Source organism: Paenibacillus sp. J31R109, assembly GCF_059692055.1.
This window is the reverse complement of the sequence record NZ_JCAUAR010000010.1, coordinates 171,113-228,783: the sequence shown is the minus strand read 5'-3', so window position 1 is coordinate 228,783 and position 57,671 is coordinate 171,113. Positions and strand designations below refer to the sequence as shown.

55 protein-coding genes and 1 riboswitch (2 of these 56 running past the window's edge) are annotated in these 57,671 nt (G+C 45.3%); of the genes, 42 read left to right on the top strand and 13 right to left on the bottom strand.

Going from position 1 to position 57,671, the window contains the following annotated elements:
- On the top strand, positions 1-121 hold the final stretch of the coding sequence (gene lepB, locus AC58QT_RS23600) for a signal peptidase I (RefSeq protein WP_497288365.1). It extends 428 nt beyond the left edge of the window; only the last 121 of its 549 coding nucleotides appear in the window; its start codon lies beyond the left edge, outside the window; it ends in the stop codon at positions 119-121.
- Positions 122-209: 88 nt separating this feature from the next.
- Here the strand turns inward: lepB and AC58QT_RS23595 are convergent, their stop codons facing one another.
- The gene (locus tag AC58QT_RS23595) at positions 210-923 is read right to left on the bottom strand and encodes a hypothetical protein (protein WP_497411164.1); all 714 of its coding nucleotides are present in this window, start codon (positions 921-923) and stop codon (positions 210-212) included.
- Between the two features lie 130 nt (positions 924-1,053).
- Here AC58QT_RS23595 and AC58QT_RS23590 point away from each other — a divergent pair, with 130 nt between their 5' ends.
- The gene (locus AC58QT_RS23590) at positions 1,054-1,500 is read left to right on the top strand and encodes a GNAT family N-acetyltransferase (RefSeq protein WP_310501618.1); all 447 of its coding nucleotides are present in this window, start codon (positions 1,054-1,056) and stop codon (positions 1,498-1,500) included.
- Positions 1,501-1,545: 45 nt separating this feature from the next.
- On the opposite strand, the gene AC58QT_RS23585 is transcribed toward AC58QT_RS23590, so the two are convergent.
- Complete coding sequence (locus AC58QT_RS23585) at positions 1,546-1,905, bottom strand: hypothetical protein (protein WP_497411163.1); 360 nt, start codon at positions 1,903-1,905, stop codon at positions 1,546-1,548.
- Positions 1,906-2,094: 189 nt separating this feature from the next.
- On the opposite strand from AC58QT_RS23585, the gene zwf reads away from it, so the two are divergent.
- The 4 genes from zwf (at position 2,095) to AC58QT_RS23565 (ending at position 7,427) form a co-directional block, all read left to right on the top strand.
- Entirely contained in the window at positions 2,095-3,630 is a 1,536-nt protein-coding gene (zwf, locus tag AC58QT_RS23580) for a glucose-6-phosphate dehydrogenase (RefSeq protein WP_497411162.1), read from the top strand.
- 172 nt (positions 3,631-3,802) lie between these two features.
- Positions 3,803-4,876: a metallophosphoesterase family protein gene (locus AC58QT_RS23575; RefSeq protein WP_497411161.1), complete on the top strand. Its 1,074-nt coding sequence runs from the start codon at positions 3,803-3,805 to the stop codon at positions 4,874-4,876.
- 46 nt (positions 4,877-4,922) lie between these two features.
- Positions 4,923-6,506, top strand: a complete 1,584-nt coding sequence (locus tag AC58QT_RS23570; RefSeq protein ID WP_497411160.1) for a peptide chain release factor 3 — start codon at positions 4,923-4,925, stop codon at positions 6,504-6,506.
- Between the two features lie 153 nt (positions 6,507-6,659).
- Entirely contained in the window at positions 6,660-7,427 is a 768-nt protein-coding gene (locus AC58QT_RS23565) for a YheC/YheD family protein (RefSeq protein WP_497411159.1), read from the top strand.
- On the opposite strand, the gene AC58QT_RS23560 is transcribed toward AC58QT_RS23565, so the two are convergent.
- Entirely contained in the window at positions 7,422-8,786 is a 1,365-nt protein-coding gene (locus AC58QT_RS23560) for a putative bifunctional diguanylate cyclase/phosphodiesterase (protein ID WP_497411158.1), read from the bottom strand. The genes AC58QT_RS23565 and AC58QT_RS23560 overlap by 6 nt on opposite strands.
- Before the next feature lie 271 nt (positions 8,787-9,057).
- On the opposite strand from AC58QT_RS23560, the gene AC58QT_RS23555 reads away from it, so the two are divergent.
- From AC58QT_RS23555 to AC58QT_RS23540, 4 genes are all read left to right on the top strand, one after another.
- On the top strand, positions 9,058-10,083 hold the full coding sequence (locus AC58QT_RS23555) for a LacI family DNA-binding transcriptional regulator (protein ID WP_497411157.1): 1,026 nt from the start codon (positions 9,058-9,060) through the stop codon (positions 10,081-10,083).
- Positions 10,084-10,156: 73 nt separating this feature from the next.
- Positions 10,157-11,320 (top strand): Gfo/Idh/MocA family protein, encoded by a 1,164-nt coding sequence (locus AC58QT_RS23550; protein ID WP_497411156.1) that lies wholly within the window; start codon positions 10,157-10,159, stop codon positions 11,318-11,320.
- Positions 11,321-11,341: 21 nt separating this feature from the next.
- Complete coding sequence (locus AC58QT_RS23545) at positions 11,342-11,974, top strand: ThuA domain-containing protein (protein WP_310501609.1); 633 nt, start codon at positions 11,342-11,344, stop codon at positions 11,972-11,974.
- A 21-nt stretch (positions 11,975-11,995) separates the two neighbouring features.
- Positions 11,996-13,093, top strand: coding sequence for a Gfo/Idh/MocA family protein (locus AC58QT_RS23540; protein WP_497411155.1), 1,098 nt, complete (start codon positions 11,996-11,998; stop codon positions 13,091-13,093).
- A gap of 137 nt (positions 13,094-13,230) precedes the next feature.
- Here the strand turns inward: AC58QT_RS23540 and sspI are convergent, their stop codons facing one another.
- On the bottom strand, positions 13,231-13,434 hold the full coding sequence (gene sspI / locus AC58QT_RS23535; protein ID WP_310501607.1) for a small acid-soluble spore protein SspI: 204 nt from the start codon (positions 13,432-13,434) through the stop codon (positions 13,231-13,233).
- A 176-nt stretch (positions 13,435-13,610) separates the two neighbouring features.
- Here sspI and AC58QT_RS23530 point away from each other — a divergent pair, with 176 nt between their 5' ends.
- Both AC58QT_RS23530 and AC58QT_RS23525 read left to right on the top strand, forming a co-directional pair.
- Entirely contained in the window at positions 13,611-14,270 is a 660-nt protein-coding gene (locus AC58QT_RS23530) for a potassium channel family protein (RefSeq protein ID WP_497411154.1), read from the top strand.
- Between the two features lie 8 nt (positions 14,271-14,278).
- Entirely contained in the window at positions 14,279-15,085 is an 807-nt protein-coding gene (locus AC58QT_RS23525) for a TrmH family RNA methyltransferase (RefSeq protein ID WP_497411153.1), read from the top strand.
- 116 nt (positions 15,086-15,201) lie between these two features.
- Here the strand turns inward: AC58QT_RS23525 and AC58QT_RS23520 are convergent, their stop codons facing one another.
- From AC58QT_RS23520 to AC58QT_RS23510, 3 genes are read right to left on the bottom strand one after another with little or no spacing between them, the layout of a single operon-like run.
- Positions 15,202-16,371, bottom strand: coding sequence for an MFS transporter (locus AC58QT_RS23520; RefSeq protein ID WP_497411152.1), 1,170 nt, complete (start codon positions 16,369-16,371; stop codon positions 15,202-15,204).
- 2 nt (positions 16,372-16,373) lie between these two features.
- A complete protein-coding gene (locus tag AC58QT_RS23515; RefSeq protein ID WP_497288348.1) occupies positions 16,374-17,204 on the bottom strand; it encodes a carbohydrate ABC transporter permease in 831 nt (276 codons plus the stop codon).
- On the bottom strand, positions 17,201-18,154 hold the full coding sequence (locus AC58QT_RS23510; RefSeq protein ID WP_497411151.1) for a carbohydrate ABC transporter permease: 954 nt from the start codon (positions 18,152-18,154) through the stop codon (positions 17,201-17,203). The genes AC58QT_RS23515 and AC58QT_RS23510 overlap by 4 nt, the downstream gene beginning before the upstream one ends.
- A gap of 279 nt (positions 18,155-18,433) precedes the next feature.
- Between AC58QT_RS23510 and AC58QT_RS23505 the strand changes: the two genes are divergently transcribed.
- The 12 genes from AC58QT_RS23505 (at position 18,434) to AC58QT_RS23450 (ending at position 31,842) form a co-directional block, all read left to right on the top strand.
- Positions 18,434-19,474 carry a LacI family DNA-binding transcriptional regulator gene (locus AC58QT_RS23505; protein ID WP_497411150.1) on the top strand — a complete coding sequence of 347 codons (1,041 nt, stop codon included), beginning with the start codon at positions 18,434-18,436 and terminating at the stop codon, positions 19,472-19,474.
- Positions 19,475-19,637: 163 nt separating this feature from the next.
- On the top strand, positions 19,638-20,513 hold the full coding sequence (locus tag AC58QT_RS23500) for a sugar phosphate isomerase/epimerase family protein (RefSeq protein ID WP_497411149.1): 876 nt from the start codon (positions 19,638-19,640) through the stop codon (positions 20,511-20,513).
- Positions 20,514-20,546: 33 nt separating this feature from the next.
- A complete protein-coding gene (locus AC58QT_RS23495; RefSeq protein WP_497411148.1) occupies positions 20,547-21,959 on the top strand; it encodes an ABC transporter substrate-binding protein in 1,413 nt (470 codons plus the stop codon).
- Between the two features lie 28 nt (positions 21,960-21,987).
- A complete protein-coding gene (locus tag AC58QT_RS23490) occupies positions 21,988-23,391 on the top strand; it encodes an MBL fold metallo-hydrolase (RefSeq protein WP_497411147.1) in 1,404 nt (467 codons plus the stop codon).
- 14 nt (positions 23,392-23,405) lie between these two features.
- Entirely contained in the window at positions 23,406-23,987 is a 582-nt protein-coding gene (locus AC58QT_RS23485) for a histidine phosphatase family protein (RefSeq protein ID WP_497411146.1), read from the top strand.
- A gap of 24 nt (positions 23,988-24,011) precedes the next feature.
- Complete coding sequence (locus tag AC58QT_RS23480; protein WP_497411145.1) at positions 24,012-25,250, top strand: hypothetical protein; 1,239 nt, start codon at positions 24,012-24,014, stop codon at positions 25,248-25,250.
- 219 nt (positions 25,251-25,469) lie between these two features.
- The gene (locus AC58QT_RS23475; RefSeq protein WP_497411144.1) at positions 25,470-26,549 is read left to right on the top strand and encodes an iron-siderophore ABC transporter substrate-binding protein; all 1,080 of its coding nucleotides are present in this window, start codon (positions 25,470-25,472) and stop codon (positions 26,547-26,549) included.
- Positions 26,550-26,553: 4 nt separating this feature from the next.
- A complete protein-coding gene (locus tag AC58QT_RS23470; RefSeq protein ID WP_497411143.1) occupies positions 26,554-27,594 on the top strand; it encodes a FecCD family ABC transporter permease in 1,041 nt (346 codons plus the stop codon).
- Entirely contained in the window at positions 27,591-28,622 is a 1,032-nt protein-coding gene (locus tag AC58QT_RS23465) for a FecCD family ABC transporter permease (protein WP_497411142.1), read from the top strand. The genes AC58QT_RS23470 and AC58QT_RS23465 overlap by 4 nt, the downstream gene beginning before the upstream one ends.
- A complete protein-coding gene (locus AC58QT_RS23460; RefSeq protein ID WP_497411141.1) occupies positions 28,622-29,428 on the top strand; it encodes an ABC transporter ATP-binding protein in 807 nt (268 codons plus the stop codon). Before AC58QT_RS23465 ends, AC58QT_RS23460 begins: the two co-directional genes overlap by 1 nt.
- Positions 29,429-29,639: 211 nt before the next feature.
- Entirely contained in the window at positions 29,640-30,722 is a 1,083-nt protein-coding gene (locus tag AC58QT_RS23455) for a Gfo/Idh/MocA family protein (protein WP_497411140.1), read from the top strand.
- Between the two features lie 205 nt (positions 30,723-30,927).
- A complete protein-coding gene (locus AC58QT_RS23450; RefSeq protein WP_497411139.1) occupies positions 30,928-31,842 on the top strand; it encodes an RNA polymerase sigma-70 factor in 915 nt (304 codons plus the stop codon).
- Here AC58QT_RS23450 and AC58QT_RS23445 read toward each other — a convergent pair.
- From AC58QT_RS23445 to AC58QT_RS23430, 4 genes are all read right to left on the bottom strand, one after another.
- Positions 31,829-32,929 carry a GerAB/ArcD/ProY family transporter gene (locus tag AC58QT_RS23445; protein ID WP_497411138.1) on the bottom strand — a complete coding sequence of 367 codons (1,101 nt, stop codon included), beginning with the start codon at positions 32,927-32,929 and terminating at the stop codon, positions 31,829-31,831. The two genes, AC58QT_RS23450 and AC58QT_RS23445, sit on opposite strands and share 14 nt — an antisense overlap.
- A gap of 21 nt (positions 32,930-32,950) precedes the next feature.
- Positions 32,951-34,111, bottom strand: coding sequence for a Ger(x)C family spore germination protein (locus AC58QT_RS23440; protein ID WP_497411137.1), 1,161 nt, complete (start codon positions 34,109-34,111; stop codon positions 32,951-32,953).
- Entirely contained in the window at positions 34,108-35,556 is a 1,449-nt protein-coding gene (locus AC58QT_RS23435; protein WP_497411136.1) for a spore germination protein, read from the bottom strand. The genes AC58QT_RS23440 and AC58QT_RS23435 overlap by 4 nt, the downstream gene beginning before the upstream one ends.
- A gap of 139 nt (positions 35,557-35,695) precedes the next feature.
- Positions 35,696-36,175: a carboxymuconolactone decarboxylase family protein gene (locus AC58QT_RS23430; protein WP_310501584.1), complete on the bottom strand. Its 480-nt coding sequence runs from the start codon at positions 36,173-36,175 to the stop codon at positions 35,696-35,698.
- Positions 36,176-36,352: 177 nt separating this feature from the next.
- Here AC58QT_RS23430 and AC58QT_RS23425 point away from each other — a divergent pair, with 177 nt between their 5' ends.
- From AC58QT_RS23425 to AC58QT_RS23340, 18 genes are all read left to right on the top strand, one after another.
- Positions 36,353-37,198 (top strand): ATP-dependent DNA ligase, encoded by an 846-nt coding sequence (locus AC58QT_RS23425; RefSeq protein WP_497411135.1) that lies wholly within the window; start codon positions 36,353-36,355, stop codon positions 37,196-37,198.
- Positions 37,199-37,361: 163 nt separating this feature from the next.
- The gene (locus AC58QT_RS23420) at positions 37,362-38,891 is read left to right on the top strand and encodes a spore germination protein (RefSeq protein ID WP_497411134.1); all 1,530 of its coding nucleotides are present in this window, start codon (positions 37,362-37,364) and stop codon (positions 38,889-38,891) included.
- The gene (locus AC58QT_RS23415; protein WP_497411133.1) at positions 38,884-40,002 is read left to right on the top strand and encodes a GerAB/ArcD/ProY family transporter; all 1,119 of its coding nucleotides are present in this window, start codon (positions 38,884-38,886) and stop codon (positions 40,000-40,002) included. Before AC58QT_RS23420 ends, AC58QT_RS23415 begins: the two co-directional genes overlap by 8 nt.
- Positions 39,999-41,123, top strand: a complete 1,125-nt coding sequence (locus AC58QT_RS23410; RefSeq protein WP_497411132.1) for a Ger(x)C family spore germination protein — start codon at positions 39,999-40,001, stop codon at positions 41,121-41,123. The genes AC58QT_RS23415 and AC58QT_RS23410 overlap by 4 nt, the downstream gene beginning before the upstream one ends.
- A 55-nt stretch (positions 41,124-41,178) precedes the next feature.
- Positions 41,179-41,326, top strand: a riboswitch (FMN riboswitch).
- Positions 41,327-41,511: 185 nt separating this feature from the next.
- Positions 41,512-42,420 carry a DMT family transporter gene (locus tag AC58QT_RS23405; RefSeq protein ID WP_497411183.1) on the top strand — a complete coding sequence of 303 codons (909 nt, stop codon included), beginning with the start codon at positions 41,512-41,514 and terminating at the stop codon, positions 42,418-42,420.
- A 60-nt stretch (positions 42,421-42,480) separates the two neighbouring features.
- On the top strand, positions 42,481-43,281 hold the full coding sequence (locus tag AC58QT_RS23400) for a sugar phosphate isomerase/epimerase family protein (protein ID WP_497411131.1): 801 nt from the start codon (positions 42,481-42,483) through the stop codon (positions 43,279-43,281).
- Positions 43,282-43,310: 29 nt separating this feature from the next.
- Positions 43,311-44,660, top strand: coding sequence for a TrkH family potassium uptake protein (locus AC58QT_RS23395; protein ID WP_497411130.1), 1,350 nt, complete (start codon positions 43,311-43,313; stop codon positions 44,658-44,660).
- Positions 44,661-44,902: 242 nt separating this feature from the next.
- The gene (locus AC58QT_RS23390; protein ID WP_310501577.1) at positions 44,903-45,502 is read left to right on the top strand and encodes a TerD family protein; all 600 of its coding nucleotides are present in this window, start codon (positions 44,903-44,905) and stop codon (positions 45,500-45,502) included.
- A 38-nt stretch (positions 45,503-45,540) separates the two neighbouring features.
- Entirely contained in the window at positions 45,541-46,122 is a 582-nt protein-coding gene (locus AC58QT_RS23385; protein WP_310501576.1) for a TerD family protein, read from the top strand.
- A 220-nt stretch (positions 46,123-46,342) separates the two neighbouring features.
- Complete coding sequence (locus AC58QT_RS23380) at positions 46,343-47,089, top strand: TerC family protein (RefSeq protein WP_497411129.1); 747 nt, start codon at positions 46,343-46,345, stop codon at positions 47,087-47,089.
- 81 nt (positions 47,090-47,170) lie between these two features.
- Positions 47,171-48,274, top strand: a complete 1,104-nt coding sequence (locus AC58QT_RS23375; protein ID WP_497411128.1) for an HpcH/HpaI aldolase/citrate lyase family protein — start codon at positions 47,171-47,173, stop codon at positions 48,272-48,274.
- Entirely contained in the window at positions 48,219-49,634 is a 1,416-nt protein-coding gene (locus tag AC58QT_RS23370) for a phosphoribosyltransferase family protein (RefSeq protein ID WP_497411127.1), read from the top strand. The genes AC58QT_RS23375 and AC58QT_RS23370 overlap by 56 nt, the downstream gene beginning before the upstream one ends.
- Positions 49,607-50,740: a cysteine protease StiP family protein gene (locus AC58QT_RS23365; protein ID WP_497411126.1), complete on the top strand. Its 1,134-nt coding sequence runs from the start codon at positions 49,607-49,609 to the stop codon at positions 50,738-50,740. The genes AC58QT_RS23370 and AC58QT_RS23365 overlap by 28 nt, the downstream gene beginning before the upstream one ends.
- Positions 50,737-51,570 carry an HAD family hydrolase gene (locus AC58QT_RS23360; protein WP_497411125.1) on the top strand — a complete coding sequence of 278 codons (834 nt, stop codon included), beginning with the start codon at positions 50,737-50,739 and terminating at the stop codon, positions 51,568-51,570. The genes AC58QT_RS23365 and AC58QT_RS23360 overlap by 4 nt, the downstream gene beginning before the upstream one ends.
- Positions 51,567-52,589, top strand: a complete 1,023-nt coding sequence (locus tag AC58QT_RS23355) for an ATP-grasp domain-containing protein (RefSeq protein ID WP_497411124.1) — start codon at positions 51,567-51,569, stop codon at positions 52,587-52,589. Before AC58QT_RS23360 ends, AC58QT_RS23355 begins: the two co-directional genes overlap by 4 nt.
- A gap of 260 nt (positions 52,590-52,849) precedes the next feature.
- Complete coding sequence (locus AC58QT_RS23350) at positions 52,850-53,458, top strand: sigma-70 family RNA polymerase sigma factor (RefSeq protein ID WP_497411123.1); 609 nt, start codon at positions 52,850-52,852, stop codon at positions 53,456-53,458.
- A gap of 58 nt (positions 53,459-53,516) precedes the next feature.
- Positions 53,517-54,161, top strand: a complete 645-nt coding sequence (locus tag AC58QT_RS23345; RefSeq protein ID WP_310501568.1) for a pentapeptide repeat-containing protein — start codon at positions 53,517-53,519, stop codon at positions 54,159-54,161.
- Positions 54,162-54,187: 26 nt separating this feature from the next.
- A complete protein-coding gene (locus AC58QT_RS23340; protein WP_497411122.1) occupies positions 54,188-54,751 on the top strand; it encodes a 5' nucleotidase, NT5C type in 564 nt (187 codons plus the stop codon).
- A gap of 15 nt (positions 54,752-54,766) precedes the next feature.
- Here the strand turns inward: AC58QT_RS23340 and AC58QT_RS23335 are convergent, their stop codons facing one another.
- Positions 54,767-56,065 carry an MBL fold metallo-hydrolase gene (locus AC58QT_RS23335; protein WP_497411121.1) on the bottom strand — a complete coding sequence of 433 codons (1,299 nt, stop codon included), beginning with the start codon at positions 56,063-56,065 and terminating at the stop codon, positions 54,767-54,769.
- Positions 56,065-57,671: the 3' portion of an ABC transporter permease gene (locus AC58QT_RS23330; RefSeq protein ID WP_497411120.1), read on the bottom strand. Its footprint extends 49 nt past the window's final position; only the last 1,607 of its 1,656 coding nucleotides appear in the window; its start codon lies beyond the right edge, outside the window; the stop codon is at positions 56,065-56,067. The genes AC58QT_RS23335 and AC58QT_RS23330 overlap by 1 nt, the downstream gene beginning before the upstream one ends.

Here is a 57,671-nt window from a genome sequence, read left to right as displayed (position 1 = left end):
AAAGTGGAGTGTTCCTGCCGACCATATTTTCGTAATGGGGGATAACCGGAACAATAGCATGGATAGTCGTGTCATTGGCTTCATTCCAATTGACCATGTGTTAGGTAAAAAGTTATTCTAAATGGAAGAGGCTGTCTCCCCCGTAGATTTTCTACTTGAGGGAGACAGCCTCTTGTCGCTTCTTGTGTGCCGTTAGAGGTTGTTAGAGGTCACATCTTCGTGTCTAACAACAAGCCGCGTATTGGCACTGGCAAATAGGTTCTCAGCTGCGATTGATACTGCCCATATGGCTGAAGTGGTGAATTTGAAAGTTGAAACAAGGAGACGGCCGGTTGCTGCAGCAAGCGGTCAATATTGCTTACTAACGAGCTTGCAAACTTGTTTAGTGTAAGCAAGTTTTGGCGATCCATGCCAATGGGTTGCTTTCGTTGCTCTTCGAGAACATCAGCTTGCAGGTCTAACTTTCCTTCGGTATTCTTGCTGATCCCGAGATCATGAAGTGTGGTAGAACCTGCTGCCCCCTTGAGACCTAGAAGCAAAGCATGACTTACGTAGTCAGGTGTGTCACCAAGTTGATCTTGCAAATCATTATAGGTATGAATAAAGGTTTGTATGTTGTCGGCGATGTTGGCTGATGAAGCTTCAGTCAGTTCTTGGTTGTTCATCGTTGGAGCTAGTGTTGAATGGACGAGCGACTGGGCTGATCTCTTCACGTTGTCCGCCGTTTGAACGAAGTTGGCTACGTCTTTGGCTGCTGTCTTTGCGAATTGTTTGTAGGCGAGCTGCTCAAATGGTAAATCCAACATACGCCGGATGGTAGTCGTCTTACCTCCAGCAACTCCGCTTACGGCTCCAACACGGTAATAATCCTTATGAGTCTGATACCTGTTCACCGCCATAACGGATGGATAAGCATTGATCATCTAGATCACCTCATTTCACATACGTTTAGTATATCATTTGCGTAGACTGGGGTAAATTGGTACTTGGGGGGTCAATTAGAGCATCACCAACATAAGATAGCATTATTGCTTCTTGTGGAGGCGGTGCCATGTGATACGCAAACGTTTGGCTACCATTGATGATGCTGCTATATATCGCTTAGTTGTTGAACAATTAGTACCTTTTTCCAGAATGTATCAGTCAGGCAATTCGGTGACCTTTTCTGAGATTCGTAAGCGATTGAATAGCAATAAAACTTTCGTCATCGCAAAAGGGTACAAACGGCCCTACGGGTTCATATCTGTGATTCGCAAATCAAGCAAGCTTTTTATTGATATGCTGGCTGTTGACCCGCGAGAGCAAGGTAAGGGGATTGGGCATACGCTTATGAAGGCTGCGGAAGACTATGGACGTAGTGAACGCTGCCAAATGCTTGAACTTTTTGTAGATGACAGTAACCCGAAAGCGATTCAATTTTATAGCAAAAGAGGATATGAGATTGATTCTTATGTACCCGAACTCAGCTGCTATCGCATGACGAAAAGGATGCAACGGTGAGAAAGTGGCTGTAGATGAACTTAGCATCCACAGCCTTGATTTCCGTCATTCACTAAACATCGCGGCAATATAGTCGATTTGAATATCCACTGGGCCAGTATGTCTGGCTTGTGGAGGTCCACCAAACCGGATAAGTCCGAAAGATGAGAGTTGATCCTCATTGGTCAACGGAGCGGGTGTATCGGGCTGGACTTGTTTCTTTTTTACCTTTTTGGTAAGGTGTGGCTTAGTGGTTTTGAGGGATGATTTGACTTTCGCTGGTTGCTCATCATTTAAGATGAGTTTGTTTTTCTCAACGCGACTTACGATCCCAAATATCTCTGAACCATTCGATAAGTAAATAAGAACAGGCTTTCCGATCAGGTTTCTGCAGCTTTTTTCGGTGATTGGGTGAAAGGGTTGCATGACTAGGGGCACCTCCGTATTGGTATGTACTGTTAGCCTATGCCATGCGGTTTACAACGGTATAGACGAATGTCTAGTTTCTCATAAGAAAATGTTATGAGTTAAAGTGACTAGATAAGTTGAATAGCTTGACAATTTTAGGTATGCTAAGCATATTAACTAATCCTATAGAGAAAGAATGATGCATAGATGAGTGGAGCTGTGTTTTATATTTTCGGAGCAACGGGAGATTTAGCGAAAAGAAAGTTGTTTCCAGCCTTTTATAGCCTTTATCGGGAAGGCAAACTTGGCGAAAATTTTGCGGTAGTCGGTTTGGCGCGCAGACCCCGGACGAACGAGCAATTCCGTGATGATGTGAAAAATTCAATTCAAGAGTTCGCTCGTTACAAAAATTCGGATGGAGCTGAGTGGGAGAAGTTCGCTGAGCGTTTCGAATACATGTCCCTGGACATTAACAATGTTGCGGGATTCCATGAACTGAATGATCTGACAGCGAAGTTGGACGAGAAGTACCAAACAGGCGGCAATCGTTTGTTCTATTTGGCACTTGCACCAGAATTGTTCGGCAATGTTTCTTATAATTTAAGCGAAGGCGGTTTGCTCCAAACAGAGGGCTGGCATCGCTTAGTGATTGAGAAACCGTTCGGCTACGATTTGCCTTCGGCAGAGCGTTTGAATGGACAGCTTCGTCAAGTGTTTGAAGAGAAGGACATTTATCGTATCGATCATTACCTAGGAAAAGAAATGGTCCAAAACATCGAGTTCGTTCGCTTCGCGAATGCTTTCTTCGAGCCGCTTTGGAACAATAAATACATAGCGAACATCCAGATCACGCTGAGTGAGACGGTGGGTGTAGAAGAGCGCGGTGGTTACTATGACCACTCAGGAGCTCTTCGTGATATGGGACAAAATCACATGCTGCAAATGCTGATGATGATGGCGATGGAACCGCCTAGCCGTCTGCATCCGGAGGATATTCGGGATGAGAAGGTGAAGGTGCTTCGTTCTCTTCGTCTGTTCGAAGATGGTGACGATGTACGTGCGAACGTCATTCGCGGTCAATATGCCGGCGGTTCTGCCAAAGGTAAAGCACTCACGGCATATCGTGAAGAGGATTCTGTGAATCCGCAATCGACAACAGAAACGTATTTTGCCGCTCGCGTTCACGTGGATAACTTCCGCTGGGCAGGTGTACCTTTCTATATCCGTACAGGCAAACGACTGCCTGTCAAAACAACCGAGGTTGTTGTAGAATTCAAGAACATTCCGAACAATGTTTATCTAGCTAAAAAGCATGACCTAGAGCCTAACTTGCTCGTATTCCGAGTGAATCCGATGGAAGGCATCTACTTGAAAATGAATGCGAAGCAGCCAGGCTCAGAAGGTGTGATCGTGCCTGTTGCGATGGACTTCTGCCAAAGCTGTCAAATCGGCATCAATACGCCAGAAGCTTACGAGCGCTTGCTCTATGACGCAACTCGCGGAGATTCTACCTATTTCACGCGTTGGGATGAAGTTGCACTTGCATGGTCATATGTGGATCGCATTGCAGCTGCATGGAGTGAACAGACAGAGGACCTTAAGCATTATCCTGCTGGCTCGTGGGGACCTGAAGAAGCGGCGAAGCTCTTGAGTGATGATGGCTTCAAGTGGTGGCCGATTAACGGTCAGAATGAAGGGGAAGTCGATTGGGAAACTGTTCAAAAAACAACCGTATTAGCTTAATATAGGGAAGCTCATCCAACAGGCGATTATGGCCTGTTGGTTTTTTGCGTGTTGGTCCAAGCGTAGTAAGAAATCCCGTGATGTCGCCTAGTCTGGACGACGTATATGACACAATTTGTGGTATACTAGTGTATATGGCCATTTTTTCATTTTATACACTAGAGGTGCATTGATGTCACGAAGAGCGTTTGTGCGATGGCTGCTCGCCATTGGGGCTGTTTTAGTAGGATTAAGTGCTTGGTTTAGTCTGCTGGTCAAGAAAAAATTCATTCCCGAAGAGCAGGCTGCCGCCGCTCCCGTGGCAACTGCGGAGCCTCCGCAGGCTAGTCCAGAACCCTCAGAGGAACCTCTGCCTCTTGGGCCGTTAATGTCCTTTTTTATCTTAAGTGATCTTCACGTGACGTCCGGTGATTCTCTTCCCAATAAGAAACTTAGGCTGGCGTTAGACGATGTCACTCATTTCGATGGGCCTGTCGATGCCATTATGCTGACCGGTGATTTGACCGATACAGGAACGGAAGTTGACTACAAGGCATTACGCGCTATCATGAATGATTATAAGCTTCCTCCCATTCATGGGAATATGGGGAATCATGATTATTACACGATTTGGATTAATAAAGCGAATAGCTGGGATCAAGATAAAGTCCCGAATGGTAAGAGCGATGCCATAAGTCGAGAGCAGTTCAAAAAGTTTATGGGCTATACGTCCATTTATAATGATTTTACCGCTAACGGACACTCTATCCTATTGCTATCACAGGAAGCTTATGTGCAAGAAAAACCCGAAGTGGGTGAAGGTGCTTGGTACTCCGATGAACAAATGGCATGGTTCAAAGGCAGATTAGGCAATTTATATAAACCAGGAAGACCTCTGTTTGTGATGACGCATCAACCACTGCCGCCTGTTGGCACCGATGGTGCTACTCACCAGCTCATTCGGGCCATACAGTTTCGAGATACGTTGAAGCCTTACAAGAATGTCTTCGTCTTCTGCGGGCATCGCCATCAGGATTTCCAGAATGGGACACCGCACTATATTCAAGAAACGTTCCATTATTTCCACAACGCCTCTGTAGGGAGAACGCTGAATCGGGCGTACCAACAGACGGCACAGGATAAAGCACAGGGTATTTATGTGCAAGTATTTGCGGATAAAGTGGTTGTACGCGGCAGGGAATTCAGTACTCGTAAGTTCATTGATGAAGCGAACTGGAGCGTTCCTTTGGAAAAAGCACACGCTTGATTCCGATGTAGTCTATATGTAAAAGAAGAAGGGAATAAACGAACACATGAAAACGCAACTCACCAAAATTCTCGAAACGGAAGTCGCAAAACGACGGACGTTCGCAATTATTTCTCACCCGGATGCGGGGAAAACAACATTAACAGAGAAACTGCTCCTATTCGGGGGCGCAATTCGCTTAGCCGGAACGGTAAAAGGTCGTAAAGCGAGTAAGCATGCTACATCGGACTGGATGGAAATTGAGAAACAGCGTGGTATCTCCGTAACGTCAAGCGTGATGCAATTCGACTACGAAGGTCACCGCGTCAACATTCTGGATACGCCTGGTCACCAAGATTTCAGTGAGGACACCTATCGTACGTTGACTGCCGCCGATAGCGCGGTCATGTTGATTGACGTTGCCAAAGGGGTCGAGACCCAAACGAAGAAGTTGTTCCAAGTATGTCGTATGCGTGGGATTCCCATTTTCACCTTCGTCAACAAATTGGACCGTGAAGGCCGTGATCCGTTCGAGTTGTTAGAAGAGCTTGAAGAGGTGCTCGGCATTCGTTCTTATCCAATGAACTGGCCGATTGGTTCAGGCAAACAATTCTGTGGTGTTTACGATCGTGGAAAATCACAATTAGAGCTTTACCAAGGCGATGACCATAGAGAGATTGAAGTCCGTAAAGTAAATGGTGTGGAAGATCCGTTAGTGAAGCAAATTGCAGGTGAATTCCTGCATAAGCAATTGTGCGGTGATATCGAGCTGCTCGATGTCGCGGGTGATCCTTTTGATATGGAAAAGGTCATGAAGGGTGAACTTACTCCCGTATTCTTCGGAAGTGCTGTTAACAACTTCGGTGTTCAAACGTTTCTAGAGAACTTCTTACAGCTTGCACCTCAGCCAGAGCCGCGCACAAGTACTGCTGGAGTGATTGAACCGACAAGAGAGAAATTCTCCGGCTATGTATTCAAAATTCAAGCGAACATGAACCCTGCCCACCGTGATCGCGTAGCTTTCTTGCGTATCGTTTCCGGTAAGTTCGAACGCGGGATGTCCGTTAAGCATGTAAGGCTAGGGAAGGATATTAAGCTGGCACAGCCGCAGCAGTTCCTAGCACAAGATCGTGATATCGTGGAAGAAGCGTTCCCTGGCGATATCATTGGTCTGTTCGATCCAGGTATTTTCCGCATTGGTGATTCCTTGAGTGAAGGAGAAGAGGTCGTTTTCGATGAATTGCCAACGTTCTCTCCGGAGCTATTCAGCAAGGTATCGATTAAAAATGCCTTGAAGCAAAAGCAGTTCCTGAAAGGGATCGATCAATTAACGGAAGAAGGGATGATCCAAGTCTTCACGACGATTGGTTTCGAGGACATGATTCTGGGCGTCGTAGGCCAACTTCAATTTGAAGTACTGGAGCATCGTATGAAATCCGAGTATGGTGTGGATATTCTTTTGCAGCGTCAGAATTATCAATTCGCACGTTGGATTATCGATGACAAAATCGATCCAGCTAAATTCCGCATTAACTCCCAATTGGTGAAAGACAAGAAAGGGAATTTCGTAGGCTTGTTCGAAAGTGAATATGCGCTGCGCTCTTCCATAGACAAAAATCCAACCGCACAGTTCTTAACGAGTGCGCCTTAATAAATAAAGAAGAGGCTCTTCCTGATGATTTCAGGGGGAGTCTCTTCTTGTCTTTTTGTCGCCAATGCTCGCTTTCCTTCATACACTAGGATGGGGTGAATTCTAAGCTGGAGGCTAGGTATGAAGACGCGTATAAAGAGGAGTCCAAAGAAAGTGTTACCTTTAAGTAGAGCGAGATATGTTAGCAGCAAAATCGGAAAAACCAAGGCCGTCGAGTCGGTTGAATCACTTCGTAAGTATGTACCCAGCACGATGCGAATGACAAAAACAAGCTTAGAACACATGCTGAATAAATATAAAATGGTCTATATTAAACCCAATATAGGGATGTGTGGAAACGGTGTTATTCGAATTGAGTTAGCAGGGGATGACGCAGATTTGGCCTATTCCTACCAGTCGGGGGTTACACGTAAAAGGTTTAAAAGCTTTGACGACATGTTCACATCACTCCACAAGTTGACGAGGAAACGGCACTATTTAGTACAGAAGGGCATTCATTTGTTGACCCATAAAGGAAACCGCTTTGATCTCCGAGTGATGGTACAGCAAACACCAGCTCGTACTTGGGAGACAACAGGGGTGATTGGCCGTGTGGCACATCCAACAAAGATTGTGACGAACTTTCATAATGGGGGTACACTGAAATCGGTAGATACCTTATTGATGAGATATTTGGCTCCAACAGAACGGAACAAGTATGTGAAACAGCTGCATGTCATGGGCGTCATGGTGGCCAAAGCGATCAATGCAAGGTATAGAGGGGTAAAAGAAGTAGGCGTCGATATTGCCGTAGACAAGGAACTGAATCCCTGGATTCTAGAAGTGAATACGAGCCCGGATCCCTATATTTTTCGGAGACTTACCGATAAGCGCATTTATGCCAAAATCAGAAGATATGCCAAAGCTTATGGCCGGTTATGAAATCATAACCGGTCTGTTGTCGTACATATGAAAGGTTTGTTCAATCTCATAAGCGGAAACAGGGGGACTAAGCAAGAAGCCTTGAATCGTTGTGCAGGTCGTTTCTTTGAGAATATCAAGCTGCCCCACATCTTCAACCCCTTCGGCGACTACTTGGATATTGAGCGCATGGCCGAGGTGAATGATGGCATTCGTAATCGCTAAATCATTGGAATTGCTTTGAATATTTTTCACGAAGGAACGGTCAATTTTGAGGCAATGAATCGGAAACTCCTTCAAGTAATTGAGGGACGAGTATCCAATGCCAAAGTCATCGATGGAGATGGAGATTCCTTTGGAACAGAGCTTATCAAGGACAGCGATGGTTTTGTCCATATTTTGCATAATGGAGCTTTCAGTAATTTCGAACTCTAGGTAAGAGGGATGAATACCCGTTTGTTCAATGATGCGAATGGCTTTGTCCGCGAAGCTTTCATCTTGAAACTGGCAGGGGGAAATGTTGACGGCGACTTGATAATCGAGCTTATCTTGGGCTAGCCATCGTGCTTTCTGAAGGCAAGCTTCCCGTAACACCCATTCTCCTAGCTGTATAATAAGACCGGATTCCTCTGCAATCGGGATGAAATCAGCAGGTGCAATCATGCCATATAGGGGATGATTCCAACGTACCAAAGCTTCAAGGCAGCTAATGTGCCCTGTGGATAGCTCAAGGCGAGGTTGGTAGTATAAACAAAGTTGATTCTCTGTGATCGCTTTGCGGAGGTCGGTCTCCATGTGAATCTGACTTGTGAACCGTGGTAGTAAAGGCATAGCCTGGAAAGTAATTAATTTATTCTTACCTGTTTGTTTGGCAATGAGGAGCGCTTGCTCAGCTTGAAGGAAGACTTGTGCTACATTATCAGGTGTTATCGTAAGGTCATTCAGACCGAAGCTTGCACGAAGAAAGCAGTCCTGACCCTGGTAGGTAAAGGGGGATTCAAAAACCTGTTGAACGCGATGCAGGGCAGTTTCAAGTTGTTTCTCTGTCTGTGCCCGAAGAAGGAGCGTGTATTCATCATCGCCAGAGCGAACAACGAGGTCGATATGATCTAAGGCTTTTAATCTGCGGCCTAATTCTTGTAAAAGATGGTCCCCGCAATCGTATCCAAGTGAGGAATTAATTTGCCGGAAACGATCAATATCGAAAACAAGACATGCACGAACATCTGAATTGGAGGAGTTATAATACTTTCGAACAGCATGCTCTAATTGGGCGAGGAGCTGTCCGCGAGTGTGAAGTCGAGTGATTTGTGATCTGCTTTTGAGAGCATCGATCGTTGAAGTCGCAGTAAACTGAAGATGGCGCCAGATTGCTTTCATTTGCTATCACTCATTCCCATCTCATAGTTGTCCCAATACCCTTTATCATAAGGCTCTAAGAGGATTTTCACAATATTAAGAGTTTGCTTTTATGACAATAAATGGACTTTTTTTTCGTATTTCTTTATGAAAATTTAATGAAAATGTCGAAAAATGCGGAAAAGCGGATTGGAAGAAAATATTGGATTTTATATTGACAGAAACAACCTATGATGAGAAAATGTACGCGTGTACATTTTACATGTAAATGAGCGGAAGGGAGCCAATCAACATGGTGACGAGAAAAGAGGTTGCCGAGTTAGCCAAAGTATCAGAGGCGACCGTATCTCGCGTGTTCAATGGACTCGGTCCGATGAAGCCTGCAACTAAAGAACGTGTGCTAGAAGCGGCAAAAGTACTGGGCTACCATCCTAATGCGATTGCGCAAAGCTTCGCTCGCAGAAGAAGTGGCAATCTGGGTGTGGTGCTTCCGTATATGCCAAAGGTGCATCTATTTTCGGCCTATTATTTTGCAGAAATATTAAGCGGGATCGGGGAGCAGGTTCGGGAGCAAGGCTATGACATGTTGCTGTCTCTGCTTGCACCGGATGACGACTTGGATTATGGCCGGTTATATCGTTCGCAGAAGGTGGATGCTTGCGTCATCCTTGGGGCGAGAGATACCGAAGCTCAGCGAAGTTCATTACTGAAATTGCAGGAGCAGGGACTTCCGTTTTGCTTGGTTAATCAACGATTCGAGGGATTATCCTTCCTTGAAGTTGATGCGGATCATGTGGAGGGGAGCTATCAGGCGGTACGCCATTTGTTGGATGAAGGCTATCGAAAGATTGCCTTTCTCAACGGTTCTCCCCAGTATTCCAATTCGATGGACAGACTTCATGGGTATCAAAAGGCAATGCTGGAAGCGGGCTTACCGATCGACCCTTCGCTGCAGTTTGAGGGGAACTACAGCCGTACTAGTGGCTATGAGGCTGCGGCACAGATATGGGAGAACCGAGATCAGGTAGAAGCCATATTTGCAGCTAATGATCGGATGGCGATTGGCTTGCTGCAAGGCCTTCGTGAACGCGGTTGGATCGCAGGGCGGGATTTTGCCGTCATCGGGTGCGATGACTCAGATGCTGCCAAGCTAAGTGATCCTCCGCTCAGCAGTATTAAGGTGCCCTTTTTTGAGATGGGCAAGCAAGCAGCACGTGCAGTGCTTGCGACTGTCGGGCAGGGAGCGGGCGAGGCTCAGCTGCAGGTTAAGCTGCCGACGGAAGTGAAGATTAGGCAGTCTTCGAAGAGTAAAGAGTGAAGAGTAAAGAGTGGAAGCGATTGCGAGTGGCAGTGCACTGGATAGTAAACACACTTGGGGAGGCGTGAATCCGATGAAGAAAACGTTCAATGTTGGAATGATTGGCTATAAATTTATGGGAAAAGCACATAGTCATGCTTATAAAGATTTACCGATGTTCTTTCCACAGACGGCGATTCCCAAGATGAAGCTCATCTGTGGTCGCGATGAGAGCGGTGTTCGTCAGGCGACGGAGCAATTCGGCTGGGACGGTTACGTGACAGATTGGCGCGAGCTGGTGACGAACCCCGATATCGACATCGTCGATATCAATGCACCAAGCGATGCGCACAAAGAGATTGCCTTGGCGGCGGCGAAGGCCGGCAAGCATCTGTTCTGCGAGAAGCCGCTGGCGCTGACCCTTGCGGATGCAAGGGAGATGCTAGAAGCGGCTGAAGAGGCTGGGGTGAAGCACATGGTAGGCTTCAACTATCGTTTTGCACCAGCGGTACAACTGGCGAAGAAGCTCGTGGAGAGCGGCCGCCTCGGCCAGATCTATCACTTCCGTGCGTGGTTCCTGCAGGATTGGATCGTCGATCCGACGTTCCCGTTGGTATGGCGTCTGCAGAAGGAGATAGCGGGATCAGGATCGCATGGCGATCTAGGCGCGCATCTCATCGATCTCGCACACTTCCTCGTTGGCGATATGACCGAGGTGATCGGGATGAGTGAAACGTTCGTGAAAGAGCGTCCATTGCCTACATCGATGACGGGGCTTAGTGCCAAAGGCAGCAAAGATGCGCCGCATGGTCCTGTGACGGTAGATGATGCGACATTATTCATGGCTCGCTTCGCGAATGGCGCTTTAGGCAGCTTCGAGGCAACGAGATTTGCTCCCGGGCACCGGTGTACGAACTCTTTTGAAATTAATGGCAGTAAAGGCAGCGTGAAATTCGATTTCGAGCGATTGAATGAGTTACAGGTGTATTTTACAAGTGATGATGAGGATGTTCAGGGCTTCAGACGTGTTCTTGCAACAGATGCCGCGCATGCGTATATGGATGCTTGGTGGCCAGCCGGACATACGATTGGGTATGAACATACGTTTGTACATGAGGTTGTAGAGTTGATGACAGCGCTTTCCGAGGACCGGCAACCGGTTCCGAATTTCGTGGATGGTGTGAAATGCCAAGAAGTGTTGGAAGCCGTGGATCAATCGATTGCTCAGCGCCGATGGGTTCGTATAAGTGAAGTATAGATAGGGAGAGGAGCGGTTGCGATGAGTCAGAAACAAGCATTGATTGTATGGGGTGGCTGGGATGGTCATCAACCCGAAGAGGTAGCAGGGATTTTTGCAGGGGTATTGCGTGAAGAGGGGTACGGAGTGGAAGTTTCAGATACGTTGGACAGCTTCCGTGATGAGGAGCGCCTAGCGAGTATCGATCTTATAGTCCCTGTGTGGACGATGGGCAAAATTGAAAAAGAGCAGCTAACGCCTTTAATTAACGCGGTTCAGGTAGGCGGAACAGGTATTGCAGGTTGCCATGGCGGAATGGCGGATTCTTTTCGAAATGAAGTGAATTACCAGTATATGATTGGCGGTCAATGGGTGGCGCATCCTGGTAATGATGGCGTTACGTATACGGTTCGTATGAAGGACAGTGAGCAGCCACTGACTGCAGGCATTGGTGATTTCGTCGTTGTCTCGGAAAAATATTACATGCATGTAGATCCAGCCATTAAAGTTCACGCAGTGACAGATTTTGATGATGTGGAGATGCCGGTGGTTTGGACGAAAACGTTCGGTGCTGGGAAAGTCTATTACAATTCACTGGGTCATCAAGCTAACATTGTACGCATGCCGGAAACGTTGGAATTAATGCGACGCGGGTTGCTATGGGCGACACGTTAATCAAATAGGGGGAATAAAACGATGAACAAGATGAAGGTTGGTATCATAGGTTGTGGAAATATAAGCGCGGCTTATATGAAAAATATCCCTACTTTTGCCCATTTGGAATTAGTCGCCTGTGCAGATATTGATGTAAGCAAAGCGCAAGCGCGGGCTGAAGAGTTTGCCATTCCTCATGCTTATACGGTAGAGCAATTATTGAATGATCCTAATGTGGATATTGTGATCAACTTAACGATCCCAGCTGTACACGCTCAGGTATGTATACAAATCCTAGAAGCGGGCAAACACGCTTATGTTGAGAAGCCGCTGGCGGTTACTCGCGATGAAGGATTGCAAATTCTTGAAGTAGCTAAACGTAAAGGACTTCTGATTGGCAGTGCGCCTGATACTTTCCTTGGCGGCGGGATTCAAACAGCGATCAAGCTGATTGAAGATGGCTGGATTGGTAAACCGATTGCCGCTACAGCATTCATGATGGGCAAAGGGCATGAGCACTGGCATCCAGACCCAGAGTTTTACTATGCCAAGGGCGGCGGGCCGATGTTCGACATGGGGCCTTACTACTTAACAGCGTTGGTGGCTTTGCTTGGGCCGATTCGCCGTGTAACAGGATCAACTGCAGTTAGTTTTCCGGAGAGAACGATCTCGAGTGAGAAGAAGCGTGGGCAACGAATAAAGGTGGAAACACCTACTCATGTTGCTGGGGTTATCGATTTCCATAACGGTGCAATCGCAACACTCGTGACCAGTTTTGATATTATGGCCGGTACGCAACTGCCACACATCGAAATCTACGGCAGCCATGGCTCATTGAGTGTGCCTAACCCTAATATTTTTGGTGGGGAAGTGCTAATTCGTAAACCTGGTTCATCCAATTATGAGCCGATTCCACTCTCGCATGGCTACATCGATAATAGCCGCGGCTTAGGTGTTGCAGCAATGGCGCAGGCGCTGATTACGGGAGATAGCTCAGCACATCGCGCAAATGGCGAGCTTGCCTATCATGTGCTTGAGGCAATGCATGGGTTCCATGATGCTTCTGATTCGGGCCAACATTATGTGATGCGCAGCAGCTGTGAGAAGCCGGCCGCGATGAATCCGTATACGGTTCTTTAGTTGATGACCCTGAGTGATCCTCCTCGTGATGCGAGGGGGATTTTTTAATTTACAAGTGAAAAACAAGCAAAGGAATGCCGCAGCATCCCCCAGCTTTATTAAAACATGCGATGGTCCGTGTAAGGAACATAGTCGTGTTAAGGAAGATGTGCCTTCAAAGTTTCTACTAGTGTGTCCTGTGTGCTTGCTTCGGTATGCTGCCATATAATTTCGAAAAGTACACCTAGTCCAGGTAAGACCTTTTCTTCTCCACCGATGGAATCTTCGATAACTTCCTTCAGTTCTTCCGGTGTTTTGTTCTGAACTCGCTGGTGAATGGCTTGTCTTAAGGTAATATTCATTCAAGGACCTCGCTTCCATTTCATTCTCGCTATTAATATGTGCAGTTGAAGATGGCTTCATCCTTCCCACACTTCGCCAATGCATGTTGCTGGGCATGTCACGTGAAGTGAGCAATGTGTTCATGTGTGATATACTGTAAGGGATATATTCTTGGGAATATGGAGGAAAGTGACCGGTGAGAAAACAATTTGCGATTATTGGGATGGGAAGATTTGGTTCAGCTATCGCTAAGACGTTATCACAACTAGGCTTTGAGGTTCTCGCAATCGATCAGGATGAAGAAACGGTTCAGGATGTTTCCGCCTATGTGACACACGCCGTTCAAGCAGATTCTACAGATGAGGAAGCTATGCGGGCGTTGGGTATTCGGAATTTTGACGTTGTGGTCGTGGCCATTGGGGAAGATATTCAAGCGAGCATTCTGACTACATTAATTCTGAAAGAAATGGGTATACCTACAACGATCGTCAAGGCAGTTAACGACCTTCATGGCAAGGTGCTCAAAAAAATTGGCGCAGATAAAATCGTCTATCCAGAACGAGATATGGGGCAACGCGTTGCACATCATATGATTTCATCGAACATTATCGATTATATAGAGCTTTCTGCCGATTACAGTATTGTGGAAATGAAAGCATCCAAAGATATGGTTGGCAAAAGTCTGCGTGAACTCGACGTGCGTGCCAAATATGGCTGTAACGTGATTGCGGTTAAACATAACGAGCAGATGATCATTCCGCCGAGTGCAGAGGCACCGATTAAAGAAGATGATATTCTAGTTATTGTGGGTAAAAATTCGAGTCTTCAAAACTTTGAAGTCACTTTTGCAGAGTAGGTACATTTATGACAAATACATATATCGAAATCATGTCCGTTCAGAATGCCAGAGTCAAAGATTGGGCTCAGCTCTTAGAGCGGCGTGGCAGAGATAAGCAGGGCAAGTATATTATTGAGGGTTATCATTTAATTGAGGAAGCTTTGAAGGCTGGGGCGCAGGTGGAGGTTATCCTATTTCTAGTGGAAAAAGGAAGCCCTTCAGAGCTTGTCGCTCTTGCTGGCGACCGCGCCGTCGAATGGATCGGTGTGAGCGCGGCGGTGTTGGCCAAGTGCTCAGACGCACAGACCCCGCAGGGGGTCGTTGCCATCGTGGCGCGGCCGCAGCTGGGCATGGACGAGCTGCTTGCCGGCGAGCACGACCTGGTTGTGGTGCTGGACGGTGTCCAGGACCCGGGCAACCTCGGCACGATCATCCGCAGTGCGGATGCCGTCGGGGCCAAAGCAGTTGTCCTCGGCCGCGGCACGGTCGACTTGTATAATCCAAAGACGATCCGCTCGACGATGGGATCGATGTATCATCTGCCGATTGTGGAGGCAGATTTGGCGGAGCTGCTGCCGCAGGCGCGTGAGCGCGGCGTGCAGCTCGTGACGACGAGCCTGCAGGCACAGGGCTCGTGCTACGACACGGACCTGCGGCAGCCGACGTGGCTGATCCTTGGCAACGAGGCCAAGGGCGTGTCGGAGGAAGTTGCTGCGCAGTCGGACGTGAAGGTTATTATTCCGATGCAGGGCAAAGCGGAATCGTTGAACGTCGCGATGGCGGCGACGGTTTTGTTGTTTGAGACGGCGCGGCAGCGGATGTTGAAGTCGTAAAAGTGTAGTTCATGCTGTGAGTTGTAATTCACTTTGTCACCGTTTGGAACGTTGTTTGTCATAACAATAAAAATCCCGATGTGGCTCCAAGCCTGGATACATCGGGATTTTTATTACTAAGACTGTCTCTCGAACATTTCGGCACTCTTACCAGAGAAATAAGGGACCATTAAAGCACAGACGAGCGCTAGCAAAATTAATAGCATAAATGCCCCTCCATGAATCTCCTTTACCGATAAGGCCAATATAAGCAAGAGTATTTTGGAAGCATTCAGGAAGCATTCACGCCATAAAAAAATATGAGCTTGTTGAATGGCTGTTTGCCTAGTAATCACTCTGAATTGTCGCGTGTTCCATACCGTCCCAAAATAAAACATACCGATGGTAGTTAAAATGTTTGACATGATAAGAAGGGGGGCCTTAGGTAACAATGGCAGAAGAATACCAACGGAAACAAAAATCATTCCGATGGTGAGCCAAGTCCCCTCACGGACTTTCATACGCTTATACATGAACATCGCCCCCATGGCGAAGCAAGCATTCAGTACATTCAGGATCGCAATAACCAATTTATCCTGGGAGACGGTGAATGTAAACACTAGCGAAAACAAAACTTGAAACTGCAAAAATATACCCGTTGCCATAAAGGACGGAACCATCCAACGCAGAGAGCTGCTGGAGAACACCAGCCGAAATTGAATGCCGCGGAACAGTCGCTCGGTTTGGCCGGCGAGGGTAATGGAAGGGATATGGAATGAAACCAGTAGTAAGATACCGACAAACAACATCAATAGTAGAAAGGACCCAGAGTAACCAATCCATTTGATAATAAGTGCAAAGGCTATCGGATTAACGATGGAGACAAGCTGGTTAATAATATTGGCTATTGAGAAATATTGCTCGAAATCCTTCCCTTTTCCATACATACTCAATGTAATGTTCTGTGTTACAGCATATAATCCCCACATGATACCGATCGGCATGGAGATAATCGTGATCCAGAGAAGTCGGTTATCCAACTCCAGTACCGATAAAAGCAGGAAAACGATGGCTCCGCAGAACGCATTTATTCGAATCAATACACGGGTCGAGTAGTTGGTTAATAATCTGTATCCACCCGCAAACCCCAATGTCCAAGTGATAAACATGATGAGATTGAACCAAACCACCTCGGAGATGCTGTTATTCTTTTCCCATATAAATAAATTGACGAAAATACCAATGTAATTAAAAATAACGATCGAAACTGCATTCATGAGCAGTAATCGTTTCATTTGACTGTTCATTTTTACCCTTTCACAGCCCCGTTGAAAATGCCACCCGCCATATTTCGTTGAAACAAAATGAAAAACAAAATGGATGGAATCATGATAACCGCAATCCCGGCAAAAACAAGGGTATCGTTCGACCCTTCATGGGCGGTCAGCAGCGTGATACCTACTTGTACAGTTCGCATTTCTGTCTTGGTAGTAACGAGCAAGGGCCACAAGTAAGCGTTCCACACACCGACGAACGATGACAAGCCAAGGGAAATAATAATCGGTAAGGAAACGGGGATACAGATTCTGGCATAGAACCGCAAGTCGCTGCAGCCATCCAAAAACGCGGCTTCCCGCAAAGTGCCCGATACCGTTTTGAAGTATTGGCGAAACATGAATACCTGCGTAGCGGATACGAAGAACACAATCATAATGCCCAGGTAGCTGTTCAACAAGTGCAGCTTGCTGACTGTGATAAAGTTTGAGATCAGCAAGGCTTCCGAAGGGGTCATCATCGTGCCAAGAATAAAGAAAAATAAGAAATTGCTTCCGGGAAATTTTAAAAAGGCAAAGGCGTAGGCAGCCAAGCTGGATAGGATGAGCCGCACTACTGTTACGACAAGGGCTATGAAGAATGAATTCCACATGAAGCGCAAAATTCGGGTTTCGAACAAAACGGTACGAAAATTGTCCAAATAGGCAAAGCTATGCGGCAGGATAGAAGGTGGAAACGTGCCGAACTCGCTTTCCGTTTTGAATCCGGCCATGATTGCGTAAAATATTGGAAATGCTACGATTAAGCCCAGCAGCAGTTTGAGGGCAGCACCTATGTAAAGTTTCAAATTTCGATTGTACGTCATTCGTACACCACCCCTTTTTTCTCATACAGAAAGTTGATCAACAAGAAGATAAACGTAAGGATAAAGGCACAAATGCTTGCAGTACTTGCAAGTGAGTAATTAACACTGCGGAATCCGGATGTGTAAATATAATAAATGAGAGTCGACGTAGCGCCGAGCGGACCGCCTTTCGTTAAGATCATAACAGGGGCAACCATGGTTAACCCGACAATGATCTGTGTACATACAACAAAGAATAAAGTAGGCGATATCAGAGGTAATGTAATGCGGAACGTTTTCTTCCAGTAACTAGCGCCATCCATTTCGGCCGATTCCAACAAATCCTGCGGAACATTGCGCACCGCAGCCAGCATAAGCAGGAAGTCGAACCCGATATGAGTCCAGACCATCGGGATCACCAGGGAAGGGAGCGCCCACGTCTGGTCGTGCAGCCATTTGATATCTGTTGTATTCTGCATGAGGCCAAGTAGGTTGAGCAAGTAATTTAAGAGTCCAGAATGAGCATAAAATTGTTCGAAAATTAAACAAGTTACTGCCATGGAAACACCCATTGGAATGCTATACAACAGCTGATTAGTTTTGGCAAACAGACTCTTCGGAGCCGCAATTAGGGCAAGCAGCAATGGACAGATAATGGCAAGCGGTACATACATAGCTGTAAATTTTAACGTAACAAGCAGCGCGTTGATAAAATCTTGCCTGCCGAACAGGTTTATATAATTATCTAAACCGACGAACCTAATGATTTTGCCTTGTGCATTAACACTGGATAAACTGTAGATGAAGGTACGTAAGAATGGAAAGTAATCGAAGACGAGGATAAACGGGATGATTGGCAGGATGAACAAATAAGCCTTCCATATATCTTTTCTGCGCTTGCGCTTGCGAGTTACCGTGTGGGGCAACGATGGAATACTACTGGTAATTGGCGAAGACACTAATTTGGCCATGAGACGATAACCCTCCGAACATTTGTAATAGGTGGTCGAAGGCTTAATTAATTTGGAACGTTCCAAAAGTAATAGGCACTTCTCCGATTTTCAACCAATTATGGCCCCTCAAACAAGCAGCCTGGCAACACAAGATCATATTACATCACACTAAAAAAAGTTGTCAATTGGCTGGGGGAGATTTAACATAGAGTTAATCTTCGGTTAACAATTCGCATGAGTTGGTCATATATATTGGAAAATAGTTAGGAATAGCAGGATATTCGACGGGAGGATTTTATGGGTGTCACGATAATGGATATAGCGATGGAAGCTGGTGTGTCCAAAAGCACAGTTTCTTTGGTCATAAACGGGAGTAATTTAGTCAAGCTGGAAACGAGATACAAGGTACTGCAAGCCATTCACAAACTGGGCTATGTACCTAATATGGTTGCAAGGGCACTAACGACAAGTAAAAAAGGGACATTCGGGTTGATCTTTGTAACCTCCGGAGAGGAAAACCTATCTTACGGGTTCGATTCAATTCCCGAAACACTCTTGTTCGATGTCAGCTTCGGCATCAATGAAGGATTGAAAAATACGGATTATACGTTGCTAACCGAACGTTTTTCCATGCGTGATAAGCTGCCGAACATTGTCAAAAACAAACGTGTAGACGGGGTATTTATCATTGGTGGCTTGTTTGACAGTCAATTTATTGAGAGTCTCCGAAAGGAAAATATATTCGTCGTCATTATTGGCCGTACGTATGAGGGCGTCGATTCCGTATCCGTCAATGCTTATCAGATCGGTTATCTTGTCGCTAAGCATTTGCTGGAAAAAGGACACAACCATATTGCTTTTGTGAATGGGCCTATAGATAATGTGAACTCCATAGAAAAACTGGCGGGCTTTACAGCAGCCTTTAACGAGGAAAACCACCATGGTGAGAAACAAATGCATGTTATTCATGCTGCGTATACAGGCAAGGGTGGTTACGAAGCGATGAATGAGTTGTGGGAAAAAGGAATTAGGCCTGATGCGGTTTTTGGCGGGAGCGATGGGATCACCATGGGAATTATTCGATATTTGTACAAGCAAAACGTGCGAATACCTGAAGATATCTCCGTTATGGGTTATGAAGAATCCATCATTACCGCGCATTCACCATTGGCGTTGACCATCATTGATGGACATAAAAGGCAGCTAGGTGAAGCGGCATGCCTTGCGATGCTGAATCGCATGCATAATAAGAATGCCCAAGAGGTTTCTTTAAAGCTGGAACCTACATTAATTGAGCGCAATTCGGTAAGGGATTTACATATTCACCGCCAAATGTAAGTTGTTGGCGGTGAAATTCACAATTTATTTACTTCCAGTTAACGAAAATCGGTTTATTCAAAGGGAGTAATAGTGATAAGTTGGATAAGAGTGAACGGAATAAACTAGCTATCGGAAAAATTTCAACCGTTCCAAAAATAAAAAATGACTAGGAGGTCTGACCATGCGCTTGGCAACAATGACAAGTTTGTTTAGAGAACGAAGAGAAGAAGACGTGCACATTGGATATGAGGAATCGATCCAAAGGTGCAAAAATGCCGGTTTCTCCGTCCTAGACCTCAACATGTGCGCGATGATTCACAATAAAACCGAACTGAACGGTCCCGATTGGGAAGTCGCGCTTGACCGAATGAAAGAAGCAGCTGAGAAGGCCGGTGTTGAATTTTGCCAGTCCCATCCACCTTACTTGCCTGGGAGCAAACTTTACCCTGCCGGATCAGAAGAGGAAGCATTCTTCAACGAGATTACCCGTCGTTCTTTAATCGCAAGCAGCGTTATGGGTGTGAAAGCGGCGGTCTTTCATCCCTTAACGGCAATGAACTTGGATGAGCATAACCTAGAAGCTAATCTCCGGCTGAACCATCAAGTGTATGACCCCATCATGGAACAAGCGGCGAAATTGAATGTCCATGTGGCATTTGAAAACATGTTCGACGCTAATGGTCATCGACGTTTTGGAGTAACAGCCGAAGAGTTGATCGCCTTGGTTGACTCCTACAACGATCCTCGCGTCGGCGTATGTTGGGATATCGGACACGCTAACCGCGTATATGGAAGTCAGCTTCGCCCGATTCGACTGTTGGGCAAGCGGATTATCGCGTTGCATGTGGATGACAACCAAGGATTGGCAGATGATCACTTACTTCCTTTCCACGGGAATATCGACTGGGAATCCATAATGCCGTTATGGAAGGAAATTGGGTATCAAGGCGATTTCGTATACGAAATTAAAATAAATAACAGTATGCCGGAGAAATTAAAAGATTTGACGGCGGGCTATACCTATCAAGTCGGTCAATATTTACTGTCGCTGGCATAAACAGAATATACCAATAGGAGTGGAGATCGAACCATGTATAACAAGTTGAAAACTTTATTAATGTTGAGCGTATGCATCTCCGTTATGACAGCATGTGCTGCCAAGGAAGAACAAGAAACTACGCCAGTGTCGAGTGCTCTGACACAAGAAAGCTTATTGCCGAGCGCTCCTGTAAAGGTTGATTTTTGGCACTCTATGACGGGTGCAGCCGCGGCGAATATTGAAAGTACGGCCAAAGAATATAATGAAACGGTCGGCAAGGCTAAAGGCATCACGATTACGCCAGTTTTTCAGGGAACTTATGACGAAGCAGCAACCAAGCTGGCGGCTGTTCTTCGATCGGGTTCGCAGCAAGAATTACCAGATATTATGCAGCTCAGCTCCAAAGGGATTTTCGATGTGAAGGATTCCAAATATATTGTTCCTGTCCAAAACTTTATCGACAAGGATAAGTCCGGATTGAACGCAAGCGATTTAAACCCGAATGCGTTGCAATACGCGAAATACAATGACAAAATGCTCGGATTGCCATTCTCGAATTCCTCCATCATGTTGTACTATAACAAGAATCATTTCCGCAGCGCAGGACTGGATCCGGAAAATCCACCGAAAACACTGGAAGAGCTGGCAAAAGCGGTTGATGCACTTAAAGTGAAAAACGGGGACAAAATCGAGCGCTACGGTATTAGCGCACAACTGCGCTTTTTCTTACTCGGGACGTGGATTCCGATGCAGGGAGAGAATAAATATATTTTTGATAAGGAAGAAGGACGGACAGGTACACCTGCTGCAATGACGATGACAAGCGACGGTACGTTGAAAACATTGTTGACCGAATGGCAGAAAGTACTTGCTACCGGAGGTGCTGAATTTACGGATGCGGCGCCAACGAAAGGATTTCAGTCTGGGTTGTATTCAATGATTCCAGCATCTACAGCATCGATGGGTGGATTTAAGAAGGATATTGTTGACGCAGGCTTGTTTGACCTAGGGGTTGCAGAATTACCACGTGTTAACGCGGCGAGCACAAGCGGTACGGGTATCGGCGGCTCTGCTGTCTATCTGTTTGACCGGGCCAATAAAGATAGCTTACTGGGAGCATGGGATTATTTGAAATACCTAGCAACCCCAGAGGTGTCAGCGAAATGGTTTATGAATACAGGCTATTATCCGATGAATACGAAAGCTATGGAGTTAACAGAAACGAAGGAATTTTTGGTGAAAAATCCGCAGTTCAATATCATCAAAAAAATCAGCGATAATTCAAAAAATTACAAGAAATACTTGGAGCCTTGGATCCCTTCCTTTACGGACGTAGATCGCATTGTACAGGATGAAATTATTCGCTTCAGCAAAGGTACGCAAGATGTAGACAAGACGATTGCCAATATAGACTCCAAATCCAAACAGATGCTGAATGACTGGCGGCAAGCGAATCCGCAGTAGATCGTATGAGAGAATGGAGTCGAGCGTCATGCACAATGGGCAATTAACTTTTTTTGGCGGAGTAGGTGAATCCGGAGGCGTACAGGTTCTCTACGGAAAAGGTGAACAGGCTGTTTTCTTCGATTTCGGTGTCGAGCACAGCAGCCTGCTGTTCCCCAAACAGTTGACGCTGTACGAGCCTGTAGGAGCATCACCCGGCCGTGAGCTGCGGCAGTTCTTGCTAGGCGGAATGACGGCTCCGCTAGTTGAGCTTTACGACCCGCAGCATATGAAGGATCTGGATATGGCGAAGGTACGCCGTTCTTGGGGCAACATTGAATTTCCACATTATGAAGCAATCCGTTTGTTTATTGGTCATATGCATACAGATCATATGGCTATTCTGCCTTACGCCAACCCGAATATTCCCGTATATATGAATCACGATGCTCATTCCCTGTACCAGGGGATGGTTGCAGGGGGCCATTCTTCCGATACGGCTGCACGGATTATGGTGTGCGACGATTTGAGTGTCGTCGATTTCGGCGAATTTACGATGCAGATCGTCGAGATGGACCATAATTCTACGGGAACGGCGGGTATTATTATTGACGGCGGCGACCACACCATCGCGTATACAGGAGATTGGCGTAAACAAGGCAAGCACCCGGAACGGATCGACCGATTCATCGAGCTTTGCCGTGAGAAGCGGATTGACCTCTTAATTACGGAAGGCACGCGTCTTGCAGCGGATCCGTTTGCAGATCTGCCCAACCAAGTGACGGAAGTCGAGCTATTGTCTCGGTATGCCGATATTGTCGATGAAGCGGAGGGACTCATTTATCTGCAAATGTCACCCCGGGATCTGGAGCGAATGGCGGACATGATGGCCATTTCAGCGGATAAAGGGCGAAAAGTTGTCATGGAGGCTTCCCATGCCGTCATCTGGCATAGGGCTAATCAAGAGGGTCTGCGTATTCTAGAAGGGCATCCCGCGCTTGACGTGGATATTCTAATCGTCGATGCAACAGTCACGGACAGGATTCAAGTACCTTACCAGATGATTTCCTTGGAGGAAATGGCCGAGCGGAAAAACGACTATGTTTACTTTTATAAATTTCCCGATCTTGCCCATATGATTGAACTGGAAACGCTCGGTGATTCGCAGGGGGGTTCACATTTCATTCAATCCGATTATAGCGTTAAAGTCGATCATGCGGATGTGGCGAAATATTTGAAAACATTCGGAATTACCGGCCATTCGTTGTGCAATGGTGGGCACGCGCATCCCGAAGCTATCGCCAATATGATCGAGCGAATAGCCCCTAAAGCGGTTATTACACTGCATAGCCGCCACCCAAGGTCGCAAGATACGAGAGGAATCAACGCCTATTTTCCGCAAAAGGGAGAGAGGGTGACAGTGGCTTCGATCCTTGCTTCCACAACTAATTGAAAGAGAGAAAAAAGATGACCACAATTACGTTCGTCAGACACGGGATAACCGATCACAATATCGAGAAGAGAGCACAGGGCCATACGCAAAATCCGTTGAATGAAACGGGTATAGCGCAAGCTGCTCTAGTTGCCAAACGGCTCTCTGAAGAGCAGTGGGACGTTTTTATCTCCAGTGATTTAAGAAGAGCCCGAGAAACAGCGGAAATTATTTCGATCGCAATCGGCAAGCCGGTTGACTTATTTGATGTGCGACTGCGTGAAATGGATAGAGGATTAATTGCCGACACAATTGAAGCTGAACGCGTTGCACGATGGGGAGAGAATTGGAACGAGCTCGATATGCGCCAGGAAACCCATGAGTCCATGCGTGCGCGCGGAGTCGACTTTGTTCAAGATATAGCTTCGCGGTATGCTGGCCGAAAGATACTTGTCGTCACGCACGGGTATTTCCTTGGACAAACCCTTAAGGAATTAATGAAGGACGAGTCAACGGGTAACGAATTGCGCAATACGTCCGTCACGACGATTACTCATAACGGCGAGAAGCCGGAGTATGTGCTATATGATTGTGTCAGACACTTGTCAGAGGATTAATCAAATATTGAGGAGCGTGTTACTGTGAAAACAAGGTTGAGAATGAAGCTTGCATGGGTTGTCTTATTTTGTATGAGTTTACTTATGTTCAATGCGCAATCATTTGCTGCTGCTCCTGCTGAAGCTGGCGTTTATTTTATCAACCTTGGTCAAAAAGGAAATGCTACCCTAATTAAAACAATTAGCGGTACTACGGCAAGCTATGGGCTGGTTGACACGGGAACGAGTGGTGATTACACAACATATGTTGCGCCATATTTAACATCCGTACTTGGATCGACCAAATTGTCTTTTATCGCTTTCTCTCATATGCACGGGGATCATGCAGGGGGTGCTGAAGCGGCAATCGCAAGTTTTGCAGATGCCAACACGACACTTTATTTAAAGGACGCAGCAGATCCGTCCTCATCGTATTCCGGTGAAGCCAGTATTGCCAACAGAGCGAATGCGATCATTGCTGCCGCTAAAGTTAAAAACATGGCGATCGGTAAAATAAAGCCGTATGAAGCCTTCGATAATGATGTTGGATCCTTATCGGAGCTTAGAGGTTTATCCGCTAATAAGTTCAAGGCGAAGATTGAGAAGTTTACTAAAAATGCACAAGGCAGTTACGTATCTGTTGGCATGTATGACACGATCACTTTTGGTAAATTTACGATGACATGGTTTAATGGAAACGACTGGAATCACGAGTCTATCATAGAACAATTGTCATCCAACAAATGGGACGAAAACTTGAACGCAACAACTTTGTTGTTAAAGTGCACAACAAGTACAGGAACCAATTTCAGAACATACTTGGGCGCTGATGTAGGTGAGAATAGTAATCAAAATTATTCTTACGAAGTTGGTAAAAAAATAGAAGAAATCGTAGGGAATATTAGTGTTTATCAGGTTGCGCATCATGGCTTCTATTTTAGTCTCATGCCGGACTCGATTGCTAGCACCATCAATCCGAAGTACGCGATTGTTACGAATAGCTATAATGACATCGTGAATGCTTATTACGATAACCATAATATCACGAACCCGACTTCTGCCGATTTAACAGACGCAACCAGCACGCTGAAGGAAACTTTGAATAGTACAGTTCTGCAGAAAATGTACTTTTTAAGTGGAAAAGGCGGAGGATCGGATAATAGAATCATTGATGCATTGAAGGCCAATAATTATGCACTGCTTAACTGGACTGGATCGACTATCAAATCAGGAAATGTCAATGTTGAATTTGGCGGAACGAATCTTACAATAACGCAACCTTAGCATTTCAAATTTGATTCATTTGTCGTAAAATTGTCACATAATTTCAATCCCGATGCGGCTCGAAGCCAGGATGCATCGGGATTTTTTGCGCAACTGCGCGTTCGTAAATTTTCATTGACAACCAAGTAGGTGGGATATATAGTAATGACATTGATAATCATTATCACAATTACGATCGCAAAAAAGCGCAAAACAAAAAAGAAAAGGGCGGGAATACCAATGCTTACAAAACAAAAAATCGCATTTAAAACTTTACTTATTTCAGCTGCAATTATGATACCACTTGTTGGTTGTGCATCGGAGAAATCAGGCTCAACGCCTGCTAGCGCAACGCCAGCAGCAACGCCAGTTGCGAGTGCTGCTGCTACTGCTGCGGCAACTACAGCAGATGCAACCAAATATCCACTCGTCATCAAGCATGCTTTTGGCGAAACGACAATTCCAAGCAAACCTAAACGCGTTGCTACGATTCAGTGGGCTAACCATGATGTTGTACTTGCGCTAGGCGTTGTACCTGTAGGTTTCTCAGCGGCAAATTACGGCGTACAAGATAAAAGCGGACTTCTGCCTTGGACAGCTAAAAAGCTTAAGGAACTTAACGTAGATAAGCCTAACGTTTTCCAAGATACGGATGGTCTTAATTTTGAGGCTATTTCAGCTTCAAAACCGGATGTTATCCTTGCTGCATACTCAGGTATCACACAAAAAGATTATGAAACGCTTAGTAAAATCGCTCCCGTTGTCGCTTATGCAAAAAGCCCTTGGGTAACAACTTGGCGTGAGCAAGTCCTGTTTAATGCTACAGGCATGGGGATGAAAGCGGAAGGCGAAAAGCTGATTAAGGATACCGAAGATCTAATCAAGAAAAAAGCTAGCGAGTACCCGCAGTTGAAAGGTAAAAAAGTTGCATTTACCAACTTCTCCGCGAAGGATTTGTCCAAAATTAATATCTATACAGCTGCTGACCCTCGCGGTGCTTTCTTGATTGAGCTAGGCATGGTTTACTCGGATGGCGTTACGAAAAAAATTACAGACCCTACCGCTTACAACTTAAAATTAAGTTCTGAAAATGCGGATGCACTTAACGATGCGGATATCTTAATCGGATATGGAGATGACGCTTTATTGCAAGCCGTTAAAGCAGATCCTATTCTTGGTAAAATTCCAGCGGTTCAAAAAGGTGCTGTTGTGATGATCGGTAACGGTACTCCTCTAGCAGCTTCCGGAAACCCAAATCCACTTTCAATCTCCTATACGATTGATGAATACTTGAAATTAATCGCAGCAGCAGTTAAATAAACCCATGAATCGTTCATCGGTTTCAGACAGCACACAACTAAACTCGCATATTCCAAAGCATTTTGTGTCAGTCCTACTGATCTGTCTAATCTTGCTTGTCGTTTGTGTAATTACATCCCTAGCCTTCGGCTCTCGAGTGGTAAAATTACAAGATGTATTCGATGGTTTATTTCACCCCAATGTCGACTCCTACGGGGCAAGCATAGTTCAAAAACGGTTCTCACGAACCGTTTTTGGTTTGTTCTGCGGTGCAGCACTTGGTGTTTCTGGCGCGCTTATGCAAGCGGTCACGCGTAACCCCATTGCTGATCCGAGCATACTTGGGGTTAACACAGGCGCATCGTTATTCGTCGTTTGCGGCATTGCCTTCTTCAACATTTCGACGGCTAATCAATATATTTGGTTGGCTTTAGCGGGAGCAGCACTTACTGCGATTTTCGTATTTGGAATCGGCTCAATGGGGCGTGGCGGTGCCACACCCATCAAGCTTCTTTTGGCAGGGGCTGCCACAAGTGCCGCCCTATCTTCGTTGGTCAGTGCGATTATGGTGCCACGCTCTTATGTCATGGATCAATTCAGGTTCTGGTCAGTTGGCAGCGTAGGCTCAGCTACGTGGGATGCTGTCGCTACCTTTACCCCGTTTCTGATCATAGGCCTATTGGTCGGCATTATTTCTGGCCCTGCACTCAATGCGTTAGCACTGGGGGATGAACTTGCGACCGGCTTGGGCATTCGAACAGGTACATTACGGTTTATTGCAGCCTTTGCAGGGGTTATTCTGTGCGGCGCAACGACTGCTCTCGCTGGGCCCATTGGTTTTATCGGGCTTATCTCGACACATGTCATTCGCCTCATACTTGGTCCTGACTTGCGTTTCGTTATTCCAATGTCAGCCCTCTCAGGAGCCATCATTCTTACCATATCTGATGTCATCGGCCGGCTTGTCGGCAGCCCTGGAGAGCTCGAAGTCGGTGTCGTCACTGCGTTTATTGGAGCTCCAATACTAATCATTCTAGCGATGAAATCGAAAGTGCGTTCATTATGACAAATACTTCTATTGCATTTATTATGGCGGGAAGACGTCAAAGACGTCGGCGATGGGTCCTTGTTACTAGCATACTTGCCTTACTCTCCTTCGCCCTTTGCTGTGCCATGCTTTTACTGGGGACTACTTTTTACCCGGTGAAAGATGTCATTCGCGTGCTCATGGGGGAAGAGCTTCAAGGTGTGTCATTTGCGATCAATACCGTACGTTTACCGAGAATGTTAGCAGGTCTTTTTGCGGGATTTGCTTTTGGTATGGCAGGAAATACCTTCCAGACCATGTTGCGTAACCCGCTTGCCAACCCGAATGTCATCGGCATCACCGCTGGTTCGAGCGCGGCAGCCGTTTTTTGCATCCTCGTCCTTCACGCGAACAACACGGTTGTTTCCGTCGCTTCCGTGATTGCCGGGCTGGCTACTGTTCTGTTCATTTATCTGTTGTCCAGAGGAAAAATATTTTCCATCGGGAGATTAATTCTGATCGGCATAGGGATACAAGCTATGCTGGACTCTGTCATCTCTTATCTGTTATTGGTTGGTGCACAGCAAGATCTACCTGCAGCGTTCAGATGGCTTAGCGGCAGCCTCAATGGCGTTCAATTGTATGAACTTCCGCCTCTGATCATAACGGTACTGATCTTCTCGCCTCTCCTTATCGTGCTCGGTAAACATCTGAGCCTGCTGGAGCTTGGCGAGCAATCGGCAACAACATTAGGTGTAAACACAGACATGACAAGAATTGCCTTAATTCTAAGTGCCGTCTTCCTGGTTGCTCTTGCTACAGCTACAACGGGTCCAATCGCCTTTGTCGCTTTCCTTTCAGGACCGATTGCTAAACGATTAGTCGGGGTTGGTTTCTCAAACGCAATTCCGGCAGGTCTAGTTGGCGTTAGTTTAGTTTTGGCATCAGACCTCATCGGGCAATTCGCTTTCGAAACCAGATTCCCTGTAGGTATCATTACCGGAATTCTCGGAGCACCGTATCTGATCTTCTTGCTAATCCGAATGAATCGAAAGGGAGATTTATAATGAAGCCGACACACCTTTTTCAAGCCGATCAAACCGTCTCAGGCTATGATCATAAAACAATTATCCAAGGCGTCAGTCTGGTTATTCCCAGTAACAAAGTCAGCGTTATTATTGGAGCCAACGCTTGTGGCAAGTCTACGCTTCTCAAAACGCTGGCAAGGCTCATTAAGCCAGAATCAGGAAATATTACCCTGGATGGAAAGCAAATTGATAAAATTCCGCCGAAGCAATTGGCTCGTGTTTTGGGTCTGCTGCCGCAATCTCCTATTGTACCGGAAGGTATTTCCGTTGCCGATTTGGTGGGACGCGGTAGATTTCCGCATCAAGCGTTATTTAGCGGATGGAGCAAGAAAGACTATGAAGCCGTAGCCGAAGCCATGGAAATCATGAATATTACCGAACTTGCCAATGCGAATATTGATGAGCTTTCGGGTGGTCAAAGGCAGCGCGTCTGGATTGCAATGGCTCTTGCCCAACAAACGGATATTTTATTTCTGGATGAACCAACAACCTTTCTAGATATCACGTATCAAGTCGAGATTCTGGACCTGCTTACCGATCTTAACCGGAAACACGGGACGACGATTGTCATGGTTCTTCATGATATTAATTTGTCCGCGCGTTATGCCGACCATATTTTTGCTCTGTACAAAGGAACGCTTGTGGCAGAAGGAGAGCCCTCAAAAGTGATCACCAGCACCTTGGTGAAAGATATCTTCGGGCTTGATTGTGCGGTCATCGAAGACCCGGTTTCGGGTTCTCCTTTGGTCATACCCAAGGGGCGATATCACGTGAATCAGAATTAATACAAAGGCAACCAGCTCCTGCTGGTTGCTTTTTGTCATGTAGCGAGACTGTCTGAGTACTCATCTATTGATCTATTGTCGTGATATTGCACGTTCTGTGACACCAATATGAACTAAAAAGTTGTGCGTCTATATGCTATTGTCAATCTGTATACACCATACAGGATGATTTGATTTCTTATACTTTCAGTAGAAAGAAGGATGGACGACAATGAGCAAAAAACTTCGTATTGGTATTATTGGAACTGGTGGCATTGCTAGGGCCCATGTATCTGCGTATAAAAAGCTAGACTATGTTGAGATTGTTGGCGTGGCAGACGTGATTTCGGGTAAAGCGTTCGCATTTACGCAGGCAGAAGGCTTGACGGAAGCGGCTTACTTTGAAAAACATACGGATTTATTGCGCCTAGATTTGGATGGGGTTAGTATCTGTACGCCGAATGTTTCCCACCATGTGACGACTGTTGATTCATTACGTGCTGGTAAGAACGTACTGCTTGAGAAGCCAATGTCAGTAACCCTGCAAGAAGGCATTGATATGACCCAGGCGGCGAAAGAAAGCGGTAAAATGCTAACACTTGGCTTTCAGCCCCGCTATGATCCGAATATGAAGCTATTACAAACGATTGTGCAGTCTGGGCGTCTTGGTAATGTCTATTATGTAGAAACAGGTGGCGGCCGTCGTCGTGGTATGCCAGGAGGGACATTCATCAGTCAAGCGCTGGCGGGTGCAGGGGCGATGGCGGATATTGGCTGTTATTCACTGGATATGGCACTTAACACGTTAGGATACCCTCGTCCACTTACCGTGTCTGCCTTTACGTCTAACCATTTCGGTACAAATGCACAATACCATCCAGAAGCAAGTAAGTTCGAGGTTGAAGATTTCGGTGTCGCTATGGTGCGTTTCGAGAACGATCTTGTGCTGCAGTTCAAAATATCGTGGGCGATGCACATGGATACCCTCGGTCCAACGATGTTCCTCGGTACGGATGCTGGCCTGAAGGTCATGCCGGCAGGTTCTGGACCTTGGTCAGGTGTTTGGGACGGATCCGTTGGTTCCATCACGTTATTTCATGATGAATTCGGTGGCCATACTTCCACGCCAATTCCGATTGTCGAACATAAGTTGAACTTATTTGATCAAAAAGTGCATGATTTCGCTGAAGCCGTGCGAGATGGTCGACCGGCACCCATTCCTGGGGATCAAATTCTCATCCAGCAAGCGATTATTGATGGCGTACTGCGTTCTGCTTCTGCCCGTCGTGAGGTATCAGTCGAGTTGCCAAGCTAAATACTTAAAGTTAGAACAGCCAATTCATTGGCTGTTTTTTTTATTGAGAATACGTGTCACACTTTGGCTTCGCCAGTTGTCTTATCTAAGGACGCTTTGTTTGTCTCAGGCCATGTTTATTCTTTTACCGAGCATGGTTCACTTGAAGATGAAGAATAATAAGTAGATATGACCGAGATTACTCGTAGTAAGCAGGAGGAGTATTATGGAAAGTTACACCGTGGATCAAACCATTAGCAGTATGGAAGAACTGTATATCACGTACAAACCTCATTTATTTTCCATTGCTTATCGGATGTTGGGCTCTAGATCTGATGCAGAGGATATGGTGCAAGATTTGTTTATAAGCATGCATGGTTCTCACAATGAAAATATTCATAATATGAAATCGTATTTAAGCAAAATGATGATTAATCGGTGTCTGAATGAATTAAAGTCCGCGCGCAAAAAGAGAATCAGCTACGTTGGTAATTGGCTTCCAGAACCAACTGTGCAACTTAATGAGGATCGTCCATTAGAAAGCGTAGAACGTCATGATACGATTTCATATGCTTTTCTTATTTTGATGGATAAACTGACACCCACAGAGAGGGCTGTGTTTATTCTGAGAGAGGTCTTCGCCTATGAGCATAGTGAAATTGGTGAGATGATTAACAAATCGGAAGTGAACTGCCGTAAGATTTTCAGTCGTGTTAAGAAAAAAGTAGAAGACTCCTCAGAAAACAATGAAATGACAACCCGCCATCCTGTTGAAGAAAAGGAACTGGTGACACGATTCATTTCAGCTATATCCAATGGTAATATTCAATCCTTGGTGGACATGTTAACCGAGGATGTCATCTTGTTTGCAGACGGTGGAGGTAAAGTATCAGCAGCAGTTCATCCTATCTTTACAAGAGAACGAGTACTCAAGATATTAAATGCGCTGTCTAGTAATTACTTTCCTGAAACGAAAGCAACGCTTGTTGAGGTTAATGATCAGCCGGGGGTACTTCTAACGAAAGATGGCAAAACAACAGCAGTTATTTGCTTTGAATGGGATGCCCCTACGAAGACCATTCAACGAATCTACGCGATGTTTAATCCAGACAAACTCCAACATGTCATTACTGAATCATAGATGTTTTACGTCTATGCCGAATACTGCCGATGCCCCATAAAATCAAGGGAATAACAAGGTAGACGGCAGGGTAAAAGTAGCTGAGAAGAAACATATTCTTAGTCGTGTACGAAAGCCGGATATGGTGAGTGATATAAATGACAAAGACGAACATGATCACAGTCATCACCCAAGAAATCAACTTCCAACTCTTAAATCCAGTCCACTCCGATAAACCATAGCTAAGGATGAACAAGCATACCGCAATTTTAACGAAGGCACCAATCAGCCATAGTGGTATGAAGAAAGCATCGATATTTTGAACGAAATTGAGAATGGATATAAATTTGGTAAGTGAATAGACAGGAGTAACTAATTTAGCAAGCATATTGGGGCCAGTAATGAAGAGAAGTACCAGCGTAGCTAGTAGACCCCATAACATGGATAGAGCAGTCCCCCACAGGATCGCTCTCTTGGCGGTGCGCTTATTCTCAGCGAAAAAGAAAAGCATGAGAATGATGGAGGGGTCTACCATTTGGCTGTACGCCATAAAGGTCCCATTAAGAATATGTTGCCAACCTGAATCTACATAGATGGGCAGCATCCGATTCAACTTCATGTCCTGAGGATTCAAGAATAGCTGTACGAAGAACATGAAGACAAATACAGGACCAATAATCTCAGCACAACGACTAATCGTCGTAAGACCTCCTTTATGAACCGCATAGGCAACGAGAAATAACATGCATAAGATAATGACAATCATCGGCGTGTTATGGACCAGAACTAAATTTACAAATTCGGCCATACACCTAACAATATTGGCCATTTGCATAAACCATAGCAGGAAGTACAGGATGACAACGATTTTACCAATCACAGTGCCCAAGAGATCTTTCATGAAACTGACTAACGTTTTATCTTTATTCTGCATGCATACACGGAGCATGATCCAAGTGATTGCCAGCATGATCATGCTTCCAAGTAGAATGGATATCCAACAATCTTGATGTGACTGCTCCGCGGCTAATTGGATGGGAAGGTAGGAAACCAAGATGATGGAAGAAATGGTAACCATCCAAAAGATTTGATAACCACTTATTTTCAAATTCCCCACTCCTTACCCCAATTATTTTAATTGCCCGCCTAGCGTTCCCAAAGAGCGTATTAGTATTTTTGCTTGGACCGTGACGTCGACTTTTTTAAAATTGTCATCCCAATCCTCTTTTTGTGACTTCCACCAGGATGGATATTGACGATGAAGATAAGCGCCAATCCCGAAAATATCGGTTCCCCAATTTTGAACTTTTTCCAGTGTTAGCTGTAATTTTTTTTGGACTTGTTCGTCCACGTATTGCTGGACTTCCAAGATATTGTCTGCTGCGGACATGTCTAATGAAGTAGTATTTTCCAGAAGATAGGCTTGTGCCCTCACCGTTACTGCAACCCGATGAGGATCATTATCACTTATGGATTGAAAGTGGCTCCTAAGATGTGTTAGGCGAAATGATAAGACACCGGTGCCGTCCTTCCAAGTAATCGTAAGACTTTGTGTTTTTTCTTTTCCAGATATCCAAGCAACGTCGGAGCCTTCCGCATCGTCCAATAAGCCACTGACTTTCAGATTTTTGTTCAAGATGGCATATCCGGAAAATACGGCAAGGGGCTCCTCTTTTTTCGTGTTTACCTTCCTATTCTTGATCTGGAAAGTGGGCACAAGGGAACGGTGTTCTTCAGAGACATTGTCGATAATAAATTGTCTGGTTGAGAAATTCCTCATTCCGTTGATATGAATCTCTTTTCCAGCAGCGATGCTGGATAGATTCTCTAATGGATGCTTAAGGAGAAGGAAATCCTTGGCACTGCTGCCTTTAATCATGAGTGTAATGTCTCGTTGATTATTTGCTGGGTCTCTGCCCAGCTTATCAAATAACTTGGTAATATCGTTCTTATTGAAAAATTCTTCGCTAATCGCGATCAAAATACGATGGCTTGTCATCAATCTACGGGACATATCTCTTTGAATTTTCTCAGTTGCTTCAAATACGTCCTTACCTCTTGCAGACATGACGAAGAAACTATCCGCATTGCCGGTTCCCCCACTTTTGGAAGCATTCATCTGAGCGGGAATTGCGATCTGATGGCTAACTTCAATGTTCCCGTTCTCCACATGATCAATGGCTGTCCCCAACACAAAAGCCAGTTGATTGGGCTCGACGAAATCGGTGCAGCCGGTGAAAAATACGATAAGAAAGAGCGAAAAGCAGGTTTGACTGATAACTCGAATCATGTTGAACGTCCTTTCTTGTTACGACCGTTCTTCATCCAGAAAGGATAACGGATGAGCATGTCTTTAATCCGTTTGCCATCGAATGGCGCTACTGGGCTTAAGTAAGGCGTTCCAAAGGATTCGAGTGATACTAAATGGATCAGCAAGAAGATAATGCCAAAAGCAAAACCTACGAAGCCCAGCATGCCTGAGATGCCTAGCATAAGATACCGGATCAATCGGAAAGGAAGCGTGGCGCTATACCTCGGAATCGTATAAGCAGCGACGCCTGTTAAAGAAATAACGATAATGATTGGCGTTGAGATGATGCCAGCTTCAACAGCGGCTTGTCCAATGACCAAAGCACCGATAATACTGACGACGGGCCCGAGTTGATTGGGGAGATGAACACCAGCCTCTTGTAGACCATCGAAAACAAACATCATAAGGAACACTTCAATAACGGTGGGGAATGGCGTATTTTCCCTTGCCGTTGCGATGCCAATCATGAGGTAATTCGGCACCATTTCGGGATGGAACGTTGTTAGTGCGACGTAAATAGCTGGTAAGGCAAATGAAATGAACGTCATAATGTATCGGATCATCCGAGTGATGATAACAAAGATAAACCGCTCGAAATAGTCGTCTGCTGATTGCAGACCTGACCAGAGCGTAATAGGGAGAATTAGGGCGAAGGGAGTTCCATTCGTCATGATGGCGAGCTTGCCCTCGACTAAACTTGCGGCCACAATATCAGGTCTCTCCGTATTCTGGATCTGTGGGAAGATAGAGAAAGAACTATCCTCGAGCCATTCTTCGATATAAGCAGAATCAATGACACCATCTAGCTCAATTTTGCCTAATTTCTCTCTGACTTCAGATAATACTTTTTCATTTGCGAGCCCTTTTATATAGGTAAGAACGACTTCGGTTTGTGTGTATGTACCAACCGTAAAGGATTCCATTTTTAGAAGCGGGTGAATAATTCGTCGTCTAATCAATGTCGTATTCGTGCGAATATTCTCGACAAAGCCTTCCTTGGAGCCCCGTAAGGTTGCTTCCTTCAGTGGCTCTTGAATACCTCTAGTCTCGTAACCTTGAACCTGTGCGATGAGGGCAGAAGCTTCACCATTCACCAAGATGCCTATGCTGCCCTGAAGAACATGTTTGACCAAATCATCAAAGGATGTGTCGGTCTTTACATCGGTTAAAGGCAACCATTCGCGTTTGAACATTTCAGTCAGCGATTGTAAGCGATCAATACCTTGTGGCAGACCGTTATAGAGTAGTGGCTTTAGCAGGTTATCCTCAACGCCCTGTAATCGCGTCATTCCGTCCAAATATACGAGTAAAAGCTGGGTTTCATCCATTAATATAAATGAGCGCATAACAAAGTCTGAGCAATCACTAAATTGTTCAGTGAGATAGGCTTTGTTTACTTCCAAATGCGCGCTAATAGTACTCATAGATAATCCCCCCTCGTGTCAGTATCTCTGAGGTATTATGAGCAGAGGAGTGGGCGATTATGCAGATTTTGGTAGGAATAAAAGAACAGGAGCATAAACAAAGAACCCTTTGCAGGGTTCTTTGTAAAAAGCGTATCGCTTAGCTCAAGCCAGCTTTTGTAAGTCCAAATGCTACATCTGCAGACCCAGGTACATTCTTGAATGCAATGTTAATGCGATTCCAAGCATTGATGGACATGACAGAGAAAGTCAGATCAGAAAGTTCTTTTTCCGAATACTGTTCACGAACACGGTTATACAATTCATCAGGAACACCATGCTCAGGAAGGTTAGTCAGGACTTCCGTCCAAGCCAACGCAGCTCGCTCACGTGGAGAGAACAGCGTGGATTCGCGCCAGATCGAAATGTGGTAGAGACGAAGCTCACCTTCCCCGTGAATCTTAGCTTGCTTGATGTGCATATCCAAGCAGAATCCACAACCATTCATCTGAGAAGCTCTGATGTGAACAAGATGAAGAATCTTCTCTTCTACAGCACTTTGCTGTTCTGCGGTGCTGAATTCCAACATTTTTTTGAAAAACTCCGGTGATTGTTGCATATAATTTATACGTTGTGCCATTTGTATTACCTCCTATTTGTTTTGACACTTATAAGACAATTGGCGCCTCTCAAGTGTGACATCATCCATATAATTATCTTTTACTTCTATTAATAGCAGCGTTTTTTAAGAGGGGAAACAGTTTCCATTAGGCAGAAGGTTCATAGTGAAGTATCATTTAGAACAGGGTGATATCATATGTTCATTTCTCCTATGATGCTGTACAATGCCAAGAATAATAAGCCATTTTACAGTAAGAATCATATAGCAGAATTAAAATTAGATGGTTTACGTTGTATTCTTTCCAACATGGATAAGCTGTATGTGTATACGAAGCGCAATGATTTAATTACGCATAAATTCCCAGAATTACTTAGATGTCCTGTACCTGAAGGCACCGTACTTGATGGTGAATTACTTATACTAGATGATCAAGGAAAACCAGACTATGAAGCGATGTCCGCGAGGTTTTTATCTAAGAAGAATAAGAAACCTGTGGTTTTTTGTGCTTTTGACATTATGCGCTACAAAGGAATTGACGTCACGGGATTAAACTTACTTGAGCGCAAAGAGTTGTTAGACAAAGCGTTTACTGAAAATGAGACATATAGAAAAATTGAAATGTACGAGGGAAATGCGATCGATTATTTTGAACGGGCTCGGTTGCGAGGAATGGAAGGCATTATTATTAAATCAAAAAAAGAGAATTCAACATACGAAATCAACAAACGTTCGATCCAATGGCAAAAGGTTATCAATTGGACGTATGCCGATGTGTACATTTCTGGTTATAGAAAAAATAATTTTGCCTTATTAGCCTCAATTGATGCAGCTGACGGTACTAAGTTTCCAGTAGGCATTATTGAATCAGGTCTCTCCACCACACACCAGAACGTGATTGAGAGCGTGAAGAAACGACTGGTCTTCAAGGAAGATAAGAATTTTGCCTATATGGAACCGCGGATTATGGCTAGAATTAAGACGAGAAGCTGGACCCAAAGCGGCAGACTACGTTCACCGGAATTTATGGAATTTGTTATCTAATCATACAAAGCAGTAACGTTTATAGAGACTTAGTCCACCTAGTAGTACAGGGGATTCGGTCTTTTTTTTGTGGCTTCGCATACCCATTCATTTACATAATCTACACGGATCTAGTGCAAAATAGCCATACAATTGAAATGTCAGGACTATGGTGAGTTCGTTCATGTTTTCCTTTAAAAATTTACTATTAAGAAAATCCAAACCCACTGTCAAACAGCCAGCCCCCAAAGAAACTGCGTCATTTCACTTCGTGGCTGATTTGAATCAAATGAACATACAGTTCCAAGAGACATTTCGGATGTTTCCTGATTTCGTGAGCAGAGAATTAGTGAATGAGGTTACGTTTGGCGTTTTTTATCTCGGTAATTTGGTGGATGCTGAGCTTCTCATCGAAGAAATTCTGAATCGATTAATGCATCATGAAGACATGTCTTCACCTGAAAAGTTAGTAAATCTACTGCCCATAGGTCAGTTGCTGCTTGACGATAATTGGTATCGTATGCAGCAGTTTATTTTGCAAGGCTGGACGTATATCCACATCAACGGATATCCATGCGGGATTTTGGCTAATACCATGAAACGCAGAGAACGGGCCTTAACTAAGCCGGAAAATGAAAGTCAGATCCTAGGACCGCAAATTGCTTTTACGGAAAATATGGAGACCAATGTAGCGCTGATTCATCAATATTTGCCGAACCCTGATCTATGCGAAATCGCGATGAATGTGGGTGATAATACGCAGACGAGTATCCGTATTATCTATTTGAGAAATCGAGCCGATTTAGAAATGGTTACTCATATATATAACTCGATTGATGCGTTACATCTTGAGGCGCTATTGGACGCAACGATTTTAGCGCAATGGCTGGAAGATAATCCAAGCTCGGCTTTTCCGCAAATGATTACCACAGAACGAGTGGATAGGGCAATATTTCCCCTCTTGGAGGGGAAGGTTGTGATTACAGTTAGTGGTAGTCCCCAGGTAATCATTTGTCCTAACACTTTTTTTGATTTTTTCAAATCAATTGAAGATTACTATTTTAGATGGAGCACAGGGTTGTTTTTCCGAGGATTGCGAATTATGGGGATTGCTATTTCTCTGTTTGCTACGGCAACGTATGTCGCGGCACTTACATACCATTACGAGATTATTCCACAGGCACTCCTTGTCCCCCTGGCCCAATCACGTGCAAGAGTACCTTTTCCTCCCCTCGTAGAAGCACTGATGTTGGAAATGATTATTCAGCTTCTAAGTGAAGCTGGTGCGAGATTGCCCTCCAAAGTAGGTCAAACGATGGGGATTGTTGGCGGTATTGTTATTGGACAGGCTGCGGTACAAGCTGGGTTCACCAGCAATATTTTAATCATCATCGTGGCATTAAGCGCTTTATCTTCGTTTACAACTCCAGTGTTTGCTATGGCGAATGCGATTCGAATTATTCGGTTTCCTATTATCCTATCCGCGGGTATAATGGGTGGCTTGGGTATCGCGGTAAGCGTTGCTTTATTAATTTTACATCTGCTTCGACAATCAAGTCTGGGACAACCGTATTTCTATCCTCCTTATACAATTGAAAATAAAAACAACCGAGACGGCCTCATCAGAGTCCCCTACAAACTAGCTCCGAAACGATCCGTATTCGCTAATACGGGGGAGAATACCCCGAAGGGAAACAAGGATATCGATGAGTAAAACACAACAATCGTATATGTATAGCTCCTTTTTACTCATGTTTATTATCCATGACGCTCAAGTTGGGGTAGGACTGCCCGGTTACCAAAGAATTGTGTTTGGCATGGCAGGGCATGACGCTTGGATTGCGGTCATTATCGCTGGGCTCGTCACACAGCTTGTGGTTTGGTTGATGATCAAAACGTTGATGAAATTTGAAAATAAAGACCTCTATGACATTCATTTGCTAATCTATGGGAAAACAATAGGTCATGTGGCAAATATCATCTATCTGGTTTATTTCTTAGTTGCAACGATTATTGTGCTTCGCAATTACGTAGAAATGATTCAGGTCTGGTTATTTCCTAGCGCACCACAATGGTTGCTATCTTTATTGATTGCAAGCGTCGTCTTTTATGGGGTAAATGGGGGGTTACGAACGATTGTAGGCGCATGCGTCATGTTTGTGATTATAACGGTGTGGCTGCTATTTCTTCTTTATTTTCCTTTGAGATATGCGGAGTGGACAGGTGTGTTACCCATAATGGAAACGGATCTAAAGCATCTTAGTAGGGGGGTGCTTTCGATGTCTTTCACAATGGCCGGATTTGAAATCGTTTATTTTATTTATGCTTATGCAAAAGATAAGTCCAAAGTCCAACGATATACGCAACTTGGAATTATGAGTGTCACGTTTGTGTATACAGCCGTCATGTTTGTTTCGATCGTGTTTTTCAGCGGGGGAGAGCTTCTGAAGACAGATTGGGCTACGTTTACGATGTTGAAGATTATCAAATTTCCGTTCTTAGAACGGTTTGAGTATATCGGTGTTAGTCTGTGGCTCTTAGTCATTCTGCCGAATCTACTCATGTATAGTTGGGCGGCGACAAAAGGACTGAAACGTACATTTTCTTGGAAGCAAAAGTACTGGTTGTATATTTTCATTGCCATAGTATGGATGGCTTCTTCTGCTATTGACTCTCGGGTTCAGATGGATTATATAAATGATATTTTTGCGAAATGGGCAGTCTATATCGTTTATGTGTATCCTGTGATCCTGTTTGGCATGGTTCATTTTTACTTGTGGAGACAGAAGAAGGGGAGACAACCTGAACCTGAGGTGATCACGTGAAAAGATTCAATGTCATTGTCTTTGTGTTAATCGTTATCCTTACAGCTACAGGCTTGCGTTTAGAGAAAAATGTGTTGGAGAAGTTAGGGATGGCGATTGCAGTTGGGTATGATCATAGGGAAGGAGATAAAATTAATTCTACCTATGTGATTCATCAGATTGACCCGAATTCCAAATCTTCTGTCATGACAATCACCGCTGAGGGGCTGACAAGCAAAGGTGCTCGCGTGGCTGTGAACCGCAAGTCAAATAAGAAGATCGTTTCTGGTCAATTGCGAGTTGCCATTTATGATTATAAACTTGCGCAGTCAGGACTTCTACCATTGGTTGATACCTTGTTTCGGGATGCCTCCATTGCCAGTACGGTTTATATGGCTGTTAGTAAAGACAGTACTGAAGATCTATTGAAGCATAAATATCCACAGTTCCCGGATGTTGGAACTTTTATCGTAGACAGCATTCACCAGAATATTATGGATGAACAGATGGTGTCAGGCACACTGCATGAATTCCTCTCCGCCTTATATTCTACCGCAGACCCCATGGTACCAGTTCTACAAAGAAATGGGGATACCGTAGAACTGAAAGACGTGGCTGTTTTCAATGGTGATAAAATGGTAGGTACCATCGATCCGAAAGAAGCATTCTTCCTCAAGACGATACGGGATCGTTATAAGGCGGGGAATATCGAATTGTCCCTGGACACCAATCTTTTGGGGGATATCGCGAAGAATGTCAAAGATAAAACTGTTCGAGTCGTTGTGGAGAATATAGCTAGTGATAGTACGAAAAAGCTAATTAGCCTAAACCCTCTTAAATTTCAAGTTGCCATTAAAATGAAGGGCGTGCTGACGGAAACGTCGGAGCAGTTTGATCTTGGTCAAGCTAAAGTTATTGAAGCTCTACAAAAGCAAATGAATAAACAAGCTGAGGCACATATTCAAACGCTATTAAAGAAATTAACAGCCCTGGGCTCGGACCCAGTCGGATTTGGAGAAATTTATCGGAGTCAGGTGTACCACTCCAATCTAACGAGCGATGTATGGCATGAGATGTATCCCACGGCCTCTTATGATGTGAATGTAGATATGCGGATCGTGCGACTGGGCCAGATCCAGTAGCACATAAAAGTATTGCCAACCAAACTGTAACCTGATAGTATACACTTAATCGAATATGAACCTTCGGGGCAGGGTGCAATTCCCTACCGGCGGTGAGGATACCCGTGTGTATCTCCAGCCCGCGACTCCTAGCCAGCAATGGCTGGGACTGACTTGGTGAAATTCCAAGGCCGACGGTATAGTCCGGATGGGAGAAGGTGAAGAACAGCTTGTTAAATTTTCACGAATTTAACAGGTCTGTTTGTCAATGCCCCCGTTGAAATGAACGGGGGCATTGTTTCTTCGAGAAGGTTCAATTCAGACCGTTTACTAGGAGGTTTTTGAATTGGAAAATGCATTTAAGTTTGGAAGTAAGGGTGCGACTGCCCAGTCAACTCGTACAGGTGGTATGAGTGGGATCTGGTATGTAGCGCTTGGCGCCACCCTGTGGGGACTGGATCCGCTCTTTCGGATCCTCTTGTTAAAAAGCTTGACCTCAGCGCAAATCGTATTCATTGAACATGTCTTATTGGCTATTTACGCTGTACCTATCCTGATAAAGTATCGCAGGACGTTAACTGGCAAGCTATCTCTGGCCGTCATAGGAGCGCTGCTCTTCATCTCTTGGGGAGGATCGGCTATCGCTACCATTCTCTTCACTGCGGCTTTCTCTCATGGAAGTGCCAATGCCATTTTACTCTTGCAGAAATTACAGCCCTTGTTCGCAATTATATTAGCTCGTGTTCTATTAAAAGAAACATTGCCTTCAAAGTTTTTTGGATACATTGTTGTGGCGCTGTTAGGTACATACCTGTTGACGTTTGGTCTCGGTTTGCCTGACATGGGCTTGAAGGATTTAGGTACCATCAGCTGCTTATTTTCCATTCTGGCAGCCGTATTATGGGGCGGTTCAACCGTGATGGGGAAATACTTGCTTCAGCAAAATTTGAATTTCCCAATTGTCACTTCACTGCGGTTCTTGCTGGCCCTCCCGTTATTAACGGTCGTGCTTTTAGTAAGCGGCGATCATTGGCAGTTGAACGGTTCAAGCAGCGGACTAACGATCATCGCAGTAAACCTGCTGTTCCAAGCCTTTTTCCCTGGATTGCTCAGCATGCTGCTTTACTATAAAGGTTTATCATCGACGAAAGCGTTCTTTGCTACGCTAGCTGAACTTGCATTCCCTGCTGTTGGTGTATGCATGAATTGGCTTGTATTTGGCCAAAAGCTGACGATAGGGCAATTGCTCGGTTTCATCCTGATTTGGTTGACCTTATGGTTCATGAGTCAGCAAAACCGGGTTAAAAATTTACACTAGTCAAATAATGGCAGATGTTTTAAGCTTGACTCATTGATCTAATGAGGAGGGCTATTCTGGATGGAAATTAAATTATTCAAAGCATTATGGGGCATGGAGGGTTCTCTGGAGTCCCAGTTCGAGCGTATTGCTGCTGCTGGTTATAACGGCATTGAGGCACCTATGCCAACGCTAGTCGACGAGGATCAGTTCCGGAAACTCTTAGAAGCGTATCATATGGACTATATCGCCATGGTCTTTACAGAAGGACCTCATCATATTGCTTCATTTGAGGAACAAGTGGCACGTGCGGTATCCTTTCGTCCCGTCAGCATAACTTCACATAGCGCGAAGGATGCAATGCCATTCGAAGAGCAAGTCGAATACTTCCGTGAAGCAGCTGCCATTGAGCAGAAATGCGGGATTGCGATTGGCCATGAGACTCACCGCGGCAGAGCGTTGTACAATCCTTGGGAAACTGGCAGACTGCTGGATGCCGTGTCTGGGCTCAAGCTGACAGCGGATTACAGCCATTGGTGTTGTGTAACCGAGACCACTTTGGAGAATCAAGAGGAGAATCTACGCAAGTCTTTTCCACGTGTCCAGCATATTCATGGTCGTGTAGGTTATGCACAAGGACCGCAAGTGCCAGACCCAAGAGCGCCAGAATACGCACACGAATTGCAGCGGCACATGAGCTGGTGGGATAGCATCGTTCAAGCGAAGAAGGAGTCCGGCGAAACTATGATAACCTATACGCCAGAGTTTGGACCTCCAGGTTACTTGCATACCTTGCCATTTACGAACCAACCAGTAGCGGATTTATGGGAAGTATGCCTCTGGATGGGAAAACATTTCAAAGGACAATATAAGAGTATCTAGTCCTATTACTCTCTGTTGAAGGTACAATCATGCTAAGCAAATTACAGAAAATGCCTGCCTCGCGACTGATTGTGATCGCCTATGTCATTGGCATATTTTTAATTGCTATCCTTTTAAAATTACCTATTAGCTTGCAAACGGGCGCCACAATCTCTTTTGTGGACGCCCTCTTTACTTCCGCCAGTGCTGTCAGCGTGACAGGGCTCACGACGGTAGGGATCAAAGATACGTTAAGCGGTTTCGGTATTGGCGTATTAATCGTTGCTTTTCAATTCGGTGGTATCGGCGTCATGACGCTGGGGAGCTTTTATTGGTTATTGCTCGGGCAAGAGATCGGATTGCTGCAGCGCAAGATGATTATGATTGATCAGAATCGCAACAATTTATCTGGGCTCGTTCAGTTAATGAAGCTAGTGCTGGTCTTTACGCTGATGCTTGAGGCGATTAGTACACTGGCTTTTGGCTTGTATTTTTATTTCGCTGGGGAACACGGATCCATATGGAGCGCCTTGTATTATGGCATGTTTCATACCATTTCGGCGTTTACGAATGCAGGATTTGATTTGTTCGGCAATTCTTTACTCGATTATTCGGGCGATTATTTCGTGCAGGCACTCACCATGCTCTTAATAGTATTAGGCGGAATTGGGTTTCCAGTACTTGCTGAGTTGCGAGAGTATTTGTGGGGTGGCCATAAAAATTTCCGGTTCTCCTTGTTTACGAAGCTTACTATCCTAACAACCTCAGTGTTGTTAGTGTTCGGAGCGATCGGATTTTGGTTAACGGAGCGAACGCATGCGCTGGCAGGTATGAGTTGGCATGGCAAGATGCTAAGCTCATTATTCATGTCTGTTACTTCTCGCAGTGCAGGGCTGACAACGATTGATATTTCTACGATAACGGAGGCAAGCTTATTGCTTGTATCCATATTAATGTTTATAGGCGCAAGCCCCTCCAGTATGGGGGGCGGTGTTCGGACAACGACAGTAGCCGTTATCGTATTAACACTTGTTGCTTATGCGCGTGGGGAGAAGGAGCCGAAAGTGTTCGGTCGGATGATTAGTCAAGAGGACTCCCTCAAGAGCTTTGTGTTTTTCTTAACGGGGATTGCACTGCTGCTCGGAGGAATGTTTGTGCTTCTCATGGCAGAGCCGGATCGTTGGGGGGTGTCTGCTATCTTATTTGAGGTAGCCTCGGCATTTGGTACGTGCGGTTTGTCCACGGGAATTACAGGAGATTTGGGCAGTGTTAGTAAAATCACATTGATCGTGCTCATGTTTATCGGAAGGATTGGTTTATTTCTGTTCTACACCTTATTTACCAACGGAAAGAAGAAACCTCTTATTCGTTATCCCGAAGAAAAGCTGATCATTGGATAAATAGCAGTCAGAAACGTAGGAATGGAAATTTTTTGAATATCCTATGCTGTAAGATGTTATAATAAGATAAAACGCAGCCTAGGATTATCCTGTGGCTGTTTTTGTTTTTGAATTCTGGGGGATTTTGACTACTAAAGTCGAATTCACAAATAATTTACCCAGGAAAGTGAAACGTGATTGAATTTCATGCGTATCAGATAAGGGAGTTCACTAAAACAGGTAAGCGAAGGGAGGTGGCCTCGTTGACAATCAGTTTAGTCAAAGGTCAAAAGATTGATTTAACCAAAGGTAACGCAGGTCTTTCTAAAGTTGTGGTTGGATTGGGTTGGGATCCTGCAGTTGTTGAGAAGAAGGGGTTCTTCGGCTCAAAGAAATCGGCAGTCGAGATCGATTGTGACGCTTCCGTGATTTTATTGGATGAAAAGGGTAAAATAACGAACCAGAAACATGTGATTTATTTTGCTAATCTACAAAGCCCTGATGGTTCCGTTGTTCACTCTGGTGACAACCGTACCGGCGATGGCGCTGGAGACGATGAGACGATTTCTATTAATTTAGGACAAGTTCCCGCTGATGTGAGCAAAATCGCATTCGTCGTGAATATTTATGACTGTGTGAATAGAAAGCAAGATTTCGGTCTCATTCAATCTGCCTATATCCGTGTATTGAATGGTGCAAATCAACAGGAGTTGGTTAAGTTTAACTTAACTGACGATTATTCAGGCAAATCATCCCTCATTGTTGGTGAAATTTACCGACACGGCGGCGAATGGAAATTCAGTGCAATTGGTGAAGGCAGTACAGATACAACGATCGGACAATTGGTCAAAAGATATCAATAATGGCACAGCCAAATCCTATATAAAGAGAGGTATTTCACATGTCTATTTCATTATCTAAAGGTCAAAAAGTTGATTTAACGAAAACAAACCCAGGTCTAACGAAAGTTCTCGTTGGCTTAGGTTGGGACACGAACAAATATGATGGCGGTAAGGATTTCGATTTGGATGCTTCCATTTTTGCAGCGAATGCAGCTGGTAAAGTTAGCAACGATTCCGACTTCATTTTCTACAACAACACCAAAAATGCGAATGGTTCCATCGAGCACAAAGGTGACAATCGTACAGGTGCAGGAGATGGCGATGATGAAGTTATCTACGTTGATCTTAGCGCAGTACCTGCTGAAACAGAGAAAATCGCATTCTGCATTACGATTCATGATGCGGAAGCAAGAGCGCAAAACTTTGGACAAGTCTCCAATGCTTATGTGCGTGTACTAAACGAAGGTTCTGGCTCAGAATTAATTCGTTTCGATCTTGGCGAAGATTTTTCCGTTGAAACAGGCGTAGTTATCGGTGAACTTTACCGTCATAGCGGTGAGTGGAAATTTAGCGCTATCGGCAGTGGATACAAAGATGGGCTAGCAGGTTTGGCACGTGATTACGGTTTGCAAACTTCCTAAGTTGGAAGTTGTAATAAAGGGGTGGTACTTTCAGGGTATCACCCTCCCTACTCTTCTTAATCAATTCGACTCGAGAAATGGTGTTCACTTGACCAGCTTTGTTGTGTTATGGATTGGAAATCAATGCTCCGAAGAGACGAATCGTGTTATTGGAGAATGATATAGATGAGGCTTGAAGCGCTTGAGGTTGAATAGCAAATAAAACAGGGGGTCCACCTTAATGTCAGACTTTTTTCAAAGTTTTGTAGATAACTTCATGAATTTTTTCAGTTGGGACGTGCTCTCGGCAACACTTACGGATCCCGTAAACTGGGGGATTATTGGTACCCTTATTATTCTAGAGGGACTTCTTTCAGCAGATAATGCACTCGTTCTTGCGGTTATGGTTAAGCATTTACCGAAGGAACAACAGAAGCGAGCGTTATTCTATGGTCTACTCGGTGCCTACATATTCAGGTTTGTTGCAATTGGTGTAGGAACGTTCTTAGTCCAGATTATGTGGATTAAAGTAGCCGGTGGTGCTTATCTCCTATGGATTGCCTACAGTAATCTCTTTAAGAAGAAACATGATAACCCTGAAGGCGGGGAAGTTAAGAATAAAGGCCTTTCCTTCTGGCGTACAGTATTAGCAGTAGAAGTCATGGATATTGCTTTTAGCGTGGATAGTGTACTTGCTGCATTCGGTGTTAGTGACAAGGTATGGGTATTGTTCGTTGGTGGTATTTTAGGAGTACTTATGATGAGAGGCGTGGCACAAGTCTTCTTAAAGCTCATTGACAAGATACCGGAATTGGAAAAAACGGCGTTTATTCTTATTATTCTCATCGGTGCCAAAATGATTGCTGGTGCGTTTGGTTTCCATCTATCACACTTCGTGTTCTTCTCCTTAATTATTGCTTTGTTCGGAGGAACAATTATTCTAAGCTCACTTCGCAAGAGGAAGGCTGGATCTGTAAAAGGATCTTAATAACTACATCATATGTTTAAACAAGGACAATCCCTCCGCTAAGGAGGGATTGTCCTTTCAACAAATAAGGGAGGAATCGGCATGCGATATTTCAATTATTTAACTGCGGATGAAGAGCAAGCTTTATTTTTTTTACCGCCGAATTCCTTCCATAATCATTCGCACAAAGACATTCTAGCACATTCCATTGGTGCGGCTCTGTATATGCCAGCGACACGACTTACGTTTGCAGAAGACATTGCATTTGGTAAAATCGAAGGCCTTGTTTCCGTTGTTCTTGATCTGGAGGATGCGGTAGGGGATAACGAGGTGCATGCAGCAGAGGAATCCCTCATTGGACAAATGAATCGAATTGCTCATTGGATTGATGTAGGCATTCTAAACGCAGATAATCTGCCATTGATTTTCTTGCGAGTTAGAAGTGTCAATCAGTTGAATTATTTACTGGAACGGTTGGAGGATCATGTAGCCCTTCTGACAGGTATTGTATTTCCGAAATTCACAGCTGACAATGGCGAGGCTTACTTTCAAATTTTAGAGGATTATAATGACGAGAAAGCAGAAGCTGCGCCTACTTTGTATGGTCTGCCCATTTTAGAATCAGGAGCGATTATTTATAAGGAAAGCCGGACTTCTACCTTACTTTCGATAAACGAAATCATTAAGAAATATAAGCATTTGGTCTTAAATATTCGCATTGGTGCCACGGATTTCTCAAGCTTGTTTGGGCTTAGACGCAGCCCTGATCGGACGATCTATGATATTGTACCTATTCGGGATTGTGTTGCGGATATACTTAATATTTTTGGGCGTATGGAAGCTTCTAACGTGATCTCTGGACCCGTGTGGGAATATTTCCCTACGAAAGGGCTCATTAACGAAGTGATGTTGGATAAGGAAAATGGCATGATTGGCAAAACCATTATTCATCCTACGCACATTAAGCCCGTTCAATCGCTCTATACGGTCACGCATGAGGAGTACACGGATGCCACGAGCATTCTATCCAATAATCATGGAGATCTTGGTGTCATGAAGAGTGCGTATGGGAACAAAATGAACGAATTTAAACCCCATTCTAATTGGGCGAAGCGTATTCTTTTACGATCACAAATTTACGGGGTGCTGCATGAACAACAATCCTTTGATGGACTATACATTAGGCCTAACCGAGCGTACGTATAAAATAGCAGGTGATTTGGAGCTCGACATCACTGTGACCTCCAATCCGTATAACATCCCTTTGGATGCGTTATTCGCGATGGCAGCGAGAATTAATAAGAAACGGTCTTTTTTGTTTGTGAGCAAAGTATTAGGCAAGCATATTCCTTTGAATCCGTACACTTCGCTGTTAAGTGGGACTACATTAGCGCTACTACTGCAGCAAGCTTTAGAGGGCAAGGAGTCTGAAGAGAAGGTACAACTGGCAGTTGAAGGGCTTGTCTTCCCAGAGAAAGCGGATGCTGCCTATAAGACGGTCATGTCTGAGCGCCTACAACTGCAGCAGCCCATCACGTTTATTGGATTTGCAGAAACAGCAACGGCAATTGGTCATGCGGTGTATGAGACGTTTGGACAAGGAAGTCATTATTTGCACACGACACGTGAAGTGATTGAAGAATCACCGTCCATCCTTCAGTTCGAAGAAGAGCATTCCCATGCTACGGCCCACTATGGTTACTCCGACGACCCTGCGATTCTTGGACACCCCGAAATTCTTGTTCTAGTGGATGATGAAATTACGACAGGTAAAACATCGCTCAATATCATTCGCGATCTGCAAGGGAAATATCCGAAGAAAATATATTATGTGCTAGCACTCTTGGATTGGCGTACAGAGGAAGATATCTTACAATTTGCTCAGTTGGAGAAGGAATTGCAAGTTACGATTCACGTTATTTCCTTGATAAGCGGGTATACGAGTGTCTATGGCTCAAGTGAGAGCCTAGCTCTGCAGCCGCCAAGCCCTCTAGCTGAGGGGCCTACAGGGGCTCTGCAAATGTTCTATGTGAATGACCTATTCGCGCACGCACCTTTTGCAGGTGATCGTCCCTATTTGCAGCATAGTGGTAGATTCGGGCTAACACCCGCGAATACCGAACAACTAGACCGTTCCATCACGCAAACGGCAGAGCGGCTCAAGCGCAAGCGTACAGGCAGCAAGACGCTCTGTGTGGGTACAGGGGAGTTTATGTATATCCCTATGCGAATTGCTGCTGAGATGGGCGCAGGGATCTCGTATCAATCGACGACTCGTAGTCCCATTCATGTCATCGAACAAGGTGACTATGCGGTGAAATATGGTCATGCTTTTCCCTCCCCAGAGGATGAGAACGTTGTGAATTTCTTCTACAATATCGCGTATGGCATGTACCAAGAGATATTTCTTTTTATGGAAAGAGAAACGACGCCATCCGCTTTGGAGCCGATCTTGCACATTCTTCAAGCGAAGGGGCTGCACACCTTGCATATTGTCTTTTTCTCACCTCAAACGGTGGACTGGAAGGAGGCTAGGGTATGGAAGATTGGCGATCCAGAGCTATAGAGGAGCCCCAAGCAATGGGCAGCTATCCCTCTGCTGATGTGACATTTTTACTGAAGGATATCAGCCATGTACAGCTTGAGGTTGCCTTGGATGCAAGAGAACGTGCGATTCAATCCGGGACGCACTATTCCGAAATGCTTCCGAAGGAGCATCTGCCTTCCTCTGAGTATTTGAACTTGTATCATGAAACCCTTAAGCTATCCGCAAGGAAAGTAGCGGTTTCCGTGGGGGCTGTTGCCGAGATTATACGGGCCAAGAAGGGACCGAATACGGTCCTTGTGTCCTTGGCTCGCGCGGGGACGCCTGTCGGTATTTTGATCAAACGCTATTTGCAAGACATCCATCAGCTGAACCTACCGCATTATAGTATCTCGATTATTCGTGGCAAGGGGATTGATGAGAACGCTCTCTTGTACATGTTGCAGAAGCATCCTGGAGCCCATCTGCAATTCATAGATGGGTGGACAGGCAAGGGGGCCATTCGTAAAGTGCTAACCCAAGCTTGTGTCAAAATGGCAAAGGATTACGGGATCATCTTGGACGATGATCTTGCGGTTCTCGCCGACCCCGGTCATTGCACAGATATGTTCGGAACCCGCGAAGACTTCCTGATTCCGAGCGCATGTTTGAACTCGACGGTCTCTGGTTTAATGAGTCGAACGGTGTTGCGTGACGATCTGATTGGGCCAACTGATTTTCATGGCTCCAAATATTACAAGGAATGGTTGGAACACGATCAGTCAAATCATTTTATTGAAACGATCGTGCCTTATTTTAGTCAGGTGAGAGAGGAAGCTCAGGCGATTGCCACGGATATGTTGTTGCATCCACCTGCCATATCTTGGCATGGCCTACGAGATATTCAAGCCATTCAGGCCACTTATCAAATGGCAGATATGAATCTCATCAAGCCAGGAGTGGGGGAGACAACGCGCGTCTTGCTCAGGAGAGTGCCGTGGCGGATCTTGGTAGATCGCATGGATAATCCGCATATTCGGCATATCCTGCTCTTAGCTGAGGCACGTGGTGTCCCTGTTGAAGTGTATCCAGGTCTCACCTATTCCTGTTGCGGCCTTATACAATCTGTGAAAGGAGATGCCGAATGATTTATGCCAGCGATTTGGATCAGACCTTAATTTATTCTCAGCCCGAAGAACGTGCAGCGCACTGGGGAGATCGTATCATGGTCGCCGAGCTGATAGATGGCAAAGTACGGTCTTATATGTCCGCAGCCACGTATCAACGTTTACAAGCGTTGATGAATGAGCTCATATTCATCCCTGTGACAACACGAACCATCGCGCAATATGTACGGATTCATCTCATCAGCCAAACCTTGAGACCCCAATATGCTGTGACAAGCAATGGGGGAAATATGTTGATCGACGGCAAGGTCGATACGGATTGGAGAGATCTCGTCAGGACACGTGTTAGCGAGACGAGTGCGCCAGTGGAAGATATTCGCCTAGTCATGCATGGCGTGTTAAGCCAAGATTGGGTAATCAGCTCAAGCTGGTGTGACGATCTCTTTTACTCCCATATCGTAGATCGTGACCGTATGCCTAAGCAGGAGATCGCTGATCTCAGCGCTGAATTGATGGGGATGGGCTGGCGTACTTCTGTGCAAGGACGGAAGGTGTACATCGTTCCTGAGGCTGTAAGCAAGGGAGCAGCGGTTGCACACCTGAGCGAGATTCTTGGTGGACGAAAAGTCATCGCTTCCGGCGATTCTCTTCTAGATCAGAGCTTGTTAGACATCGCTGATTTCGCGATTGCTCCAGGTCACGGAGAGCTATTCCGCCAAGAGCAGATGGGTCAGTCCGGGAAATATCGATTTACCGAGGAGTCTGGTATTTTTGCGGCTGATGATATTACATCGTTCGTACATTCCACACATGACGAGCACAGAAAGTTGCTCATAAAGGAGCCCTCATGAAAAAAGTATGGTTTAATCGCTGGTTTTCTGTCGCTTATCATTATATGAACAGCATTCGCAACAATGAGGACGGAGCTCCTTTCAAGATGTACGCAACCCATCCGGATCGAACGCATATGGCACTGCAAGCGGCGGATTATGCGGATACAGAGCCTGTTCTTGGCGACGATGATTACGTAGAATTTGCGCTTAACTTTTGTAAGCAGCATGGGATTGATGTATTTATTCCTAGATTGCATATGTACGCGATAGCCAAGCATATTGATGAGTTTGAGAAAATCGGTACACGTGTAACCGTTTGTCGTGACCTTGAGCTTCTTGAAAATCTCATGGAGAAGCAAAAATTCTACGAATCCATCCGTCCAAAGGGAATTGTTGCAATTCCCGATTATCATGTGGTGAATACGGCTGAGCAGTTTCTAGAGGCGTATGATGCCCTCACAGCGGCTGGTCATGGTGTCTGTATGAAGCCAACGAATGGTGAAGGCGGCAATGGATTTCGGATTATCAGCAATAAGCGGAATGCGTTGAATGACATGTTTGGACCCGTCATGCCGTATCTCACGAAAGAGCAAGCCTACCAGAACTTCTCGACAGTGGAACGTTTTGATGACGTCATGGTTATGGAAGTACTGAATGGTCTTGAATACAGCATAGACTGCCTAGCTTCCGCAAAAGGTGAGCTTCTTGCTGCGGTTCCGCGTCGTAAAGCAGATGGTCGATTGAGGCTGTTGGAGGAAGTACCAGAGCTGATCGAACTTGCTAATCAGGTAGCTGCTACCTATCGCATTCCTTTTAATTATAATATTCAAGTTAAATACAATCAGGGTGTACCGAAGCTGCTTGAGATTAATCCACGGATGTCCGGCGGATTACATGTCACCTGTTTAGCGGGCATTAACTTCCCATATCTGGCGGTGAAATCGCTTCTTGGTGGACATGTTGATGTCCAAAAACCGACTTTCGGCTTACTGGTAAGCCATATTGAGCAATATGTTATTATGAATCTCGGCGAATAATAAGGAGCGCGCATCATATCTTTGATAATAGATGATCATTCGTATCAATCAGCAAAGAGGGTGCGCGATATGACCGTAGGCGGGATTATCTTATTCGGAATTATTGTAACGCTAATTGTGATTGCAAGTGCAGAGAAAGCGGAATATGTGTCCAATTTTATCGATAAATAGTCATCTTTGAAGCCTGAAAAGGTTTCTTTTTTTTGCTTCGATTTGGTAGAATAGTAGATAGGTAGTTTCATTAGTGAAGGAGATTTAACATGCTGCAATTAAGCGATAGTCAACTTGCAACAATGTGGAGTCAAGGAGATGCGAAAGCGTTTAATCGACTTCTGGAGCTGTATAAGGACAGAATTTATCGACTGGCTTTTCGTATGCTACGTAATAAATCAGATTCCGAAGATGTTGTTCAGGAGACTTTTTTGCGAGCACATTTGAATTCACATCGATTTGATGCTACCAAGAACTTTTCCAGCTGGATTTTTAGCATTGGCAAGAATGTAACCATTGATCTGATGCGGAAGAAGAAGAAAGAACTCTCCATGGACACGAGTGCGTTTCCTTCGCAAGACGAGCGCCCATTGATTGAGAAATTGGTGAGTCTTGAGAAGACGCCGGAGCTTCAACTGATTGAGCAGGAAACGTTTAGTCAAGTCGAGCAAATGATTCAAGATCTACCGGACAAATACAAAGATCTTATTGTGTACAAATATTATTTGGATATGTCCTTAGAAGACATCAGCCGTGAAGTGAATTTGCCTGTTTCTACGATTAAGACGAGGCTCTTCCGTGGTCGGAATTACATCAAAAGAAAATGGGGATCCTTATTCTTCATGCTGCATAGCTTATCCACAATGATCATTTTATAAAGGTAAGCCGATAAGGCTTATTTTTTTGCCCCCATTACCTTATGATAAGGAGCTTCTCATGAGTATTCCTAAATTGGATGCACCAAAACTTCCGAAAGAATTACCGATCATTACGTTGCAAGAAGGAAAATTTGAACCTGAGGATTGCTTTCATACAGGCATCATTAGTGATTGTGTAATTGATAATCAGTCTGCTTATAAAGTTGCATTTGATAAAATTATTTTCCGCAACGTGACCTTTACCCGGATTTCGATGAAAGAAATTGAGTTCACGGATGTTATTTTTGATCGATGTGATTTGTCGAATGTGAACTTCACTGAAGCGACGATTCATCGTACAGAATTTCGTAATTGCAAAATTATGGGCATGGATCTCACGGGAGCCACGCTGCGAAACATCCTTTTTCAAGATTGTTTAGGGGACTTTGCAACATTCCGGATGGCTAATCTAAAGCAGATCACGTTTCAATCTTGTTCTTTAATGAGTTCTGATTTTTATGAGGCTACTTTGCAAAAGCTACAATTTGAGGTTTGCAAGTTGGAGCAAGCTCAATTTACAGGGGCTAAACTCGAAGGCATTGACCTAAGTACCTGTGAGTTTACCAGTTTAGGTGTAAGCATTGAGGATCTGCGGGGATGTATCATATCTAGAGGGCAGGCCTCGGTATTCGTAAGTCTTTTTGGGATCAAACTAAAGGAATAAAGGCCAAGTGAATGGAGGGGTAGACGGTGAAACTTGGATTTGATATTGATGATACCCTCATTAATCTAAGAGAGCATGCGTTTCATATTTACAACCACAAGTTGCAGCAGAATGTTGGGCTAGAGGTGTTCCAAGCCCTGCCTTCGATGGAAATTCACAGTGCCTTTGGATTAACCAAAGAGGAGGGGGGAAAGCTGTGGCACACTCTGCGCGATGAGATTTATTATTCGGATTGTGCGACATTTCCCCATGCGCGTGAGGTTCTCAACCAGCTGGTAGCGGACGGCCATGAGGTGTACTACATCACAGCTCGACCCAAAGATCATACGGAGCGCACGCGGCAGTGGCTGATCGACCACGGATTCCCTGTCGCAGAGGGGCATTTCTTCTGTGGGATGAGTGATTCGGAGAAAGTACATATCATAGAGGCATTAGAGCTGGATTATTATTTCGATGATAAACCAGCGGTTCTGGAGACGTTAGCTCACTTGCCAGTCCGCAGTTGTGTGAAGGACAGATCCTATAATCAACATCTGGCATTGCCGCGGATTACGTCGTGGGAAGAGTTGAATGACATGTTAAAAGGCTAAAAAGTGCTCGCATCGTTACAAAACGATGCGAGCACCTGGCCCAAGGGAGAGCAGATCTTGCTCTCCCTCTTTTTGTAGTTGTCGGAGTAACTCATCCGTATCCCGTTTCGGCGCATGGACGAGCAGCTTGAAGTTGCTCCGCATAGATTGGACCATCCGGCGGACATCGGGGAGTCCTTGGTGGATTTTGTAGCGGATGGCGCGTATTCGGCATCCACTGTCTGAATCTGGCAGCGCGAGTAATCGATGCGCTGTTGTTCCTTTGGCGGCATGCCCCGTGATCAGGATGCCATTATTGTTGTGATTACGCAGCATGTCGTAATACCACTGTGCTTTCACGGATTGCATCATGCCATCCGTGGTGATCCAAATGGCCGCGCGCGAACATGCGATGTCCTCTTGGAGTAGACGTTCGCGATCATCATCGGTAGAAATGATCGCTGAACGGGAGCTGCTTAAGGCTTCGGCTAATCGTGCAGCCACGCCGACCTTGAGCCAGCTTGGATGTTGAAGCATGAGCTTCATGGCTTCAATCAGCTCTTGCTCTACGCGGATCGGCGTATTCGGGTAGCGCTGCTCCATCAAGAGCAGCAGCTCCTGCCCCCGGCCGCACACAGGAACTGGCAGCAGCAGCAGGCCGTTTGCGGCTAATACGCGATCTGCTTCTATGAAGAGAGACTCGAGCTTCGACTCTTGCTCTTCGGTATCCGTGCTATAGGCAGCATCGAGGATAGCACCATCCAAGGCAGGACTTAGTTCAGTCAGCCGCGGCGTATCTGTACCGAGCACAATAGAATCCTCGCTATAATCACCCGAGTAGAAAAGTCGCTTTCCTTCAAGCTCAATCATGAGCCAGATGGAACCAAGCATATGTCCGCTGCGTCCCCAGCACACTCGCAGTTCAGGAGAAATAGTGAACCATTGCTGTGCGGGTACAGCTTCTTCAATGAAAGCGTATTTGACCGCTGCTAGATGGGTATCATCGAAGGGCAACTCGCCACCTTGTTGACGAACGTAATTCCCCCAGCTTGAATAATAACCAGGCAGTTGTTCGGCTGTAACTCTTGTCGTCCACACGACGCCACTGTACCCTAATTTGTATAGCAAAGGGATCGCAATCGAATGGTCTTCATGGGCGTGAGATAGAAAAACCGCATCCAATGCGGCTACTTTAGCAGCATCTAGGAGTGGGTATTCACCGATGCCTTCACGCTTTACCCCACAATCGAGCATGAGACTGCTCCTCGTATTTCCAATCCAATAACAGGAGCGACCGTGTTCACCGGCTCCGCCCCATACTTCCACATGCATCATTACGCATTCCACTTTCTGTTTGAATTCATGTTGTTGACTATCAACAGCAGGATCGTCGTTATACCAACTGAAACGACAGCCATAGCCATACCAAGCGAAATTTGACCTTGCTCAAATTGAGCGAAAATATAGGTCGCCGACGTCTGCATCGACGGCGGGAGTACCATCATCGAGGCGACGAGCTCGCGGAGCGAGATGGTGAAGGTCATCATCCAGCCGGCGATAATACCCGGCAGGAGAAGGGGTAAGACGATACGTCGGAACACGTACCACGGCTGACCGCCGAATACTTGCCCGGCTTGCCGCAAGGATTCGTCAAGCTGGCCGTTGCGTGCCTTGACGTATTGCACGGTGTACGGCAGGAAGAATACCACGTACGTGAGGACAACCATGCCGTAGGTGTTGTAAAGATGGAGCGGCATCCAAGCCGAGTTCCATAGCATGATGAGTCCGACCACAAGGACCATATCGGGAACGGTGTTCGGCAGCAGGCTGAACATATCTGTAATCCGTTCCAGCAAGCGCTTGCCGCGCCCGATCGTGAGGGCGAACCATGTACCGAGCGCTGCCGCTAAGCAGGCCGCGAGCAAGGCGAGCCCCATGCTGTTCGTCAAGGCCTTCATGCTCGGTGAGCCCCATGTTAGAAGCTCACCGTAATGGCGAAGCGTGAGATTCGTCCAAGCGAGACCATTCCCCCTCAGCTTCATGAGTGAAGCTGAGATGATCGAGAAATAAGGGATGCCAATCGCGGTGGCGAGCACCAAGATTACGTACAGCCAAGCGAGAGCACGTTGCCAGCCGCGGTAGCCCATGACTTTGCCCTGTGAGCTTTTACCGCTTACCAGATTATAAGAGTGCTTCCGAACAACTAGAGACTGCACGTACCAAAGCACGAGACAGGCCATCAAAAGAAGAGAAGCTAATGAAGTCGCTTTCCCGAAATCGACGGGCCAACTAGAAATCGATGCTTGAATTTCCGTTGTGAGAACGAAATAGCCGATACGTTTACCGAACGTGATAGGTGTACCAAACTCGGCAAGTGTTTTAACAAAAATGAGCAAAGCGCCCATGATATAGCTGGAGAAAACAAGCGGCAGAAGCACCCGCCGTAATGTATAAGAATAGCTAGCCCCATGTACAGCAGCAGCTTCTTCTTTATTTCCACCAATTTGCACAATGGCATTGCGGAGAATGAGATACAAGAATGGGAATAAATGCAAACTCATGATGGTGATCATGCCGAACAGGGTGAAGAAATGAGTGCTAACCCAGTGTGCACCTGGAAAAAACTGCTCTAAGTATCCTCGCGGCTGCATGAAGAGAATCCAACCCATTGAGCCGATATATGGCGGTGTCATAAAGGGGATCAGTAACACAATGTCTAACCAGCGATGCTTACGAAGTGGTGTTTTGGCCATGATCCAAGCGAGTGGCAAAGCAAGCAGCGTACTGCCAACGACCACCCAAATGCCGAGCATGAAAGAATTTGTGAATACACCCGACAAATCTTTTTCGATTACGGTTCGTAATGGGGCTAGGAGATCTAAAGTCCCCTTTGTCCAAATACTTTTCCAAGCCACGAATAGAAGAGGAAGGACGACTAGCA

Excerpts from the sequence above, each read along its gene's own strand:
- AC58QT_RS23355 (WP_497411124.1), top strand. The coding sequence starts at position 51,567 with ATGAAAAAAGTATGGTTTAATCGCTGGTTTTCTGTCGCTTATCATTAT.
- AC58QT_RS23435 (WP_497411136.1), bottom strand. The coding sequence starts at position 35,556 with ATGAGTACTATTAGCGCGCATTTGGAAGTAAACAAAGCCTATCTCACT.
- AC58QT_RS23520 (WP_497411152.1), bottom strand. The coding sequence starts at position 16,371 with ATGAACAGTCAAATGAAACGATTACTGCTCATGAATGCAGTTTCGATC.
- AC58QT_RS23360 (WP_497411125.1), top strand. The coding sequence starts at position 50,737 with ATGATTTATGCCAGCGATTTGGATCAGACCTTAATTTATTCTCAGCCC.
- AC58QT_RS23525 (WP_497411153.1), top strand. The coding sequence starts at position 14,279 with ATGACAAATACATATATCGAAATCATGTCCGTTCAGAATGCCAGAGTC.
- AC58QT_RS23370 (WP_497411127.1), top strand. The coding sequence starts at position 48,219 with ATGAACAACAATCCTTTGATGGACTATACATTAGGCCTAACCGAGCGT.
- AC58QT_RS23485 (WP_497411146.1), top strand. The coding sequence starts at position 23,406 with ATGACCACAATTACGTTCGTCAGACACGGGATAACCGATCACAATATC.
- AC58QT_RS23560 (WP_497411158.1), bottom strand. The coding sequence starts at position 8,786 with ATGAAAGCAATCTGGCGCCATCTTCAGTTTACTGCGACTTCAACGATC.
- AC58QT_RS23415 (WP_497411133.1), top strand. The coding sequence starts at position 38,884 with ATGAGTAAAACACAACAATCGTATATGTATAGCTCCTTTTTACTCATG.
- AC58QT_RS23465 (WP_497411142.1), top strand. The coding sequence starts at position 27,591 with ATGACAAATACTTCTATTGCATTTATTATGGCGGGAAGACGTCAAAGA.
- AC58QT_RS23450 (WP_497411139.1), top strand. The coding sequence starts at position 30,928 with ATGGAAAGTTACACCGTGGATCAAACCATTAGCAGTATGGAAGAACTG.
- AC58QT_RS23470 (WP_497411143.1), top strand. The coding sequence starts at position 26,554 with ATGAATCGTTCATCGGTTTCAGACAGCACACAACTAAACTCGCATATT.
- AC58QT_RS23500 (WP_497411149.1), top strand. The coding sequence starts at position 19,638 with ATGCGCTTGGCAACAATGACAAGTTTGTTTAGAGAACGAAGAGAAGAA.
- AC58QT_RS23575 (WP_497411161.1), top strand. The coding sequence starts at position 3,803 with ATGTCACGAAGAGCGTTTGTGCGATGGCTGCTCGCCATTGGGGCTGTT.
- AC58QT_RS23375 (WP_497411128.1), top strand. The coding sequence starts at position 47,171 with ATGCGATATTTCAATTATTTAACTGCGGATGAAGAGCAAGCTTTATTT.
- AC58QT_RS23455 (WP_497411140.1), top strand. The coding sequence starts at position 29,640 with ATGAGCAAAAAACTTCGTATTGGTATTATTGGAACTGGTGGCATTGCT.
- sspI (WP_310501607.1), bottom strand. The coding sequence starts at position 13,434 with ATGAATATTACCTTAAGACAAGCCATTCACCAGCGAGTTCAGAACAAA.
- AC58QT_RS23385 (WP_310501576.1), top strand. The coding sequence starts at position 45,541 with ATGTCTATTTCATTATCTAAAGGTCAAAAAGTTGATTTAACGAAAACA.
- AC58QT_RS23440 (WP_497411137.1), bottom strand. The coding sequence starts at position 34,111 with ATGATTCGAGTTATCAGTCAAACCTGCTTTTCGCTCTTTCTTATCGTA.
- AC58QT_RS23550 (WP_497411156.1), top strand. The coding sequence starts at position 10,157 with ATGAAGAAAACGTTCAATGTTGGAATGATTGGCTATAAATTTATGGGA.
- AC58QT_RS23595 (WP_497411164.1), bottom strand. The coding sequence starts at position 923 with ATGATCAATGCTTATCCATCCGTTATGGCGGTGAACAGGTATCAGACT.
- AC58QT_RS23570 (WP_497411160.1), top strand. The coding sequence starts at position 4,923 with ATGAAAACGCAACTCACCAAAATTCTCGAAACGGAAGTCGCAAAACGA.
- AC58QT_RS23460 (WP_497411141.1), top strand. The coding sequence starts at position 28,622 with ATGAAGCCGACACACCTTTTTCAAGCCGATCAAACCGTCTCAGGCTAT.
- AC58QT_RS23585 (WP_497411163.1), bottom strand. The coding sequence starts at position 1,905 with ATGCAACCCTTTCACCCAATCACCGAAAAAAGCTGCAGAAACCTGATC.
- AC58QT_RS23380 (WP_497411129.1), top strand. The coding sequence starts at position 46,343 with ATGTCAGACTTTTTTCAAAGTTTTGTAGATAACTTCATGAATTTTTTC.
- AC58QT_RS23400 (WP_497411131.1), top strand. The coding sequence starts at position 42,481 with ATGGAAATTAAATTATTCAAAGCATTATGGGGCATGGAGGGTTCTCTG.
- AC58QT_RS23475 (WP_497411144.1), top strand. The coding sequence starts at position 25,470 with ATGCTTACAAAACAAAAAATCGCATTTAAAACTTTACTTATTTCAGCT.
- AC58QT_RS23345 (WP_310501568.1), top strand. The coding sequence starts at position 53,517 with ATGAGTATTCCTAAATTGGATGCACCAAAACTTCCGAAAGAATTACCG.
- AC58QT_RS23350 (WP_497411123.1), top strand. The coding sequence starts at position 52,850 with ATGCTGCAATTAAGCGATAGTCAACTTGCAACAATGTGGAGTCAAGGA.
- AC58QT_RS23510 (WP_497411151.1), bottom strand. The coding sequence starts at position 18,154 with ATGGCCAAATTAGTGTCTTCGCCAATTACCAGTAGTATTCCATCGTTG.
- AC58QT_RS23335 (WP_497411121.1), bottom strand. The coding sequence starts at position 56,065 with ATGATGCATGTGGAAGTATGGGGCGGAGCCGGTGAACACGGTCGCTCC.
- AC58QT_RS23425 (WP_497411135.1), top strand. The coding sequence starts at position 36,353 with ATGTTCATTTCTCCTATGATGCTGTACAATGCCAAGAATAATAAGCCA.
- AC58QT_RS23420 (WP_497411134.1), top strand. The coding sequence starts at position 37,362 with ATGTTTTCCTTTAAAAATTTACTATTAAGAAAATCCAAACCCACTGTC.
- AC58QT_RS23365 (WP_497411126.1), top strand. The coding sequence starts at position 49,607 with ATGGAAGATTGGCGATCCAGAGCTATAGAGGAGCCCCAAGCAATGGGC.
- AC58QT_RS23405 (WP_497411183.1), top strand. The coding sequence starts at position 41,512 with ATGAGTGGGATCTGGTATGTAGCGCTTGGCGCCACCCTGTGGGGACTG.
- AC58QT_RS23395 (WP_497411130.1), top strand. The coding sequence starts at position 43,311 with ATGCTAAGCAAATTACAGAAAATGCCTGCCTCGCGACTGATTGTGATC.
- AC58QT_RS23495 (WP_497411148.1), top strand. The coding sequence starts at position 20,547 with ATGTATAACAAGTTGAAAACTTTATTAATGTTGAGCGTATGCATCTCC.
- AC58QT_RS23545 (WP_310501609.1), top strand. The coding sequence starts at position 11,342 with ATGAGTCAGAAACAAGCATTGATTGTATGGGGTGGCTGGGATGGTCAT.
- AC58QT_RS23490 (WP_497411147.1), top strand. The coding sequence starts at position 21,988 with ATGCACAATGGGCAATTAACTTTTTTTGGCGGAGTAGGTGAATCCGGA.
- AC58QT_RS23505 (WP_497411150.1), top strand. The coding sequence starts at position 18,434 with ATGGGTGTCACGATAATGGATATAGCGATGGAAGCTGGTGTGTCCAAA.
- zwf (WP_497411162.1), top strand. The coding sequence starts at position 2,095 with ATGAGTGGAGCTGTGTTTTATATTTTCGGAGCAACGGGAGATTTAGCG.
- AC58QT_RS23555 (WP_497411157.1), top strand. The coding sequence starts at position 9,058 with ATGGTGACGAGAAAAGAGGTTGCCGAGTTAGCCAAAGTATCAGAGGCG.
- AC58QT_RS23540 (WP_497411155.1), top strand. The coding sequence starts at position 11,996 with ATGAACAAGATGAAGGTTGGTATCATAGGTTGTGGAAATATAAGCGCG.
- AC58QT_RS23430 (WP_310501584.1), bottom strand. The coding sequence starts at position 36,175 with ATGGCACAACGTATAAATTATATGCAACAATCACCGGAGTTTTTCAAA.
- AC58QT_RS23515 (WP_497288348.1), bottom strand. The coding sequence starts at position 17,204 with ATGACGTACAATCGAAATTTGAAACTTTACATAGGTGCTGCCCTCAAA.